This is a genomic window from Kribbella sp. CCNWLW201, from assembly GCF_037203805.1.
Taxonomy (GTDB): domain Bacteria; phylum Actinomycetota; class Actinomycetes; order Propionibacteriales; family Kribbellaceae; genus Kribbella.
Map to the genome: position 1 here is coordinate 1 of NZ_JBBCBQ010000008.1, position 57671 is coordinate 57671.

General features: G+C 68.3%; 51 protein-coding genes (1 of these 51 running past the window's edge). 31 read left to right on the forward strand and 20 right to left on the reverse strand.

What is annotated here, in order from left to right:
- The first annotated feature begins 487 nt into the window (after nt 1-487).
- From V9K99_RS28445 to V9K99_RS28470, 6 genes are all read left to right on the forward strand, one after another.
- Nucleotides 488-1891, forward strand: coding sequence for an ABC transporter substrate-binding protein (locus tag V9K99_RS28445; RefSeq protein ID WP_337011823.1), 1404 nt, complete (start codon nt 488-490; stop codon nt 1889-1891).
- A gap of 523 nt (nt 1892-2414) precedes the next feature.
- Nucleotides 2415-3863: an ABC transporter permease subunit gene (locus V9K99_RS28450; RefSeq protein ID WP_337011821.1), complete on the forward strand. Its 1449-nt coding sequence runs from the start codon at nt 2415-2417 to the stop codon at nt 3861-3863.
- Nucleotides 3860-5263: an ABC transporter ATP-binding protein gene (locus V9K99_RS28455; RefSeq protein ID WP_337011820.1), complete on the forward strand. Its 1404-nt coding sequence runs from the start codon at nt 3860-3862 to the stop codon at nt 5261-5263. The genes V9K99_RS28450 and V9K99_RS28455 overlap by 4 nt, the downstream gene beginning before the upstream one ends.
- Nucleotides 5264-5418: 155 nt before the next feature.
- Nucleotides 5419-8727, forward strand: coding sequence for a S8 family serine peptidase (locus tag V9K99_RS28460; RefSeq protein ID WP_337011818.1), 3309 nt, complete (start codon nt 5419-5421; stop codon nt 8725-8727).
- Nucleotides 8728-8825: 98 nt separating this feature from the next.
- Nucleotides 8826-12143 carry a S8 family peptidase gene (locus tag V9K99_RS28465; protein ID WP_337011816.1) on the forward strand — a complete coding sequence of 1106 codons (3318 nt, stop codon included), beginning with the start codon at nt 8826-8828 and terminating at the stop codon, nt 12141-12143.
- Nucleotides 12144-12257: 114 nt separating this feature from the next.
- Entirely contained in the window at nt 12258-15503 is a 3246-nt protein-coding gene (locus V9K99_RS28470) for a S8 family serine peptidase (RefSeq protein WP_337011814.1), read from the forward strand.
- A gap of 99 nt (nt 15504-15602) precedes the next feature.
- Here the strand turns inward: V9K99_RS28470 and V9K99_RS28475 are convergent, their stop codons facing one another.
- Nucleotides 15603-16595, reverse strand: coding sequence for a malate dehydrogenase (locus tag V9K99_RS28475; RefSeq protein WP_337011813.1), 993 nt, complete (start codon nt 16593-16595; stop codon nt 15603-15605).
- Nucleotides 16596-16873: 278 nt separating this feature from the next.
- Here V9K99_RS28475 and V9K99_RS28480 point away from each other — a divergent pair, with 278 nt between their 5' ends.
- Both V9K99_RS28480 and V9K99_RS28485 read left to right on the forward strand, forming a co-directional pair.
- On the forward strand, nt 16874-18016 hold the full coding sequence (locus tag V9K99_RS28480; RefSeq protein ID WP_337011811.1) for a glycerophosphodiester phosphodiesterase: 1143 nt from the start codon (nt 16874-16876) through the stop codon (nt 18014-18016).
- 12 nt (nt 18017-18028) lie between these two features.
- Nucleotides 18029-18835: a spermidine synthase gene (locus V9K99_RS28485; RefSeq protein ID WP_337011809.1), complete on the forward strand. Its 807-nt coding sequence runs from the start codon at nt 18029-18031 to the stop codon at nt 18833-18835.
- Here the strand turns inward: V9K99_RS28485 and V9K99_RS28490 are convergent.
- Nucleotides 18798-19334, reverse strand: coding sequence for a helix-turn-helix transcriptional regulator (locus V9K99_RS28490; protein WP_337011807.1), 537 nt, complete (start codon nt 19332-19334; stop codon nt 18798-18800). The two genes, V9K99_RS28485 and V9K99_RS28490, sit on opposite strands and share 38 nt — an antisense overlap.
- Before the next feature lie 77 nt (nt 19335-19411).
- On the opposite strand from V9K99_RS28490, the gene V9K99_RS28495 reads away from it, so the two are divergent.
- Both V9K99_RS28495 and V9K99_RS28500 read left to right on the forward strand, forming a co-directional pair.
- Nucleotides 19412-20275 (forward strand): MOSC domain-containing protein, encoded by an 864-nt coding sequence (locus V9K99_RS28495; RefSeq protein ID WP_337011806.1) that lies wholly within the window; start codon nt 19412-19414, stop codon nt 20273-20275.
- A 33-nt stretch (nt 20276-20308) separates the two neighbouring features.
- Nucleotides 20309-21565 carry a M1 family metallopeptidase gene (locus V9K99_RS28500; protein ID WP_337011805.1) on the forward strand — a complete coding sequence of 419 codons (1257 nt, stop codon included), beginning with the start codon at nt 20309-20311 and terminating at the stop codon, nt 21563-21565.
- Here the strand turns inward: V9K99_RS28500 and V9K99_RS28505 are convergent.
- Nucleotides 21562-22032 carry a lamin tail domain-containing protein gene (locus tag V9K99_RS28505; protein WP_337011803.1) on the reverse strand — a complete coding sequence of 157 codons (471 nt, stop codon included), beginning with the start codon at nt 22030-22032 and terminating at the stop codon, nt 21562-21564. The genes V9K99_RS28500 and V9K99_RS28505 overlap by 4 nt on opposite strands.
- A gap of 111 nt (nt 22033-22143) precedes the next feature.
- Nucleotides 22144-22908, reverse strand: a complete 765-nt coding sequence (locus tag V9K99_RS28510) for an MBL fold metallo-hydrolase (RefSeq protein ID WP_337011801.1) — start codon at nt 22906-22908, stop codon at nt 22144-22146.
- A gap of 81 nt (nt 22909-22989) precedes the next feature.
- Here V9K99_RS28510 and V9K99_RS28515 point away from each other — a divergent pair, with 81 nt between their 5' ends.
- Nucleotides 22990-23973, forward strand: coding sequence for a GlxA family transcriptional regulator (locus V9K99_RS28515; protein WP_337011800.1), 984 nt, complete (start codon nt 22990-22992; stop codon nt 23971-23973).
- Here V9K99_RS28515 and V9K99_RS28520 read toward each other — a convergent pair.
- Both V9K99_RS28520 and V9K99_RS28525 read right to left on the reverse strand, forming a co-directional pair.
- Nucleotides 23927-24187, reverse strand: a complete 261-nt coding sequence (locus V9K99_RS28520; RefSeq protein WP_337011799.1) for a hypothetical protein — start codon at nt 24185-24187, stop codon at nt 23927-23929. The genes V9K99_RS28515 and V9K99_RS28520 overlap by 47 nt on opposite strands.
- A gap of 80 nt (nt 24188-24267) precedes the next feature.
- On the reverse strand, nt 24268-25179 hold the full coding sequence (locus V9K99_RS28525; protein WP_337011798.1) for a hypothetical protein: 912 nt from the start codon (nt 25177-25179) through the stop codon (nt 24268-24270).
- A gap of 193 nt (nt 25180-25372) precedes the next feature.
- On the opposite strand from V9K99_RS28525, the gene V9K99_RS28530 reads away from it, so the two are divergent.
- Together V9K99_RS28530 and V9K99_RS28535 are read left to right on the forward strand one after the other, a co-directional pair.
- Nucleotides 25373-25516, forward strand: coding sequence for a hypothetical protein (locus V9K99_RS28530; RefSeq protein WP_337011797.1), 144 nt, complete (start codon nt 25373-25375; stop codon nt 25514-25516).
- 39 nt (nt 25517-25555) lie between these two features.
- Nucleotides 25556-25729 carry a hypothetical protein gene (locus V9K99_RS28535; RefSeq protein WP_337011795.1) on the forward strand — a complete coding sequence of 58 codons (174 nt, stop codon included), beginning with the start codon at nt 25556-25558 and terminating at the stop codon, nt 25727-25729.
- 334 nt (nt 25730-26063) lie between these two features.
- Here the strand turns inward: V9K99_RS28535 and V9K99_RS28540 are convergent, their stop codons facing one another.
- The 4 genes from V9K99_RS28540 to V9K99_RS28555 form a co-directional block, all read right to left on the reverse strand.
- Nucleotides 26064-27014, reverse strand: coding sequence for a CAP domain-containing protein (locus tag V9K99_RS28540; protein ID WP_337011793.1), 951 nt, complete (start codon nt 27012-27014; stop codon nt 26064-26066).
- A gap of 236 nt (nt 27015-27250) precedes the next feature.
- Entirely contained in the window at nt 27251-28042 is a 792-nt protein-coding gene (locus tag V9K99_RS28545; protein WP_337011791.1) for a CAP domain-containing protein, read from the reverse strand.
- Between the two features lie 93 nt (nt 28043-28135).
- The gene (locus tag V9K99_RS28550) at nt 28136-28798 is read right to left on the reverse strand and encodes a GNAT family N-acetyltransferase (RefSeq protein WP_337011789.1); all 663 of its coding nucleotides are present in this window, start codon (nt 28796-28798) and stop codon (nt 28136-28138) included.
- Between the two features lie 199 nt (nt 28799-28997).
- Nucleotides 28998-30146: a GNAT family N-acetyltransferase gene (locus tag V9K99_RS28555; protein ID WP_337011788.1), complete on the reverse strand. Its 1149-nt coding sequence runs from the start codon at nt 30144-30146 to the stop codon at nt 28998-29000.
- An 80-nt stretch (nt 30147-30226) separates the two neighbouring features.
- On the opposite strand from V9K99_RS28555, the gene V9K99_RS28560 reads away from it, so the two are divergent.
- Entirely contained in the window at nt 30227-31039 is an 813-nt protein-coding gene (locus V9K99_RS28560) for a DeoR/GlpR family DNA-binding transcription regulator (protein WP_337011785.1), read from the forward strand.
- Nucleotides 31036-32247, forward strand: coding sequence for an MFS transporter (locus V9K99_RS28565; protein ID WP_337011783.1), 1212 nt, complete (start codon nt 31036-31038; stop codon nt 32245-32247). Before V9K99_RS28560 ends, V9K99_RS28565 begins: the two co-directional genes overlap by 4 nt.
- Here V9K99_RS28565 and V9K99_RS28570 read toward each other — a convergent pair.
- The 3 genes from V9K99_RS28570 to galT form a co-directional block, all read right to left on the reverse strand.
- On the reverse strand, nt 32231-32977 hold the full coding sequence (locus V9K99_RS28570; protein ID WP_337011781.1) for a M23 family metallopeptidase: 747 nt from the start codon (nt 32975-32977) through the stop codon (nt 32231-32233). The genes V9K99_RS28565 and V9K99_RS28570 overlap by 17 nt on opposite strands.
- Before the next feature lie 138 nt (nt 32978-33115).
- Entirely contained in the window at nt 33116-34246 is a 1131-nt protein-coding gene (galK, locus tag V9K99_RS28575; RefSeq protein WP_337011779.1) for a galactokinase, read from the reverse strand.
- Complete coding sequence (galT, locus tag V9K99_RS28580) at nt 34243-35289, reverse strand: galactose-1-phosphate uridylyltransferase (protein WP_337011777.1); 1047 nt, start codon at nt 35287-35289, stop codon at nt 34243-34245. Before galT ends, galK begins: the two co-directional genes overlap by 4 nt.
- A gap of 191 nt (nt 35290-35480) precedes the next feature.
- On the opposite strand from galT, the gene V9K99_RS28585 reads away from it, so the two are divergent.
- A complete protein-coding gene (locus V9K99_RS28585; RefSeq protein ID WP_337011775.1) occupies nt 35481-36791 on the forward strand; it encodes a hemolysin family protein in 1311 nt (436 codons plus the stop codon).
- Here the strand turns inward: V9K99_RS28585 and V9K99_RS28590 are convergent.
- From V9K99_RS28590 to V9K99_RS28605, 4 genes are read right to left on the reverse strand one after another with little or no spacing between them, the layout of a single operon-like run.
- Nucleotides 36751-38013: an MFS transporter gene (locus V9K99_RS28590; RefSeq protein WP_337011773.1), complete on the reverse strand. Its 1263-nt coding sequence runs from the start codon at nt 38011-38013 to the stop codon at nt 36751-36753. The two genes, V9K99_RS28585 and V9K99_RS28590, sit on opposite strands and share 41 nt — an antisense overlap.
- A 2-nt stretch (nt 38014-38015) precedes the next feature.
- Nucleotides 38016-38624: an ArsR/SmtB family transcription factor gene (locus V9K99_RS28595; protein WP_337011771.1), complete on the reverse strand. Its 609-nt coding sequence runs from the start codon at nt 38622-38624 to the stop codon at nt 38016-38018.
- Nucleotides 38625-38674: 50 nt separating this feature from the next.
- Entirely contained in the window at nt 38675-39568 is an 894-nt protein-coding gene (locus tag V9K99_RS28600; protein ID WP_337011769.1) for a serine/threonine-protein kinase, read from the reverse strand.
- A gap of 49 nt (nt 39569-39617) precedes the next feature.
- A complete protein-coding gene (locus tag V9K99_RS28605) occupies nt 39618-40460 on the reverse strand; it encodes an alpha/beta fold hydrolase (RefSeq protein WP_337011767.1) in 843 nt (280 codons plus the stop codon).
- Between the two features lie 154 nt (nt 40461-40614).
- Here V9K99_RS28605 and V9K99_RS28610 point away from each other — a divergent pair, with 154 nt between their 5' ends.
- Nucleotides 40615-41004: a YciI family protein gene (locus tag V9K99_RS28610; RefSeq protein WP_337011765.1), complete on the forward strand. Its 390-nt coding sequence runs from the start codon at nt 40615-40617 to the stop codon at nt 41002-41004.
- 123 nt (nt 41005-41127) lie between these two features.
- Here V9K99_RS28610 and V9K99_RS28615 read toward each other — a convergent pair whose 3' ends face one another.
- Entirely contained in the window at nt 41128-42117 is a 990-nt protein-coding gene (locus V9K99_RS28615) for an N-acetylglucosamine kinase (protein ID WP_337011763.1), read from the reverse strand.
- Between the two features lie 256 nt (nt 42118-42373).
- Between V9K99_RS28615 and V9K99_RS28620 the strand changes: the two genes are divergently transcribed.
- The 10 genes from V9K99_RS28620 to V9K99_RS28665 all read left to right on the forward strand — a co-directional run bounded on the left by V9K99_RS28620 (nt 42374) and on the right by V9K99_RS28665 (nt 51341).
- Nucleotides 42374-43162 (forward strand): SIS domain-containing protein, encoded by a 789-nt coding sequence (locus V9K99_RS28620; protein WP_337011761.1) that lies wholly within the window; start codon nt 42374-42376, stop codon nt 43160-43162.
- A gap of 23 nt (nt 43163-43185) precedes the next feature.
- A complete protein-coding gene (ngcE, locus tag V9K99_RS28625) occupies nt 43186-44607 on the forward strand; it encodes an N-acetylglucosamine/diacetylchitobiose ABC transporter substrate-binding protein (RefSeq protein ID WP_337011759.1) in 1422 nt (473 codons plus the stop codon).
- 129 nt (nt 44608-44736) lie between these two features.
- A complete protein-coding gene (locus V9K99_RS28630; RefSeq protein WP_337011757.1) occupies nt 44737-45648 on the forward strand; it encodes a carbohydrate ABC transporter permease in 912 nt (303 codons plus the stop codon).
- A 10-nt stretch (nt 45649-45658) separates the two neighbouring features.
- Nucleotides 45659-46561, forward strand: coding sequence for a carbohydrate ABC transporter permease (locus V9K99_RS28635; protein ID WP_337011755.1), 903 nt, complete (start codon nt 45659-45661; stop codon nt 46559-46561).
- 26 nt (nt 46562-46587) lie between these two features.
- Nucleotides 46588-47931, forward strand: a complete 1344-nt coding sequence (ngcE, locus tag V9K99_RS28640; RefSeq protein WP_337011753.1) for an N-acetylglucosamine/diacetylchitobiose ABC transporter substrate-binding protein — start codon at nt 46588-46590, stop codon at nt 47929-47931.
- Nucleotides 47932-47951: 20 nt separating this feature from the next.
- Nucleotides 47952-48137 (forward strand): hypothetical protein, encoded by a 186-nt coding sequence (locus V9K99_RS28645; RefSeq protein ID WP_337011751.1) that lies wholly within the window; start codon nt 47952-47954, stop codon nt 48135-48137.
- 67 nt (nt 48138-48204) lie between these two features.
- Nucleotides 48205-48609 carry a hypothetical protein gene (locus tag V9K99_RS28650; RefSeq protein ID WP_337011749.1) on the forward strand — a complete coding sequence of 135 codons (405 nt, stop codon included), beginning with the start codon at nt 48205-48207 and terminating at the stop codon, nt 48607-48609.
- A gap of 74 nt (nt 48610-48683) precedes the next feature.
- Entirely contained in the window at nt 48684-49745 is a 1062-nt protein-coding gene (gene trpS / locus V9K99_RS28655; protein ID WP_337011747.1) for a tryptophan--tRNA ligase, read from the forward strand.
- Between the two features lie 8 nt (nt 49746-49753).
- The gene (locus V9K99_RS28660) at nt 49754-50266 is read left to right on the forward strand and encodes a 2'-5' RNA ligase family protein (RefSeq protein ID WP_337011745.1); all 513 of its coding nucleotides are present in this window, start codon (nt 49754-49756) and stop codon (nt 50264-50266) included.
- Between the two features lie 28 nt (nt 50267-50294).
- Nucleotides 50295-51341, forward strand: a complete 1047-nt coding sequence (locus tag V9K99_RS28665; protein ID WP_337011743.1) for a YihY/virulence factor BrkB family protein — start codon at nt 50295-50297, stop codon at nt 51339-51341.
- Here V9K99_RS28665 and V9K99_RS28670 read toward each other — a convergent pair.
- Entirely contained in the window at nt 51338-52462 is a 1125-nt protein-coding gene (locus V9K99_RS28670) for a D-alanyl-D-alanine carboxypeptidase family protein (RefSeq protein ID WP_337011741.1), read from the reverse strand. The genes V9K99_RS28665 and V9K99_RS28670 overlap by 4 nt on opposite strands.
- Nucleotides 52463-52508: 46 nt before the next feature.
- Nucleotides 52509-53450 carry a zinc metalloprotease gene (locus V9K99_RS28675; protein ID WP_337011739.1) on the reverse strand — a complete coding sequence of 314 codons (942 nt, stop codon included), beginning with the start codon at nt 53448-53450 and terminating at the stop codon, nt 52509-52511.
- Nucleotides 53451-53640: 190 nt separating this feature from the next.
- Between V9K99_RS28675 and V9K99_RS28680 the strand changes: the two genes are divergently transcribed.
- The 4 genes in view from V9K99_RS28680 to V9K99_RS28695 are tightly spaced (each overlapping or abutting the next) and all read left to right on the forward strand, a layout consistent with a single transcriptional unit that may run on beyond the window.
- Complete coding sequence (locus V9K99_RS28680; protein WP_337011737.1) at nt 53641-55005, forward strand: glutamine synthetase family protein; 1365 nt, start codon at nt 53641-53643, stop codon at nt 55003-55005.
- The gene (locus V9K99_RS28685; protein ID WP_337011735.1) at nt 54986-55699 is read left to right on the forward strand and encodes a gamma-glutamyl-gamma-aminobutyrate hydrolase family protein; all 714 of its coding nucleotides are present in this window, start codon (nt 54986-54988) and stop codon (nt 55697-55699) included. The genes V9K99_RS28680 and V9K99_RS28685 overlap by 20 nt, the downstream gene beginning before the upstream one ends.
- The gene (locus V9K99_RS28690; RefSeq protein WP_337011733.1) at nt 55696-57042 is read left to right on the forward strand and encodes an aldehyde dehydrogenase family protein; all 1347 of its coding nucleotides are present in this window, start codon (nt 55696-55698) and stop codon (nt 57040-57042) included. Before V9K99_RS28685 ends, V9K99_RS28690 begins: the two co-directional genes overlap by 4 nt.
- A protein-coding gene (locus tag V9K99_RS28695; protein WP_337011731.1) for a 3-oxoacyl-ACP reductase crosses the window boundary here: on the forward strand, nt 57043-57671 show its 5' portion. The gene runs 151 nt beyond the window's last position; 629 of the gene's 780 nt are visible here — the first part of the coding sequence; its start codon is at nt 57043-57045; the stop codon falls past the right edge of the window.

A 57671-nucleotide genomic window follows, 5' to 3' on the forward strand; every position in this document is an offset into this window, starting at 1 on the left:
AAGCTCCCGCAGGGACGCCGAAGGCGCCCTTGACGCACACCACCACGACTAGCACCATCACGCAGCCCGGAGCCGCGCCACCACAGTCGCCTTCTCGCAGCACCCGACAACCACAGTCGCCCTACCGAGCACCCGGCAACCACAGTCGCGCTACCGCAGCACGCGACAACCCCAGCTGCCCAACCTGAGCATGCGCCCCACAATCGCCCGACATGAGCACCCGGCAACCCAGCCGCCTTACAGGCGCATGCGACACGACAACCGTCGTACCCGATCCGGCATCCCGCTACCGCCGTACCCGACCCCGCACTCCACAGCGCCAGCCGGCGGGTCTCGTCTCCGATTTAACGATAATGGTTTTCATGTGCTAGTTTCCCGGTGACCCGTCCGCCATCGGGAAGAGGCGTTTGTGCGTGCTGTTGTTGGGGTTTTGGTGTCCTCGGTGTTGTTGGCCGGGTGTTTTGCCGGTGGGAGTGATCAGGCTCCGGTGACCGCCGCGAGTGACGGGCGGATCAAGGTGGCGATGATGCAGCCGCCGCGGTCGGGGTTGTCGCCGTTCAGTGACGACGCGTTCAAGTTGTCGCGGTGGAGCACGGCGGAGACGCTCGTCACCCTGGATGAGGTCGGCGATGCGCAGCCGGGGCTGGCGACCGCGTGGAAGCGGGTCTCAGCGCGGAGCTGGGAGTTCACCGTCCGCCCGGGGGTGCGGTTCCATGACGGTACGACGCTGACGGCCGAGGTTGCGGCGTACGCGTTGACCAAGGCAACGACCGCGTCACCGAAACCACGGATCCTGGACGGCGTGCAGTTGACTGCGGTTGCCAAGGGCAATCAGCTCGTGGTCACCACGGGCGGTCCGGATCCCCTGGTGCCGCAGCGATTGTCGTCACCGCAGTTGTCCATTCTGTCCAAGGCGGCGTACACGAAGACGCGGGTCAACCCGGTCGGCACCGGGAGTGGACCGTTCGAGCTGGTCGAGGTGCGTGGGACGAGTGGCGCGCGGCTTGATCGGTACGACGGTTACTGGGGTGGGCGCGCGCAGGCCGCGGGGATCGATGTGTCGTTCGTGCCGGACGGGGCGGCGCGGGCGGCGGCGATCCGGAGTGGGGCGGCGCAGTTGGTGGAGTCGATCCCGGTGTCGCAGGCGGCGCTGCTGGAGCCGGAGACGGTGACCGAGGTGCCGATGCCGCGGACGAACACGCTCTATCTCAACACGCAGTCCGGGCCGTTGAAGGATCCGGGGCTGCGGGCAACGATCCGGGATGCGATCGACCGGGATGCGCTGGTGAAGGGCGTATACGAAGGACGTGCCGACAAGGCTGCCGGTCTGCTCGGGCCGGCGTTGCCGTGGGCGGCTGAGGGTCGCAAGGAGTTGACCGGTCGTACGGCGGGGAAGTCGGCGGCCGGTACGACGATCACTCTCGCGACGTTCTCTGATCGAGCTGAACTGCCGGAGGTGGCGTCGGTTTTGCAGCAACAGTTGCAGCAGGCCGGGTTCACGGTGAAGCAGGTGGTCCGCGAGTACGCGCATATCGAGGAGGACGCGCTGGCGGGGAAGTTCGACGCCTTCATCCTGTCCCGCGCGACGGTGCTCGACTCGGGTGATCCGGTGGCCTACCTGTACTCCGACTTCGCCTGCCAAGGCTCCTTCAACATCTCCCAACTCTGCGATCCCAAGGTGGACACCGCCCTCACCAAGGCAGCCGGCACCGAAACCGGCGACACCCGCCGAGCCGCGATCCTGGAAGCCGAGGCCGCCGTCCTCCGCACCGACGCAGCCATCCCACTCCTCCACGAACGAGTAATCCAAGGCGACGCCACAACTCTCGCCAACTCAGCCAAAGACCCCCGCGAAAGGCTCCTCGTCACAGCATCAACCCACTTGAAATGAAGGTGGAGTAGGTGAGCGGGTCGGGTGATGGTCAGGTGGAGTTGACGGATCGGTCGCGCCGGAACGCGGTGGCTCGCGCCGGGCGGCTTGCGCCGCTGGAAGGCGCAGCAGGTGAGGGTGCCCGGTGAGTGGCGTGGGTGGCCCGAGGCCGGGTGGTGCTCGGGTTGAGGTCGTGGCTGATGCGGTGCGCGGTGAAAGGCTTGGGGCGTCGGTGGTTGGTGGGCGTCGGGCGCGGTCGAGGGATGGCGGTGACGTACGGCGTGGTGTCGTAGCGACGGTGTCTCGGGTGGGGGCGCTTGGGGTGGTTTTGGTGGGGGTTGGGTTGTTGCCTTGGTTGTCGGGGCGGGATCCGGCTTTGTCGGTGTTGCGGGCTCGGACGGCGGAGCAGGAGCCGACCGCTGAGGCCATTGCGGCTGTGCGGAGTGAGCTTGGGCTGGATGCGGGGCCGTTCACGTTGCTCGGTCGGTGGTTCGGGGGCGTGGTCCGAGGGGATCTGGGCACGTCTTGGGCCAACGGGGCTGACGTGTTGCCGTCTGTGGTGACGGCGGCGGGTGCCTCGTTGACCTTGATGGGAGCGGCACTGGGGATCGCGGTCGTGATCGCCGCCGCGATGTGCGCGCCGACGTTGGTTCGTGGTGCGAGGGGGACGTTGCGCACCGGAGGCCATGGGGTGGTCGCGACCGGGTTGGCGGCGTTGCCTGAGTTCTTGCTGGCGACGTTGCTGATGTTGGCGTTCTCGGTGTGGCTCGGGTGGTTACCGCCGTACGGGTGGGAAGGCCCAAAGCATCTGATCCTCCCGGCGCTGGCTCTCGCGCTGCCGGCGGGTGGCATCCTCGGGCGGTTGGTCGACGATGCGTTGCCCGCGGTGTTCGCGGAGCGCTGGGTCAGCTTGTGGCGTTCCGCCGGCTGCACTCCACTCAGCATCGGGGCAGCTGCAGTACGACGTGCCACGCCGGCCGTCGTACCTCAACTCGGCATGGTCGCCGTCGGACTCACCGGAGGCGCGGTCGCGGTCGAGACCGTGTTCGCCATCCCAGGCATCGGCCGCACCGCCCTGGGCGCCGCCGAGTCCCAGGATCTCCCACTGCTGCAAGGATCCGTGCTCGCACTGATCCTCCTCGGCGTCATAGCCGGCCTCCTCGCGCAAGTGACCCGACGACGCCTCCTCGGTCCCGGCCTGCGCGACCAAGCCCTGACCCTGCCGACAGCCCCGGCAGCACCCACCGGACGATCGCAAAAGCTGACCGCGATCGTCTGCGCGATCATTCTGGCCGCCACGATCACCTGGGGCCTCAACCTCGACCCGCTCCACCTCGACACCACCGCACGCCTCGCGGCGCCGAGCTGGGACCACCCGCTCGGCACCGACTCGCTTGGCCGCGACGTCCTCGCCCGAGTCGGACATGGCGCTGCCACCACCATCGGTACTGCGGTCCTCGTCTGCGCAGGCTCGTTCGTCATTGCTTTGGGAGCCGGCCTCATACCAGCCGTGACCGAAGGCATCTCCGAGACCGCGAACGCCGTACCGCCGGTCATCGCCGGCATTCTCGTCGTCGCCGTCCTCGGTCCCGGCACTCTCGGCGCGTCCATAGCAGTCGCCCTCGTCTCCTGGCCGCCACTCGCCGCCCACGCCGCGGCCTTGACCCAAGAGACCAGAGCCGCCGCCTACCTGACGGCCCAGAAGGCGATCGGCTCGAGCCGGTCCTGGATCCTCACCCGCCACGTCCTCCCAGCGGTCGTCGGACCGGTCGCGCGTCACGCCGTACTCCGACTGCCAGGGATCGCCCTTGCCCTTGCCTCATTGGGATTCCTCGGCCTCGGCACCCAACCGCCGGCGCCCGAATGGGGCACCGGTCTCGCCGAATCCCTGCCGTACGTCGAACGCGCCCCTTGGGCCACCCTCGCCCCCGCACTCATGCTCCTGATCCTCGCGGCCCTCGCGGTCTCCCTCTCGACGATACGACGCCGATGACGCTTCTCGACGTCCGCGACCTGCACGTCCGGTTCCGCGAAACCCACGCTGTCCGCGGCCTGTCCTTCACCGTGGACAAGGGCGAAGTCCTCGCCCTGGTTGGAGAATCCGGCGCCGGCAAGTCACTCACCATGCAGGCCGTCCTCGGTCTGCTCCCACCCGAGGCCGAGGTCCGCGGCAGCATCCGCTTCGACGATCGCGAGCTTGCCGGAGCCGCACAGTCCGAGTACGCCGACCTGCGCGGCCGCCGACTGGGATTCGTACCGCAGGACGCCCTCTCGGTGCTGAGTCCGGTCCACACCATCGGCGCACAACTCGCCCGGGCGGTCCGATCCGTTCAAGGCGTCGACAAGAGGATTGCCGACAATAAGGCAGTCGACATCCTCGACCGGGTGGGCATTCCAGACGCCAAAAAGCGGGCTCGTGCCTACCCGCACGAGTTCTCCGGCGGCATGCGCCAACGTGCCGTGATCGCGATGGCGATCGTCAATCAGCCCGAGCTGATCGTCGCGGACGAACCCACCACTGCCCTCGACCCACGGATCCAGGCCCAGATCCTGGACCTCCTGACTGGACTGAGAGACGACTCCGCCGTCGTCCTCGTCACCCATGACCAGGACGCCGTCGCGACGTACGCCGACCGCATCCTCGCCCTCCACGAAGGTCAGGCCGCCGAGTCACCCCGCGCCGAGAACATCCACCCCAGGACCGATCCGCCGCCAACCAAGACCCCACCGCTGCTCGCCGTACGCAACCTGACTGTGTGCTACCCCGGCCGCGACGAACCCGCGGTCGACAACGTCTCCTTCGACATCCACCACGGTGAAACCCTCGCCCTGATCGGCGAATCCGGCTGCGGCAAGTCCAGTACGGCGTCCGCCGTACTCCACCTCCGACGCCCAGAAGCCGGCGAGATCCACCTCGAAGGCACCAGGCTGGACGACAGCACGATCCACAAGAGCCGCCCAGCCATGCAACCGGTCTTCCAGGACCCCTACGGCTCCCTCAGCCCACGCCAGAAGATCGGCGACGCGATAGCCGAACCGCTCAAGGTCCAAGGCCGCTGGGACTCGCAGACCGGCCCGGCCAGGGTCGCCGAACTGATGGATCAGGTCCGGCTGGACCCGACCCTCAAAGACCGCCGGCCGCGCGAACTGTCCGGCGGCCAGTGCCAGCGCGTCGGCATCGCCCGCGCTCTCGCCAGCGATCCCCGCCTGCTCGTCCTCGACGAACCGGTCTCCTCCCTGGATGCGAAGGTCCGCGCCGGCGTGATCAACCTGCTGGCCGAGCTCCAGCGGGAACTCGGCCTCGGCTATCTGTTCATCTCCCACGACCATCGCCTGGTCGACTACATCGCCCACCGCACTCTTGTCATGCGCGAGGGCCGGATCCTGCCCTGACGGGAACCGATCGTTGCAGCTTCATGCCACGGCAGGGGCTGACAGCAACCATTTGGCCTAGTCCGGACATCTAACGGTGAGTGGCAGATCGGTTCCGCAGTGTGAGGCGGCCGATCGGCCCGATGTGAGGACAACCGAACGGGAGGGAACTCATCGTGCGATCCACACCACGATCGCGTCGCTTCGGCCTGGCCGTCGCCGCGATCGCAGCCCTGAGTGTGGGCCTATCCGGCCTGGCTCAGGCATCACCCCCGCAGGACCAAGTCCAAGCCCAGGCCGTCAAGGCCCAGGCGGTCGACAAGGTCGTCACCCTGGTCACCGGTGACCGGATCACCCTGTACGGCGGCGACCCGGCGCGAGCCGCGGTCAAGCCAGGGCCCGGCCGTGACGGCATCACCTTCAGCACCCAACGCACCAAGAACCACCTGTACGTCGTACCTTCCGACGTACAGGATCAACTCACCAGCAGCCGCCTGGACCGCCGGCTGTTCGACGTGACCGGCCTGATCAAGGCCGGGTACGACGACAAGTCGACCAGCGCGATCCCGGTCGTCGTGACGTATGCCGGGAAGACCCGGTCGCGGTCGGCCGCGCCCGGAGCGACGGTGACCCGCCAGCTGCCGGTCGTCAACGGCGCGGCGATGAAGGTGGACAAGGCGAAGGCCGCCACTTTCCTGACCGGGGTCACCTCGGCCCGGTCCGCGGCCGGCGTGGAGAAGATCTGGCTCGACGGCAAGCGCGAGATCAGCCTCGACCAGTCGGTTCCGCAGATCGGGGCCCCGGCCGCCTGGCAGGCCGGATACACCGGCAAGGGCGTCTCGGTCGCCGTACTCGACACCGGGATCGACAAGTCCCACCCCGACTTGGCCAGTCAGGTCGCGGGCGGGAAGAACTTCACCGAGGAGTCGGACGAGGATCTGGTCGGTCACGGCACGCACGTCGCCTCGACCATCGCCGGTACGGCGGCCGCCTCGAACGGCAAGTACAAGGGCGTCGCACCGGACGCCAAGCTGTACGACGGCAAGGTGTGCGAGCAAGGCGGCTGCCCTGAGTCCGCGATTCTCGGCGGCATGGAGTGGGCCGCGAACGAGGTGAAGGCGAAGGTCGTCAACCTCAGCCTCGGTGGTACCGACACCCCGGAGGTGGACCCGCTCGAGGAGGCCGTGAACCGGCTGACCGCGCAGACCGGCACGCTGTTCGTGATCGCGGCCGGCAACGACGGTCCGGGGGAGGGCACGGTCGGTTCACCCGGTAGTGCGGACGCCGCGCTGACGGTCGGAGCGGTGGACAAGCAGGACAAGCTGGCCGAATTCTCCAGCCGTGGCCCGCGGGTCGGCGACGGTGCGGTCAAGCCGGACGTCACCGCGCCCGGTGTCGACATCGTCGCGGCCAAGGCGGCGAAGTCGATCATCGGCGAACCGGTCGGCGACAAGTACCTGACGCTCTCCGGTACGTCGATGGCCACCCCGCACACCGTGGGAGCGGCCGCGCTGCTGGCGCAGGAGCACCCGAACTGGAAGGCCGGCGAGCTCAAGGGCGCGCTGATGGCGTCGGCGAAGCCGGCAGCCGACCAGACCGCCTTCCAGCAGGGGGCGGGCCGGATCGATGTCGCCAAGGGCATCAAGCAGTCCGTGATCACCGAGCCGGGCAGTGTGTCGTTCGGTACGGCAATCTGGCCGCACGACGACGACACCCCGGTGACCAAGACGCTCACCTACCGCAACCTCGGCGACCAGCCGGTGACGCTCAACCTGACCGCGACGCTCGCCGGTCCGGACGGAGCGCCCGCTCCGGCTGACGCGATCAAGCTCAGCGCGACCACCGTCACCGTCCCGGCCGGCGGGACCGCGTCGGTGCAGGCGACGTCGAACACCAACCACAGTGGCCCGGATGGCGGCTACTCAGGCCGGATCACCGCGACCGGCGGCGACACCACCGTGCAGTCGGCGATCGGGGTGAACAAGGAGAAGGAGAGCTACGACCTCACCATCAACAACGTCGGTATCGACGGCAAGCCGGCCCTGGCGTTCGGATTGATCTTCGGCCTGGACACGGACGTGTTCACCTTCATCGAGGGGCCGACGACGAAGCTGCGGTTGCCGAAGGGCGAGTACGCCGTCGAGGGCAGCCAGCCCGGCGAGGGTTCGGGCATCTACTCCCTCGTCCAGCCGAGCGTTCCGCTGACCAAGAACACCACCGTGGTGCTCGACGCGCGGGCCGCGAAGCCGGTCAAGGTCACCGTGCCGCGGGCCGACGCCGCACTGGCGCTCGGCGACCTCGGCTACGACCGCACCTCCGCGGACGGACGTCGGGGGCTGGGCTCGTCGTTGCTGCTCGGCGACTTCACTGGTGTGTACTCCGCGCAAGTGGGCCCAGCGTTGCCACCGGAGCAGATGACCGGCCATGTCGCGTCGCAGTGGGCGAAACTGGGCGCGAACCAGTCGTTCGCGAACTCGCCGTACTTCTACGGCCAGGTCGACGCGACTCCGGGGGTCTACCCGACCGGCCTCGTCCGCGACGTCAAGGCGAAGGAGCTGGCCGTGATCGACCAGACCATCAACGCGACCTCGGACCGGCAGATGGAGCGAACCGTCTTCGGCAGCGCGCCGCACATGGGCGGATCCTGGGCGATCGTGATGCCGTACGACGTCCCGGCGAACACCAAACTGCTGGTCGACGACAAGCCGGCCAGTTGGCAGCAGGGCGTGGCCGAGGTCATGCCGAACCCGGATCCGGAGAACCCGTTCCCGATCATGGTCAGCCGGCTGAGCTCACCGGTCCGGGAGTACAAGGCGGGTAAGACCTACCGGGAGCGGTTCAACGCGGCGGCTCTCACCTCGACGCCGGAGATCGCCAGCCGGTTGGAGGACTACCTGCTGCTGTCGGCCTACTCGCTGTCGGACGCCGATGGCAACAAGGGGTTCGGCCTGATGGACAGCCAGTCCAGCAAGCTGATCCGGGACGGGAAGGTCGTCGCCGAATCGCCGTACTTCGGTTACATCGAGACGGACGGTCTGCCGGCGGAGAAGGCGACGTACACGTTGGAGACCTCGCAGACGCGGCAGACGTATTCGACGTTCAGCACCAGGACGGATCTGAGCTGGACGTTCTCCTCGGCCGCGACCGCCAAGGAGACCTCGCTGCCGATGCTCGGGGTGCGCTACCAGCCGACGGTGGACAGTCACAACGTCGCGGAACGCAAGCCGGTGACAGTGCTGCCGGTGGTCGTCGACGGGGTGCCGGGCCAGGCCCTGCCGGTGGTCAAGAAGCTGGAGATCCAGTACTCCGGTGACGACGGCAAGACGTGGCAGAAGGCCGCGGTCGCGCCGACCGGCAAGGGCACGTACAAGGCGATCTTCGCCACGCCGCAGGACGCGAAGACCGTGTCGTTGAAGGCGCACCTGATCGATGCCGAGGGCAACGTCACCGATCAGACCGTGATCGGTGCCTACCCGCTCCGATGACGAATCCCTAACGGGCAGAAAGGAAATCGCAATAAACCCCAGCCGGATCATCGGCGTCACACTTCTCGAGTAGGCCAACACAACTCGGGGAGGATGCAATGGGGTCGAGGAAGAAAGCGCTGGCAGGCACCGCGGTCGTCACGGCCGCGGTGCTTGCCGTGTCGCTGACCGGCGGCGGTGGGGCTCAGGCCGCCCAACCGCAAGCCGACACGAAGACGACAGTCACCGCGAAGCATGCCAGGGACAAGCTCGTCACCCTGATCACCGGCGACCGCGTGGTGCTGAAGGACGGCGACATCAAACGTGTCACCGTCACACCGGGCAAGGGCCGGGAGGCGGTCACGTTCCGGATCAGCCGTACGAACGGCCGGCTCTCGGTGATCCCGCTGGATGTCAGCTCGGAGGTGACATCCGGCCGCCTGGACCGCCGCCTGTTCGACGTCTCCGGCCTGCTGGAGATGCAGTACGACGACGCGCACGCGAAGGCGATCCCGGTCTTGATCACCTCGGCCGGACCACGCGCTCGCAAAGCGTTGCCGGGAGCAACGTTCGTACGGGACCTGCCGACCGTCGGCCTGTCCGCTCTGAAGGTCGACAAGGGCGCCGCAAGCCAGTTCTTCACCGGGCTGAACTCGGCGCGGACAAGGACGGCCGACAAGATCTGGCTGGACGCCAAGCGGCACACCACGCTCGACCAGAGCGTGCCGCGGATCGGCGCGCCCGCAGCCTGGAAGGCCGGCTACACCGGCAAGGGTGTGCGGGTCGCGGTGGTCGACACCGGTATCGACAGCACCCACCCGGACTTCAAGGGCCAGGTGGTCGCGGCCAAGAACTTCACCACCGGACCCGCCGGCGACGGCTTCGGTCACGGAACCCATGTGGCCTCCACGATCGCGGGTACGGCGGCCGCCTCGAACGGCAAGTACAAAGGCGTGGCGCCGGACGCGAAGCTTGTCGACGCGAAGGTATGCGACAACGACGGCGGGTGCGAGGACTCCGCGATCCTGGCCGGGATGGAGTGGTCCGTCGTCCAGCAGAAGGCTCGCGTGGTCAACGTCAGCCTAGGCGGCCTGGACGGACCCGAGCTGGACCCGATCGAGGCCGCGGTGAACCGGCTGACCACGCAGACCGGCGCCTTGTTCGTCGTTGCTGCGGGCAACGATGGACCGGACGTGAGTTCGGTGAACTCGCCGGGTTCGGCGGAGGCCGCGCTGACCGTCGGTGCGGTGGACAAGAAGGACGTGCTGGCCGAGTTCAGCAGCCGCGGCCCGCGGATCGGTGACGGCGGGATCAAGCCGGACGTCACCGCACCCGGTGTCGGCATCGTCGCTGCCCGGGCGAAGGACGCCGTCATCGGTGACCCGGTCGGCAAGGACTACCTGTCCCTCGACGGCACGTCGATGGCGACCCCGCACACGGCCGGTGCTGCGGCGCTGCTGGTGCAACAACACCCGGCGTGGAAGGCCTCCGAGCTCAAGGCCGCGCTGATGGCGACGGCCAAGCCGCTCGACGGACTCACGCCGTACGAGCAGGGCTCGGGGCAGATCGATGCGGCGAACGCGATCACTGACTCTGTCCTGCCGGTGCCGGGCAGCCTGTCCTACGGAACGGCGTTTTGGCCGCACCAGGACGACAAGCCGGTGGTGAAGCAGTTGACCTACCGGAACCTCGGCACCAAGCCGGTCACGCTGTCTCTGAAGGTCAGCTCGACCATCGGCGGGAAGCCGGGTCCGGCAGAGGCCTTCATGCTGAGCGCGACCTCGCTGACGATCGCCGCAGGCAAGACCGCTTCGGTGTCCGTCACCTCCGACACCCGGCACAACGGTCCGGACGGCGTGTACTCCGGTCGCGTGGTCGCAACCGCTCCCGGTGTCTCCATCGGTACTCCGCTCGTGGTGGACAAGGAGATCGAGAGCTACGACGTCACCGTGAAGCACCTGCTGCCCAACGGCAAGGGGACCGACCGGAACTACTCCGTCATCTACGGGGTCGACAAGGACTACCTCAAGGAGGTCGAGACCGACGCGCTGGGAGTCGCGAAACTGCGGCTGCCCAAGGGCCGGTACTTCGTCGAGGGCCTGGTCGGTGACGACGCCGAGCGCATCTACCAGTTGGTGTGGCCGAATCTGATGGTCGGCAAGACCACAGTGCTCCCGGTGGACGCCCGCAAGGCCAAGCCGGTCACGATGACGCTGCCTCGCAAGGACACCAAGCTGGTGGAGGCGCACTTCGGGTACTGGCGGTCCCTGGCCGAGTGGGCGCACGACGCGACCATGACCACGTCGGACCTGAGCAAGCTGTACGTCGGCTCGATCGGAGCGCCGGCGCCTGCCGACGAGATGCTGTCCTGGGCCAACTCGCGCTGGGTCGTCCCGGGCAAGGCGGGCGGTCCGCGCAATGCGCCGTACAGCTACAACCTCTTGCAGAGCAAGCATGGCGGCTACTACACCGGCTATCACCGGGTGGTGCGGGAGAGCGGGCTGGCCAAGGTGCGGACGCAGTACAACGCTGATCATGCGGGCCTGATCGCCAGCGACTCCCGCTTCGGCTGGCTGGAGGACCTGGGCTTCACCACGGCCGGCATTCCGATCGAGTACGACGTACCGGCTGCTGCGACGCACTACTTCGACGCCAAGGGTCTGACATGGGCCGCCGATGTCACCCACATCGTGCGGAACGGTGAGGACGAGGACTACCCGCTGTTGCTGGGTTCGGCCGACGTGAAGTTGTCGCCGGGCAAGGCGTATCGGGAGCGTTGGGGTGCCGCGGTCGCGAACACCGGGTTCGGTCTGGGCGACGGGAGCTACCGGACCGGCAACGAGTTGACCGTGTTCATGTTCCCGGTGTCGGATCAGGACGGGCACGCGGGTACGACGTTCGCGTACGACAAGGGCGTCACCCGGCTCTACCGGGATGGCAAGTTGCTGGCCGGAGACGACTCGTGGGCAGGGCAGTTGCTCGTGGAGAACGCGCCGGCGGCCAAGGCGTCGTACCGGCTGGAAGTCTCGTTGCAGCGGTCGTTGATGCAGTTGGCGACGCGGGTCGACCACGTGTGGACGTTCAACTCGCAGGACACCGGAGGCGCCAAGGAGGTGCTGCCGCTGCGGTCGGTCGAGTTCCGGCCCGTGGTGGACGCGCGGAACTCGGTGGAGCGGAAGACGGTGACCACGCTGCCGTTCGCGGTGGTGAATCAGCCGGGGGCGAAGGTGCCGGGGATCCGGTCCGTCGCGGTGGAGGTGTCCGGTGACGGTGGCAAGACCTGGCAGAAGGCGATCGTCGTACCGCAGGCGAACGGGACGTATGCCGCGGTCTTCAGGACGCCGGCGGCGAAGGTGATGTCGCTGCGGTCCGTGGTCGTGGACCGCGACGGGAACACCGCGACCCAGACGGTGATCAACGCCTACCGGAACCGCTGATCGGTCGCATGCAACCCGGAAGCCGGTTCCTTACGTTGATGAGTCTGCGTAATGACACCGAACTCCTGGGGAGGGCCCGTCGTGGCTTTCAGTTCGATATCGAGACACAGAGCAGTGCCTGCGGTCGCCTTGCTGGCGACCGCAGGCCTGATAGCTGCCGGTGTGGGAGTGCCGGCCCATGCCGCTCCATCCCCGGCGCCCAAGGCTGCCGGGGCCAAAGACATCCGGATCACGTTGATCACCGGGGACAAGGTCACGGTGCGCGGTGGCGATCCGGCCAACGCGACCATCGAGCCCGGCGCTGGCCGGCAGCACGTCGTTTTCAATAGGTATCGGACGAAGAAGCAGTCCTATGTGATCCCGTCCGATGTCCAGGCCGCGGTGTCGGACGGGCGGCTGGACCGCCGGCTGTTCGACGTGACCGGGTTGATCGAGAACGGGTACGACGACGCGTCGACCACGGTGATTCCGGTGCTGGCGACGTACCAGGGCACCGCGAAGCGCTCGGCACCTGCCGGCGCGAAGATCACCCGGCAGCTCCCGTCGATCGGCGCGGCCGCGTTGTCGGTAGACAAGAAGAACGCAACAGCCTTCCTGGGTACGGCGACCGCCCGGTCTGCCAACGGGATCGGCAAGGTCTGGCTGGACGGCAAGCGGAAGATCTCGCTGGACCAGTCGGTCCCGCAGATCGGCGGCCCGGCGGCATGGCAGGCCGGCTACACCGGTAAGGGCGTGTCGGTCGCCGTACTCGACACCGGCATCGACGCCACCCACCCGGACCTGGCTACCCAGGTGGCCGGGGAACGGAACTTCACCACCGAGTCCGCCGACGACATCGTCGGTCACGGCACCCATGTGGCGTCGACGATCGCGGGCACTGGGGCCGCGTCGGACGGCAAGTACAAGGGTGTCGCCCCGGACGCCAAGCTGTACGACGGCAAGGTGTGCGAGGAGTGGGGCTGCCAGGAGTCGGCGATCCTGGCGGGGATGGAGTGGGCCGCGAACGAGGTGAAGGCCCGGGTGATCAACCTGAGCCTCGGCGGCACGGACACCCCCGAGATCGACCCGCTGGAAGACGCCGTCAACCGGCTGACCGCCGACACCGGCACGCTGTTCGTCATCTCGGCGGGCAACTCCGGACCCGAGGATCGCACCATCGGTTCGCCGGGTAGCGCGGACGCGGCACTGACGGTCGGCAACGTGGACAAGCAGGATCAGCTGAACTTCCGCTCGAGCCGTGGCCCGCGGGTCGGCGACGGCGCGGTCAAGCCGGACGTGACCGCGCCTGGCACGGACATCGTGGCGGCGAAGTCGAAGGACTCGTCGATCGGCGAGCCGGTCGGCGACCGGTACCTGCGACTCTCGGGTACGTCGATGGCCGCGCCACACACCGCGGGAGCGGCAGCGCTGCTCCTGCAGCAGCACCCGGCCTGGACGCCGGGGCAGCTCAAGGGCACGTTGATGGGTTCGGCCAAGGTCGCCGCCGATCAGACGTCCTTCCAGCAAGGCGCCGGGCGGATCGACGTGGCGGCCGCGATCAAGCAGACCGTCATCGCCGAGCCGGGCAGTGTGTCATTCGGTACTGCGGCCTTCCCGCACAACGACGACGAACCGGTCACGCGCGACGTTGCCTTCCGCAACCTGGGCGACCAGCCGGTGACGTTGTCTCTGACCGCGAGGTTGAACGGTCCGGACGGGAGCGCTGCGCCGTCTGGCGCATTGTCGTTGAGCGCTTCGACTTTGACCGTGCCGGCGGGTGGGACCGCCACGGTCCAGGCGACGTCTGCCACCAACCACAGCGGCGCCGACGGGCTGTACTCCGGCCGCATCACCGCCGTCGGCTCAGGTGGCGTCTCGGTCGTCGTACCGGTCGGAGTGGAGAAGGAAGGCGAGGCCTACACGCTGACCATCTCGACGATCAGGCCGGACGGAACGCCGAGCGACTATCCGAGCCTGGTCGTCGGGCTCGACAACGACACGTTCCAGTCGTACGGCGACGACAGCGGCACGGTGAAGGTGAGGCTGCCGAAGGGCGGGTACCTGGTGGACAACTTCCAGGAGTTCGAGCTGGCCACCGAGGACTGGGCCTTCTACAAACTGGTCGCGCCGAGTGTGAAGCTGACGTCCGACCAGCATGTCGTCCTGGATGCGCGGAAGAGCAAGGTCGTCACCACCACGGTGCCGCGGGCCGATGCCTCGCAGGCGAACTCCGATGTCGGCTACGACCGCGTCTCGCCCGACGGGAAGTACGGTTTCTGGTCGGCGATGGCGGGCTTCGGGTTCGGGCGGATCTTCACGTTGAGCACCGGGCCGACGCTGCCGGCGGCCGAGATGACCGGGCACGTCACGTCGCAGTGGGGTGTGCGGGGTGACGGGCTCTTCACGAATACGCCGTACCTGTATGGGATCGCGAACCATCAGCCCGGTGAGTTCGTCACCGGTTTCCAGCGGGAGGTGCGCCAGGAGGATCTCGCCACGGTCGATCACGCGGTGAACGCGACCGACGGTCAGCAGGTCGAGAAGATGATCTGGCCGGTCATGCCGTACGTCGGCGGGGTCTTCGCGCGGGTGGTGCATCTCGATCTGCCGCGGACGATTCGCTACTACCTCGATCAGACGCCGGGTGGGTGGTCGAGTGACGTCGGGGTCGATGTGCCGTTCGGCGACTGGTATCTGAGTGGTACGGCGAAGCCCTATCAGGCTGGGCGGAGTTACCGGGAGCGGTGGAACACGGCCGCTTTCGTGCCGTCCGTTTACCGGGCGACGCGGGACGGCGCGGAGCTGCTGGTGTCGTTGTGGAGCTACGCGGACGCCGACGGGCATGTCGGTCGGGTGAACACGTCCGGCAGCAGCAAGCTGTATCGGAACGGGTCGGAAGTGGCGTCGTCGGGTGGGTTCGGGTCTGTCTCGGCGAGCGGGTTGCCGGCGGACGAGGCGTCGTACACGTTCGTCACGTCGGGGACGCAGACGGTGTCCGGGTTCTCGACGCGGACCGACCTGACGGCGACGTTCAGCTCGGCCGCGACGGAGGTGGAGACGGCGTTGCCGGTCCGCACGGTTCGCTACCAGCCGGACGTGAACGACCAGAACACGGTCAAGCGGACCCCGGTCACGGTGCTTCCGATCGTGCTCGACGGTACGCCGGGTGCGGTGCTGCCGGCAGTGAAGAAGCTCCAACTGCAGGTGTCTGGCGACGCCGGAGCCACCTGGAAGCCCGCCTCCGTCGTACCTTCCGGCGTGGGCTACAAAGCCGTCTTCCCAACCCCCGCCGGTACGACGCTCTCCCTCAAAGCCACCGTGATCGATGCCAAAGGCAACACAACCGACCAAACAGTGATCGCCGCCTACCCACTGCGCTGACCCGTTGCGTCCGAAGAAGTGAGGGCTATAACCCACACTTCTTCGGACGCAAGAACCCCCGGGAGGTCAGCTCCCGGGGGTTCTCTGTGCTGGGTGGGGTCAGCCGAGGAGGCCGAGGGTTTGGACTGCGTCGCGTTCTTCGGCCAGTTCGGTGGTGCTGGCGTCGATGCGGGTGCGGGAGAAGTCGTTGATCTCCAGGCCCTGGACGATCTCCCAGTTGCCGTCCTTGGTGGTGACCGGGAAGGAGGAGATCAGGCCCTCGGGGACGTCGTACGAACCGTCCGAGACGACCGCCATCGACAGCCAGTCGCCGTCGGCCGAGCCGCGCAGCCAGTCGCGGGTGTGGTCGATCGTGGCCGCCGCCGCGGACGCCGCCGAGGACGCGCCGCGGGCCTCGATGATCGCCGCGCCGCGCTTCTGCACGGTCGGAATGAAGTCGTTCTCCAGCCAGGCCTGGTCGTTCACGACCTCGGCGGCGTTCTTGCCGGCCACCTCGGCGTGGAAGATGTCCGGGTACTGGGTCGCGGAGTGGTTGCCCCAGATCGTCACCTTCTTCAGGTCGGTGACGTGCGTACCGGTCTTCTTCGCCAGCTGGGCCAGCGCGCGGTTGTGGTCCAGCCGGGTCAGCGCGGAGAACCGCTCGGCCGGGATGTCCGGCGCGTTGCTGCGGGCGATCAGCGCGTTGGTGTTGGCCGGGTTGCCGGTGACGGTGATCCGGATGTCGTCCGCGGCGTTGTCGTTCAGCGCCTTGCCCTGGACGGTGAAGATCGCGCCGTTCGCCTCCAGCAGGTCGCCGCGCTCCATCCCCTTGGTCCGCGGCCGGGCGCCGACCAGCAGGGCCACGTTCGCACCGTCGAAGATGACGTTCGGGTCGTCGCCGATCTCCACCCCGGCCAGCGTCGGGAAGGCGCAGTCGTCGAGCTCCATCACGACCCCCTCGAGCGCCTTCAGCGCCGGCGTGATCTCCAGCAGCCGGAGCTCGACCGGCGTGTCCGGGCCGAGCAGCGCACCGCTCGCGATCCGGAACAGCAGGCTGTAGCCGATCTGACCAGCGGCCCCGGTAACGGCCACCTTCACCGGTGTAGTGCTCACGACACGCTCCTCGAACGAATTTGATTGTGTGTGCTTCGGACGCTAGCAAGCCGCGCGCGCGAGCCCAACGCTGGGGCGCCCACGACTTCCTCACACTCGCCGCGGGACGGAAAGGGAGACTCCACCCACTCGACCGGCATCAGGCGCCGTGGCATCGTTCACCCCGCAGCAACCATCCGTCCGCCATCAGGCCGCCCCGATGTCGCTCCCCGCCAAGAGTGTGAGCCTTAGGCCGTGTCTGACATGGCCTAGTCCCTGACGCGTTAGGAGAATCGCCCATGACTCGAACGGTGCTGCCCCGCCGCTTCGTTCCCGCCGCCGCCTCGGCCCTGGCCGTGGCCGCCGCCGTGCTGGTCCCGCAGGTCGTGCCCGAGTCGGCCCCGGCCGCGGACGTCGCCGCCCAGTCCGCCGAGAAGCACCGCGACGACTTCGTCATCGTCGGGCACCGGGGTGCGTCCGGGTATCGGCCGGAGCACACGCTGGCGTCGTACGAGCTGGCGGCCCGGATGGGGGCCGACTACATCGAGCCCGACCTCGTGACCACCAAGGACCGGGTGCTGGTGGCCCGGCACGAGCCGGAGATCGGCGGTACGACGGACGTCGCGGCGCATCCGGAGTTCGCGGCCCGGAAGAAGACCAAGCAGCTCGACGGTGTCGCGGTGACCGGGTGGTTCGCCGAGGACTTCACCCTGGCCGAGCTGCGCACGCTCCGGGCGAAGGAGCGCATCCCGGCGGTCCGCCAGCACAACACCGTGTTCGACGGCCACTACCAGGTCCCGACCCTGCAGGAGGTCATCGACCTGAGCCGCCGGCTGTCCCGCGAGCTCGGGCGGCCGATCGGCATCTACCCGGAGACCAAGCACCCGACGTACTTCCAGCAGCAGGGCCTGGCGCTCGAGCCGGAGCTGGTGAAGACCCTGAACCGCAACGGCCTGAACCGCCCGGACGCCAAGGTGTTCGTGCAGTCCTTCGAGGTGGCGAACCTCAAGGATCTCCGCCCGCAGCTGCGGGTCCCGCTGGTCCAGCTCACCAGCTCGTCCGGAGCGCCGTACGACTTCGTTGTCGCCGGCGACAAGCGCACGTACGCCGACATCGTCAGCCCGGCCGGTCTGCGCGAGGTCGCGACGTACGCCAAGGGTCTCGGCCCGTCGAAGGATCAGGTGATCCCGCTCGACGCCACTGGCAAGCTCGGGCAGCCGACCGCCCTGGTCGCCAACGCGCACCGCGCCGGTCTTGTCGTGCACCCGTACACCTTCCGGGTGGAGAACAACTTCCTGCCGGCGAACTTCGACAGCTCGGCGGTGGCGGCCGACTCGGGCAACCTGTTCGGCGAGATCGCGGCGTACCGCAAGGCCGGGATCGACGGGCTGTTCACCGACAACACCGACATCGCGGTGGCCGAGGAGATCGAATCGCGATGACAAGATAGGCGGGTGGAACGCAAGGTCGGCTCCGGAACCGCGACCGTCGAGGCTGAGGCCGACGGGACCTTCGTACTCCGGGTCGACGGATCGCTGCAGTCGCAGGTCGACCTTGCCGATCCCACCAACCTGTCCTTCGAGTACATGCGACGGATCGGCGATGTCGTCGATGCCGTCGCGCCTCGACGTCAGCCGGTCGCCGTCGTGCACGTGGGCGGCGCCGGGCTGAGTCTGCCGCGGTACGTCGCGGTGACCCGGCCGCGATCGCGGCAGATCGTGCTGGAGCCCGACGAGGATCTGACCGAGTTCGTCCGTGAGGCGCTGCCGCTGCCGCAGCGGGCCGGGATCAAAGTGCGGGGTGTCAGCGGCCGGGCCGGGATCACCGAGCTGTACGACGATTCGATGGACCTGCTGATCCTGGATGCCTTCGAGCACGAGGCGGTCCCGTCGAACCTGGTCACCGCCGAGTTCTTCGCCGAATGTGTCCGGGTGCTGCGGCCGACCGGCGTACTGGTCGCGAACCTGATCGACGGCTCGGCCGGCCTGCCGTTCATCCGTCGTACGGCGGCGACAGTGCGCGGGGTGCTCGGCGACGGCGTCGTACTGGCTGAGCGGAAAGTCCTTCGGGGCAAGGGATTCGGGAACGTCATCCTGGTCGCGTCACGGCAGCCCGTTCCAGACCTGACCACGGCCGGTCGGCGGGCTCAACCGCCGTACGACGTGATGCCGCTGAGCGAGCTGGCCGGCAAGGCGGCGCCGCTCACCGACGCGGAGGGCTTCATCACGCCGCCCGCACCACCGGGGACCTTCCGGAGCTGAGGCTTCTCTTGGAGCTGATCCGGTCGAGGGTCTCGGCGACCGCGGCGCGCTCCTCGGGTGTCGCGCCGACCGCGCGGACCAGCCGGTCGAGCCGATCCCGGCCGGGCAGCCGCGTGCCCTGGAACCAGGCCTGGATGGTGGTCCGGGGGATCCCGGTGAGCTGCTCCAGGCTGCGCGATGATCTCGGCCGCGCGAGTGCCGACAACGCTGTGCCGAGTTCGGTCAGGGAATCGGCGGTGCGCAGCAGTTCGACAAGATCCTGCGGACCGCGACTCGTGGTCTCCCATCGGCGCCGCCAGACCGGCATCAGGTCGGCCGGTACGCCGCAGCCTGCGAGGAACGCGGCCGTCACGTCCCAGCTTGGCAGGTGCTTGCCGCCGGTCGCCCGGACCAGGTGTGCGTGCGAGTAGTGAGCCTGATCGGCCAGTTCGCGATAGGTCAGCCCGGCCTCTCGTCGTACCCGCTGCAGCGCCGCGGCGAACGCCTCCACATCCTGCATCTCGACCTCCTCGCGATCAAACATAATTCAACATGATCGAACAAGGCAAGTGTCAGTAGTCACGGTAGGCTTGGCGGGTGTCTGTCGCGAGGGTTGCCGCTCTGACCTATTACCCGGTGAAGGGTCTCTCCGGGGTGTCTGTGGAGCAGGCCGAGGTGGGTCCGGCCGGGCTGCGGCACGACCGGAACTTCATGCTCGTCGAGCCGGACGGGACGTTCCTGAGTCAGCGGAGTCTGCCCATGATGGCGGCGCTGCGGACCGAGGTCCTCGACGACGGCGCCGCGCTCCGCTTCAGCGCGGAGGGTGCCCCGGACCTCGAAGTGCCGGTTCAGTACGACGGCAAGCGGCGCGACGTCAGCCTGTTCGGGAAGTGGTTCGGCCAGGGCGTGGTGCAGGACTCGGCCGCGGACGAGTGGTTCTCCGCGCGGCTCGGCAAGCCCGCGGCGCTGGTCCGGGTGACGCCCGAGCACGAGCGGCCCGGATGGGGTGTGCACGCCGGCCAGACCGGCTTCGGTGACGCGCACGCGTTGCTGATCACGTCATTGTCGTCGCTGGACGGTCTGAATGAGCGGATCGTCGAGCACGGTGGCGACGCGATCCCGATGAACCGCTTCCGGCCGAACATCGTCGTGGCCGGCTGGCCCGAACCGCACACCGAGGACAAGGTGCTGCGGATGGCGGCCGGTTCGGTCGAGATCGGGTACGCGGCCCGCTCGATCCGGTGCGCGGTGCCGACCGTCGATCAGGCGACCGGCGCGAAGCGCGGTCCAGAGCCGACCCGGACGCTGGCGACGTACCGCCGGCAGCCGGACTACGGCGGCGGTGTCAGCTTCGGCATGAAGGCCGCGGTACTTGCCGAAGGCACCCTTCATGTAGGCGATGAGATCTTGGTACACGACTGGATCCCGGACGGGCCGGACCCGGCGCCCAGCACTCGGTAGCCTGCAGACTCCACCAGTTCGGGGAGTCTGCGCATGCACCGGTTCCTGTTGTTGCTGCTGGCATCGATCTCGTTGTTCGCGGCACCTGCTCTTGCCGGTGTGGCGCGGGTCCCGGGCATTCCGTCGTACGACGTCGAACTGACCGGCAGCGCGGACGGTACGACGTGGTCCGGGCGGGAGAGTGTCGCCTTCACGAACTCGTCGGCCGAGCCGTTGCCGGAGATCTACCTGCGGTTGTGGGGGAATGTCCACGACTGCAATGCGGTCGTGGTCCGGATCGGGGTGTCGACGGGGGATTGCACGGTGGTGAAGGTGCCGCTGACCGAGCCGCTGGCACCCGGGAAACGTACGTCGATCGCCTTCGACGTGACGATGACCGCGCCGAACAGACAGGATCGATTCGGGCGGTCAGGTCAGTACAGCTTCTTCGGGAATGCCCTGCCTGTGCTGGCGGTGCGTGACAACACAGGATGGCATCTCGAGCCGGATGTGGGGATCGGCGAGAGCTTCTACACGGTGGCGGCCGACTTCCGGGTCCAGCTGACGCATACGGGCAATGTCGTCGTACCGGCGACCGGGGTGACGGCCGACGGGGTGACGATCGCCAAGCAGGTCAGGGATTTCGCCTGGGCCGCCGGGCCGTTCACCACGTCGGAGGCGACGTCGCCCGGTGGGATCAAGGTCCGCACCTGGGCGACGTCGACCGTCACGCCGGCTGCAGTTGCCGACGCGCGAACCACAGCGATGGCCGCGATCGACGACTTCGGCCGGCGATTCGGGACCTATCCGTACGGCGAGCTCGACCTGGTGCTGAACGATCAGTGGAACACGTTCAGCGGGATGGAGTACCCCGGCTTCGTGCTGCTGATCTCACCGGGCAGTCCGGTGGTGCACGAGGTGGCACATCAGTGGTGGTACGGCATCATCGGGAACAACGAGTACGCCGATCCCTGGCTGGACGAGGCGTTCGCGACCTACGCCACTGACCTGCACGAAGGCGCCCACCGGCCCGGCTGCTGGCCACGTTGGTTGCCCACCGCAATCACCAACCCGATGTCCTACTGGCAGTCCCACCAGAGGTCGTACGGCCCTGTCGTCTACACGTACGGCGCCTGCATGCTCCACGACCTGGAACGCCTGATCGGCACCCCAACGATGGTCGAACTGCTGACGACGTACGCGAAAGCCCACTGGCACGGAGTCTCCACTCCAGCCGACTTCAAAGCAGCCGCGCAAGCCGCCAGCAGCACTGACCTGACCTCCTTCTGGAGATCACACGCGATGAACTAGCAAGCGACCCGGTAGCGGCCGGGGACGGCTGTGTAGGTGCAGGTGTCGAAGGTTTTGCCGGCTGGGGTCTGGAAGCGGGCGGTGTCGCCGGTGTTGTTCCAGATGTAGTTGCCCTGGTTCCAGTAGAGGGTCAGGGCGCGGTTGCGGTTCTTGCCGGTGCGGACGATCACGGTGGATCGGCCCGGGAGGACGTAGCCGCGCGGGAAGACGAAGACGTGGTTCGCGGCGTCGAGGACGCGGAAGCCGGACAGGTTGATCGGCCTCGTGCTGATGTTGCGGACGGTGAAGAACTCCTGGTTCAGCTGCGCGTTGGTGCGGTAGTCGGTACCGGGCGGGTCATATTGGATCCCGCTCAGCACCACCGTGATCGCCGCCGATGCGGGCAACGGTGCGAGCACCGCCGCGGCGACCGTCACCACGGCGGTGGCGAGAGCGGAAGACAGCAGGCTGAAGCGTCGTGCGAACAAAGGATTCCCCTTCGGCAGTGGGCCGATTTCCCCCCGGCCCGATGAACTGTGAGCTGCCGGTTCCCCCCGGCGGTCGAACCCTAGGAGTTACGCTCCGTATTCGTCAAGGGGTCATCCAACCTCTGTCGCGACACCGTGGGTGAGGAGCCGGAGACGGTCGGACAGGCCGGCCCGCTCGAAGTTGGTTAAGAGGTGTTCGGGACCCTCGGAGAAGTGGGACCAGCCTTCGGTGTGGACGGGGACGATGGTGGCGGGGGCGAGCAGATGGGCGGCCTCGACTGCGGCCTCGGAGGTCAGGGTGAGCGGGGCTCCGTCCATCAGCGGTGTACGGGCGGCGCCAGCGAAGAGGACGGCGACGTCGATGGGGGCGAAGCGGTCGGCGATCTGCTTGACCAGGTCGACCGACGCGTTGTCGCCGGAGACGTAGACGGTGGGGAGGCCGTCGCCGGTGAGGATGAAGCCGGTGACGACGCCGAGGACGGCCTCGGCGCCTTCGGGGCCGTGCAGCGCGGGTACGCCGGTGACGGTGATGACGCCGCCGTCAGGACGCCGTACGTCCACCGACTCCCAGTTCTCCAGACCGCGTACGCCGGGGATACGCGAGGCCGCACCTGGAGTCGACAGGACCACCGGGACGGACGGCAGCAGTGCGCGGCCGGCGTCGTCGAGGTTGTCCTTGTGCTCATCGTGAGACAGCAGTACGACGTCGACCGGGCCGAGCTCCGAGACGGGTACGGCCGGGCCGATCAGTTTGGTCATCACCCGACCGGTCGGCAGGACGTACTCCTGTGGCTCGTCGAAGGCGGGGTCGGTCACGATGTTCAGTCCACCAAGGCTGATCAGTGCGGTCGGGCCGCCGATGTGCGTGATCTTCATGTCTCGATCGTCGCGGCCCGCTCGCGTGATCACCATTGGCCCGAGAGCCACAGTTCCTGAAGATCGGGCCATACTGGTTCCATGCGTAGCGTCGCCGTTCTCGCCTTCGACGGGATGAGCCCGTTCCACCTGTCCGTCCCGTGCCTGGTGCTCGGCGACCGCCTCGGTGAGCCGAGCGAGTACGACGTCCGCGTGTGTGCCGAGCGACCCGGTCAGCTCGCGACCAACGCCGGCTTCGGGATCAGCGTCGACCACGGGCTCGAGGCGATGGACGTGGTGGACCTGGTGATCCTGCCGAGTTGGCAGCCGGATCGCGAACCGTCCGCCGTACTGATCGACACGATCCAGAAAGCTCATGCCCGCGGGGCCACTGTGGTCGGGCTGTGCATCGGTGCGTTTCTGGTCGCGGCGAGTGGGATCGCGAACGGCCGGGAAGTCGTCACGCACTGGAAGTGGGCGGACGAACTGCAGGCCAAGCATCCGAACATCAAGGTCCGCGCGGACGTCCTGTGGTCCGACCTCGGCGATCTCGTCACCTCGGCCGGGACGGCGGCCTCGCTCGACTGCTGTCTGCATCTCGTTCGCACCCACCACGGCGTCGAGTTGGCCGAGCGGCTGGCCCGGAGCATCGTCGTCGCCCCGCATCGCAGCGGCTCGCAGGCGCAATACATCCCGGTCCCGGTCCCGCCCGACCCGAGCGACGACGTGATCGAGAAGGCGATGGTGTGGGCGCGCGCTCGACTCGATCAGCCTGTGTCCCTGGACGAATGGGCGGCCGCGGTGGCGCTGTCCCGCCGTACCTTCACCAGACAGTTCCGCGCCCGCACTGGCAGCTCAGGTCAGGCCTGGCTGCTCCGCCAGCGACTCGACCGGGCCAGATTGTTGCTCGAGACCACCGACCATCCGGTCGAACGCGTCGCCACCGACAGCGGCTTCGGCAGCAGCGCAGCCCTCCGCCACCACTTCCACGCGCTTCTCGGTACGACGCCACAGCGGCATCGTCAGGAGTTCGGCGTACTCACAGCAGGAGCAGCAGGGTATACAGCGCCGGCGCCGCGAAGGTGACCAGGAGGATCCAGGCCATCAGCCGGTGACCGGGTTTGCCGCGGTCGAGGGACGAGGCGAAGTAGAGTACGGCGCCTTCCTCGGTGTGCCGGCTCAGGCCCATCCGCCGGGCCTCCTCCGGGCGCGGATCGGGGCGCTCTTCAGCCAGCGCGTCCGGCGGAATCCCGAAGTGAGCGGGCCGGGGCGGGTCCAGGTCGTCGCGTTCCCCGTACATCCGGCCTCCCGCAGGGTTGGTGGACCAAGGGTCGTTCCCTCCCATGGTCGCACCAACCACCCACGAAAGTGCGCTCCGTCTTACGTGAAGTCCGCGACCCAGCTGACCCGGGTCGCGCTCCTGCCCAGGCAGGTGATCAGTTCGACGCCGTCGCAGTAGGGTTTCGTCGCCTTGCCGACGGCCAGGGTCTTCAGATTGCAGTTCAGAATCGTGCTCTTGCTTTGGGTCATCATCTGGTCGTACGCCTTCTGGGCGGACCAACTGTCGCCACCCGCCGCCGACATCGACTGGCCGGAGGCGTTGAGGTTGCTCGACGACTTGGCACGGTTGGTTGCGTCCGAGCGTGCGCCGCCCGTGAGGCCAGGGTCCTGCTCGAGCGGGGCACAGCCGTTGTCGACACGGGCTGCGTCGATCATGTCGAACAGTTGCAGTTCGTCCGCGGTCATCCCACCATCCCGCGCCGGTGGCGGAGGCGGCGCGGTGGTCGTCGGGGTGGTGGACGGCTGGGTCGTTGTGGTGGTGCGGCTGGCTGTCGGGGTGGGCTCGGTTGGGGCCGTGGTCTTGCGGTCGTCCGTCGGAGAGGTGGTCGGGCGGTCCGTGGGCTCCGGGGTGTTGGTCGGCGTGGTCGAATCCGTCGGGGTCGGCGTCGGGGTCGCGCTCGGCTTGACCGGCGGCGTGCTCGCCTTGGCCGACGGGGGATTGACGACCGGCTTGGTCGTCGGGGTGACGTAGGTGTCGTCGGTGCGGGTGACGATCGGGATCGACGCGTCGGCCTCGTCGTTCTGCGGCTGGTGCAGCAGGATCCACGAGATCGGGGTGATCACCAGTACGACGGACGCGACGGCGATCAACGGCCGACGCGCCCGCGAGCCACCGGCGGCGGACCGGGCGGCCGCGCGCGAACCCCCGCGCCCGCCACCCCCACCGGCGGCGGTGCGAGGACCGGAGGCGGCCGCGGTCGTCGTACCCGCCGCGGCAGCGGTCGTGCCCACAGCGGCTGCGCCGATCCTCGAGCCTGATGTCTGAGTAGTCGTCTCCGCGGAATCGGCCTCGGTCGTAGAGGCGAAGCGCCGACCCGTCCGCGCCGGGGCCTCAGTCGTCGAGCCTGCGGCGGACTGCGTCACCCACGACGGCGAGCCGCTCGACGCTGCCGAGTAGGACCGCGGAGAGGCGGTCTCAGCCGGCGTGGAGTCGCTCGCCCGCGAGTACGACCGTGAAGCGGCGTTCTCAGCGGACGCGCTCGCCCGCGAGTACGAACGGGACGAGGCGGTCTCGCCCACGCCGGCGCCCGCGGCGGGCGTCGTACCGGCTGCGGCCGAGCGGGAGTAGGACCGCGAGGAAGCGGTCTCGCCGAGGCCGGATTCCCGGGTGCGCGAGTACGACGTCTCGCCGACGCTGGACGGGGACGTCGGGCGCGCGATCGGCTGGGTCCCCGCGCCCGGGGTGGACTGGGTGTTCGCCCAGAACGGCGACTCGTTCGCCGCACCCGCGGACTGTGCGGTCGCCCAGAACGGGGACTCGTCGCTCGTCCGCGGTGCGTAGCGTGGCGGCTCCGGTGGGGTCGGCGGAGGGGTCTCCGCCGGAGTGGGTCGGTTGGCCGCGCTGGACCGGGATCCGCGGGTAGCGGCCCGGGTCGCCTTCCTGCGTGGCTTGTACCGGCCGTTGGCGCCGGACTCGGACATTATTTGTTTGTTCCCTTCACTGTCTCGCCCCCAAGACGTGCCTCATCAGGCGTCTCACCGGAGCCCCCCAGGACGGTCCGGCGACATGACAAGGACGGATCTACCCGCAGTGACCAGCCGTGAATCGGCCGGACGTTGTGGCCTCCCACCAACATCTCCGCCACACTCGGTGCGTTCGACACAATGACAATCCCTCAACTACGCCCGAAGTCCTGGACCCAGCTGCCCGGGCCGATGTCGGACCGGACCCGACCCGGGTCGTAGCCGATGCCGATCGAGGTGAACCGGCAGTTCAGGATGTTCTTGCGATGTCCTTCGCTCTGCATCCAGGCCGCGACGACTTTCTGCGCGCTGTCGTAGCCGGCGGCGATGTTTTCGCCCCAGCCCGAGCCGCGGTATCCGGCGGCCGCCATCCGGTCGCCCGGATCCTGGCCGTCGGGGTTCGTGTGGTCCATGTAGTGCCGGCGGACCATATCGGACGCATGCTTGCCGGCGGCCTCGACCAGGGCGCTGTCCAGCCGGAGCGGACCGCAGCCCTGCTGCTCCCGGATCGCGTTGGTGTAGTTGAGCACCTCGCGTTCCTGCGCGTTGGTGCCGCCACCGCCGGCCGGCGGCTCCGTCGTCGGATCACTCGGCCGGGGCTCGGTGGTCGCGGTCTTCGTCGGCGACGTCCGCGTCGGCCGCGACTTCGGGGTGGTGCTGGTCTTCGTGGTGCGCGGTGCCGTCGGGCTCGCGGTCACGGTCGTCACGCTGCCGGTCGGTGCGGTGGTGACGATGCTCGTGGGTGAACCGGTCGGCGTCGATACGGGTGTGTCCGAGGTCGCGCCCGAGCCGAGCGCCGGCGTACCGGTCACGGTCGCAGTCGTTCCGTTCGGACGCGTCTTGCCGGCCGTGCGGTCCGGCGTACCGGAGGAGTTGGTGCCGTCGACAACCGAGTTGCCGGCGTCGTCGCGGGTCTCCTCGGACACGTTCAGCACCTTGGTGGCGCCGTCGACCGTCGAACTGTCGCGGGACATCAGCCAGACCACCGGGCCGATGGCAAGCAGGACGGACAACGCGCTGACGATCGGGCCGATCAGGCCGCGGCTCCGCTTGGGAGCTCGTCTGCTGCCGCGGTGTCGCCGGGGGGTAGGCGAATCCGTCATGGGTGGGCGAAACCTCTTCGTCTTCGTCGTACCGAGTGCTCGTCGTTCCCCGCGTTGCAGTTGTTGCCAGGTCCCCCCTGGTCACCGAACAGCGACCTTAACCGAGGGGAGAGGTCACCGTTACAGATCCGCGACCCCTCTTAACGAACCCTGAAGGTTCCCCTTCGGCCCGCCTGGGCAAACGCTTAACCGAGCGGCAGCAAACTGCCAGATTCGGGTACGACGAGACTCTCGTGCTAGCCGCCGAAGTCCTGCACCCAACTGCCGTTGCCCCACTCGGGTTTCACCGTGCCGGCGTCGTACCCGATGCCGATCACCTTGTAGGTGCAGTTGAGGATGTTCTTGCGGTGCCCGTCGCTGTTCATCCAGCCCTCGACCACGGCCGCCGGGCTCTGGTAGCCGACGGCGATGTTCTCGGCCATCGCGCCGCCGGTGTACCCGGCCGCCTTCATCCGGTCGAACGGGCTGCGGCCGTCCAGGCTGTCGTGCGCGAAGTAGTGCCGGTCGACCATGTCGGCGGCGTGGGCTTCGGCGGCCTCCGTCAGTGCGCTGTTCATCCGCAGCGGTCCACAGCCGGCCTTGGACCGTTCGGCGTTGGTGAGACTCAGTACCTGTGCCTCCGGCGTACCCGATCCACCGGACGGCGCACTCGTCGTCGTCTTGGTGGCCGTCGGCGTACTGGTGCGCGTGGGCGATGGCTTCGGTGTCCGGGTGCCGTCCCGGCTCGGCGCGGTCGTCGATCGGCGCGGGGTCGGCGTCGGGGTCTTGGTCTTCGGCCGGGTCGGCGTGGCGCTCGGGGTTCGCGTCGTACGACGCGGAGGTGTGGCCGACGGGGTCGTCGGAGCGCTCGGTGTGAGAGAGGAGTCGCTCGTCGTCGTGGTCAGCGGCTCGTCCTGGCTGGTCAGGACGTTCGCGGTCCGGTCCATCACGAACCACCCGATGCCGGCGATCAGCACCAATGCGGTGAGCGAGGCCAGGATCGGCCCGATCACTCCATAGCGCTGCTGCGGACGTTTGTGGCTCGTCATGGTGTGCAGCCTTGCCCAGGTCAGGCGTACCTGACTCCCCGGCCCGCCCGCACTTCACGAACCTTTGACAAAGTCATGCGTTTGAATGGAGTGTCAGCGTGATCGGGCGATGATGATGTCCGCGACGACCTTCCAGCCCAGGCTGCGGTAGAGCCGCAGGCCGTCGATCGAGGCGATCAGGATGCCGCGTTTCGCGCCCTGGGCCGCCGCCGTCTCGACCAGCGACGCCATCACCGCACTGCCGAGCCCGCGCCGCCGGTGCGCCGGATCCGTCTCGATCCGGTCCGCGACCGCATCCTCGCCGACCACTGCCATCCGGCCGCTCGACACCACGCCGCCGTGCAGCGTGGCGCGGGTGATGATCAGGTCGGACTCGAGCTCGGTGTGCAGGGCATAGCGCTCGTGCAGCTTCAGCGCCGGCTGCTCCGACAACTGGATCGTCATCAGCCAGTCCTGATCCTGCTGCACCTCGAGACCGAGCTCCTCGAGCTGCTCGATCCGGGCTTCCTTGTCGTCCGTGGCCAGGGTGATCCAGCCGGCCCCGCGGCCACCGCCGGCGGCCAGGGCCAGCTCGGCGGCACGTTCGACGCGTTCAGGCTTGTCATCGGCATCCAGGACGACGTACTCCATCGCGCGGTTCTCCTCACCCGCACGGACGGTCAGGATGCCGTCGTTGTCGTCCTCCACGGTGGTCCAGCCCCTCGAAACCGACCACCCGGCCTGCCAGCGGCGGACGAGCTCCTCACGATCTCTCACTCGTCGATTCAAGCAGCCCGATGCCGGGACGGCGAGGGGAAGCGGTGTCGTCTGTCACCAACTGGCCGTACATCACCGGTTCCGGGCGGTCACCACTACCGCGTGGCCTCGCCCCCCGCAACCCCCCCGCACCATTTCAGGGGTCAACCCCGGAGTTGGTGGGTTGCGGACCTGAATTCCTAGGGGGCAACCCACAAGTTCAGGGGTTGACCCCTGAAATGGCGGTACGGCGGTCGGAGGCGAGCAGGTCGAAGCCGTGCAGGTCGCGGAACTCGCCGTCGCGCAGCGGGGCGGCCGACCGCTCGAGGCTGACATGGGTGAAGCCGTTGACCTCGGCAACGTGGGCCGACGCGGTGTTGCCCTCGGCAGCGAGCAGCACCAGTCGCCGTCGCCCGAAGCCGCCCTCTTCGATGGGTTTGAAGGCTTGCTCGATCGCCAGCCGCACAGCAGCCGACATCACTCCACGGCCGCGCGCGTCCGGGTGCAGCCAATAGCCGACCTCGCCCCAGGTCTTGTCGATCCGGTGGTTCATGCCGAACACACTCACGTTGCCGATCAGCTCGTCCGACTCGGCATCCGCGATCGCCCAGGACACAGCCTCGCCGGTGGCCAGGCTCTCCAGCCTGCCCTCGATGAACCCCTCCGCATCCGACAGTTGGTAGGGCGACGGCATCCCGGCCAGCCAGTACTGCGTCCGCTCGTCGTTGCATGCCTCAACGATCCGCTTCGCATCCGTCGCGCGGAGTGCCCGCAACCGGATCCCGCCGGCCTCGAGTTCAGGCACCGTCCACCAGTTGCCGACCGGTTCGAGCTCGTCGTCCCGGCCGATCGTCGCGACCCACTCGTCGTACCGCACACCGCGCGCCTTCCCACCCCCTGGTACGACGACCAGACCGCGGAACCCGGCCTTCCAGGCGACCCGGCGCGACCCCCAGTTGCCGACGAAGGCCCGCCAGATCACCCGGTCCCAGCCGAGCACGTCGAACGCGTACCGGACCACCAGCTTCAGTGCCCGCGTCATCACCCCGGCGCCCCGGGCCTGCGGTGTCACCGCGAACCCGACCTCGCCGACCCCGCCTTCGCCGTCGCGCAGGTCGACGGTGCCGGCGTACTGGCCGTCGTACTCGATCGCCCAGGCCCACATGCCGCCGTCGCGCCAGCCGTTCGGGATGATCTCGGTGAGGAAGTTGACCGCGTGCTCGCGCAGATAGGGGACCGGGATGGTGGTCCAGCGCTGCATCTCCGGGTCCTGGCACATCGTGTAGGCGGGGTCGATATCGGCCTCGGTGTGGGCACGCAGGGTCACCGCGTCATCCGACAGCACCGGCACGTCCTCAGGGAATCGCATGCCTCAGCGTGACAATTCCGCGCCCGCGCGGCAACGAGATTTCCCTGACAGACACCGATTTCCCCCGTAGGCTGTGGACCGTGAACGCAGCCGGAGCAGAGGCACCACGGGGCCGGGGCGGGCAGCTGGCCGCTCAGCGGCAGGCCACGATCGTTGCCGAGGTCAACAGTCGAGGTGCGGTCACGGTGGCCGAGCTGGTCGAGCGGTTCGGGGTGTCGGACATGACGATCCGGCGCGACCTGGACGCGCTCGACTCCAGCGGCCTGCTGCACAAGGTGCACGGCGGCGCGACCTCGGTCGGGCTGCGCAGCGCGCACGAGCCGGGGTTCGACGCCAAGCTGACCCAGGAGTCCGCGGCCAAGCAGGCGATCGCGGCCGAGGCGGCCAGCCGGGTCCAGCCGGACAGCGCGATCGGGATCGGTGCCGGCACCACGACGTACGCCCTCGCCCGTCAGTTGCTCCGGGTGGAGAACCTGACCGTCGTGACGAACTCGGCCCGGATCGCCGACGTCTTCCACGGCAACAGCCGCTCCGACCGGACCGTCGTACTGATCGGCGGCATCCGGACACCCTCGGACGCCCTGGTCGGGCCGATCGCGACGGCCGCGCTGGGCTCGCTGCACCTCGACCTGCTCTTCCTCGGTGCACACGGTGTCGACGCCGAGCACGGGCTGAGCACGCCGAACCTGATGGAGGCCGAGACCAACCGGTCGTTCATCGCCGCAAGTCGCGAGGTGGTCGTGGTCGCCGACCACACCAAGTGGGGCACGGTCGGCCTGAGTACGTTCGCCACCTGGGCGGACCTCGACGTCATCGTCACCGACGCCGGCCTGTCCACCCCCGCCCGCAAAGCCATGCGCGACACCGGGTGTGAGCTGATCATCGCTTCATGAGGCGGCAGGAGCCGCTGGGTAGACCGTATTGGGTTCTCTGGACCGCCGGCGCCATCTCCTTCCTCGGTGACGGCATCACCTTCGGAGCGCTGCCGCTGCTGGCCGCCTCGATGAGCCGGGATCCGCGCATCGTCTCGCTCACCGAGGCGGTGACCGGGATCGGCTGGCTGCTGCTCGGCCTGGTGTCCGGCGTGATGGTCGACCGCTGGCGCCGGACCACCACGATGTGGATTGTCGACGCGATCCGCGCCGTCGTCGCCGGCGCGTTCGCGGCCGCCGTACTCCTCGGGCAGGAGAGCATCCCGCTGCTGCTGATCACCGGGTTCCTGCTCGGCATGCTCGCGCCGTTCTTCGACAACGCGTCCGCGGTGGTGATCCCGGATCTCGTCGTCGGCGCCGCGCTGGAGCGGGCGAACGGCTACAACCAGGCCGCGCTGGTCCTGCTCGCGAACCTGGTCGGACCGCCGGTCGGCGCCGTGTTGTTCGTCCTGCATCACGGCCTGCCGATCCTGGTCGACGCGATCTCGTTCGCGGCCGCCGCCGTACTGGTCTTCCTGGTACGACGTGCCGCACCGGCGCGCGCGGTGTCGCCGGACCGTCATCTCGGCCGGGAGTTGACGGAGGGACTGCTCTATCTCTGGCGGCACAAGCTGCTGCGATCGCTGTGCCTGCTGCTCCTGGTCGCGAACGCGGTCGGGGCGGGCATCATCGCGATCCTTGTCCTCTATGTACTGGAGGCGCTGCACCTGCCGGAGGCCTGGTTCGGCTGGCTGGTCGCGATCTACGCGGTCGGCGGAGTCGTCGGCGCGGCCCTCGCACCCCGGTTGGCCCGCCGGCTGTCGACGTTCGAGAACCTGATCAGCTCGATGCTCGTGCTCGGGTTCGCGGTCGTCGTGTTCGGCGTCGTCACCGAGCTGGCGCTGATCATCCCCGGAGCCGTGCTGATGGGGTTCGGCAGCACCTGGTGGAACGTCATCTCGATCTCGCTCCGGCAGCGGATCGTGCCGCCCGAGCTGCTCGGCCGGGTCACCGCGGTCTACCGGATGGTCGCGTTCTGCGCCGCCCCGGCGGGCGCGGTCGGTGCGGGGTTCCTCGCCCACCGCACCGACCTACGCACGCCGTACCTGGTGATGGGACTACTCCAGGTCGCGGCCACCATCGCCTTCGCCCCACTGATCAAACGCGAGCTGACTACGAGCGCGGCTTGAGGGTGTACTTCGAGCCGAACAGCTTCGCTGCCTGCTTGGGCCCGAGGTTCCCGTCGGCGCCCGCGGTACCGGGTGCGCACTTGTCCACCTGGATCTGCCACTTGGTGACCTCGTTCTTGGTGTCGAGGTCGTAGTTCCCGGTGATCTTCAGGTTCTTGCCGTCCTTCAGCTTGATGCCGTTCAGCACGAACTGCAGCCGCTTGACGCTGTCGGAGTTCGTCGTACCGAAGGTCAGCTTGTCGAGGAAGACCTCGCCAGACGTCAGCACGATGTCCTTCGACGCTTTGTAGACCAGGGACGGCGGGTAGATGCAGATGTCGTTCTTCGCCGTCCCGTTGCTCGGCTCCTTCTCCCGGGCGCCGATGTCCTTCAGGTAGTCGTACCTGGTGGCGGTGGTCCGGTGCCCCCACATCGCGGCTACGTGCAGGTGCGGACCGGTCGCATGGCCCGAGGCGCCGGACTTGCCGAGTTGGTCGCCTGCCTTGACCTTCTGGCCTTTCTTCACGCTGATCCCCGGCGACAGGTGCTGGAACAACACCGAGGCCGGCTTGCCGGCGTGGGTGATCCCCAGCAGCACCCAGTTGGAATTCGCGCCGACCTTGTTGCTCGGCGTGTTCGACGCGCCGTCGTTGCAGGCCAGGACGACACCGTCCGCCACCGCGAAGACCGGCGTACCGTTTCCGACCGGATAGTCGAACGCCGCGTGCTTGCCGCCCCGGAGTAACGCCACCCTGTTCCGACCTTGAGCTTCCCGGCAGGCAAAGGCTGAGCGATTGCCCCCACCTCACTTCCCCCAATGGATACTCCCCCTTATCGCGAAAGTACGCCTGAGGTCGGCGGCTGCCCAGTGCTTATGCCCGAAGGGGCACTAGTCGATCCGGGAGGCTCCGGCTGATGGGGCCGCGGCGAGGGCGGTGGGGGCGTTGAAACCGTTCTCCGCAAAGGCTTTCTCGATCGCGGACAGTACGGCGTCCGCCGCGTCCGCCTCGGTCAGCGCGATGATGCAGCCGCCGAAACCGCCACCGGTCATCCGGGCTCCGATCGCACCGGCCTCGAGAGCGGTGTCGACCGCGACATCCAACTCCGGCACGGTGATCTCGAAGTCGTCGCGCATGGACACATGCGACGCGGTGAACAGCGGACCGACATCACGCAGCCGGCCGGCGCGCATCAATGCGACCGCCTCCTCGACCCGGCGAATCTCCGTCACCACGTGCCGCACCCGACGCCGTACGACGTCATCCTTGAGCTGCCCCAGTGCCTCGTCGAGGTCGTCGTACTCGATCGAGCGCAGAGCCGGTACGCCGAGCTCCGCGGCGGCCTCCTCGCAGCTCTTGCGGCGAGCGGCGTACTCACCGTCGACGTGCCGGTGCGGCGCCTTCACGTCGACGACCAGCAGCGCCAGGCCGTCGGCCGCCGGGTCGAACGGGATCTGGTCGGTGGACATCGCGCGGATGTCGAAGTACAGGGCGTGTCCGGCGGTGCAGCACATCGACGCCATCTGGTCCATCAGGCCGACCGGCGCACCGACGTAGTAGTTCTCGGCCTTCTGTGCGAGCCGGGCGACCTCGGCCGGGTCGACCTCGATGTCGCGCAGACCGAGCAGGGCGACCGACGTCGCGCAGAGCAGCGCGGCCGACGAGGACAGCCCCGCGCCGGACGGCAGGTCGGAGTCGACCAGCAGGTTGGCCCCGCCGATCGAGTAGCCGGATTCACGCAGTACCCAGGCCGCACCAGCCGGGTACGCCGCCCAGTCGCCGACCGATCCCGGGGTCAGTTCGTCGATCGCGAACTCGATCACGCCGGAGTGGCCGCTCGACGCGACCGCGATCCGGCCGTCGTCGCGCTTGGAGGCGGTCACCAGGATCCGGTTCGGCAGGGCGATCGGCAGCACCAGGCCGTCGTTGTAGTCGGTGTGCTCGCCGATCAGGTTGACCCGGCCGGGCGCTCGCCAACTGCCCTCCGGTGCGACCCCGAAGACGTCCTCGAAGGAGCTCACGAACCCACCTTCCGCAGGGTCTCGGCCACATCCTCGGGCCGGGTGTCACTGATGAACGCGCCCATCCCGGACTCCGAGCCGGCCAGGTACTTGATCTTGTCCGCGGCCCGGCGGATCGACAACACCTCCAGGTGAAGGTAGGCGAGCTCGCGATCGATCCGGACCGGGGCCTGGTGCCAGGCGGCGATGTACGGCAGCGGGTCGCCGTACAGGCCGTCGAGCCGTTGCAGCACGTCAAGGTAGAGCTCGGCGAAGTCGTCGCGCTCGCCGACCGACAGCTCGCTCAGGTCGGCGACCTGGCGGTGCGGGTACAGGTGCACCTCGACCGGCCAGCGGGCCGCCTCCGGGACGAACGCGGTCCAGTTGGTGTTCTGCGCGACGACCCGGGTGCCTTCCTTCGACTCCCTGGCCAGGATGTCGGCGAACAGGTTGCTGCCGGCAACGGCCTGGTGTTCGCGGGCCCGGTCCATCAGGGTCCGCATCCGCGGCGGCAGGAACGGGTAGGCGTAGATCTGGCCGTGCGGGTGGCTCAGCGTCACGCCGATCTCACGGCCGCGGTTCTCGAACGGGAAGACGTGCTCGACGTCGTCGCGGGCGCTCAGCTCGGCGGTCCGGTCGGCCCAGGTGTCGACCACCAGCCGGGCCTGGCCCTGGGAGAGGTCGGTGAACGACTGGTTGTGGTCGCTGGTGAAGCAGACCACCTCGGTCCGGCCCGGGCCGGCGAAGGAGGGGAACCGGTTCTCGAACACGGCGACGTTGTAGTCGAGGTCCGGGATCTCGGTCGGGTTACCCGGCTTGCTCGCGCACAACGGGCACTGGTCGGCCGGCGGCAGGTAGGTCCGGGTGTTGCGGTGGGTCGCGTAGGTGATGACGTCACCGGTCAGCGGATCGGTCCGCAGATCGACCTGCGGCTGCGGCGCCGGCAGCCCGCGGGTGTCCTCGAGCGGCACCCGGGCCGGCGCGTCGGCCGGGTCGTAGTAGATCAGCTCGCGGCCGTCGGACAACTTGGTGTCCGTACGGCGTGCGCCGCGCGGTGTGTTCATCGTGTGACCCTCCCGGCCGGCGGACACCGACGGCCAGGAATCATCGTAAACCAACAAACTCGAACATGCACGGTGATACCTGCCACCGCGCCGGGGGCCCGGCGCAGATGCCCTAGGCTTGACGAATGGACGACGCTCAACCGTCGCCCTCTCCTCGACATACGACGAGAGGGCGCTAGGACTCCCCGCTGATGAACGACACCCTGCTCAACATCGTCCTGATCTTCGTCTTCGTCCTGATCGGTGGCGTCTTCGCCGCGGCCGAGATGGCACTGGTCTCGCTCCGGGAGAGCCAGCTCAAGGCGATCTCGCACCGCGGCAAGCGCGGCGAGACGGTGGCCCGGGTGGCCGCCAACCCGAACCGGTTCCTGTCCGCCGTCCAGATCGGCGTGACCCTGATGGGCTTCCTGTCCGCCGCCTTCGGTGGCGCGACCCTCGCCGACGGCCTGTCCCCGCACCTGCAGAAACTCGGTCTGCCCGAGTCGGTGGCCGGCACGGTCGCGCTGGTGCTGATCACCATCCTCATCTCCTACGTCTCGATCGTGATCGGCGAGCTGGCGGCCAAGCGGCTCGCGTTGCAGCGGGCCGAGACGTTCGCGCTCGGCCTGGCCCCGCTGGTGGACCGGATCGCCTCGATCGCCCGGCCGGTGATCTGGCTGCTCTCCCGGTCGACCGACCTGGTCGTCCGTGCCCTGGGTGGCGACCCGAACGCGAACCGTGAGGTGATGTCGGACGAGGAGCTCCGCGACCTGGTCTCGGCGCACGAGTCGCTCGGCGAGGAGGAACGCCGGATCGTCGACGACGTGTTCGAGGCCGGCGGCCGGCAGTTGCGCGAGCTGATGCTGCCGCGCACCGAGGTCGACTTCATCGACGCGGAGATGCCGGCGTACAAGGCGGTCAAGTTCGCCGCCGAGCGGCCGCACTCGCGCTACCCGGTGATGAACGGCTCGGCCGACGACATCGTCGGGTTCGTCCACGTCCGCGACCTGTTCGACCCGGCGGTCGCGACCCGTTCGGTCCGGGTCGGCGATCTGGCCCGTGAGGTCCTGCTGCTTCCGGACACCGCCAAACTGCTGCCCACGCTGACCGAGATGCGCCGGCGCTCGACCCACCTGGCCATCGTCCTGGACGAGTACGGCGGTACGGCGGGCATCGTCACACTGGAGGACCTGGTCGAGGAGCTGATCGGCGACATCAAGGACGAGTACGACGAGGAGTCGGTGGAGACCACCCGGCTGCGCAGCGGCGACATCGAGGTCGACGGCCTGCTCAACCTCGACGACTTCGCCGAAGAGACCGGCGTCGAACTCCCCGACGGCCCCTACGAGACAGTCGGCGGCTTCCTCGCCGCCCGCCTCGGCCGCGTCCCCGCCGCCGGCGACGAGACCCAGGTCGACGGCCACACCCTCACCGTCCTGGTGATGGACGGCCGCCGAGTCGCCCGCGTCCGCATCCACCGGGTCAAGCCGACGGATGACCAACCAGTTCCTGAGGAGCCGTAGCCGAGAGCATCCGCCGGCGGCTCAGGATGACCGCGCCGCCGATGACGTAGCCGAGGCCCTGGAAGACCAGGACCGGGATGATGCCGACCAGGTCGCCGAGGACACCCGCCGAGGCGATGCCGATCAGGACCGCGACCCCCTCGGCCGCCGAGATGGCGCCGAAGATCCGGCCGCGCGACGCGTCCTCGGTACGGCGCTGGAGTACCGTCATCATGCCCGCCACGGTGAACGCGCCCGGCAGGCCGACGATGATCATGCAGACGAACGCGGGGATCACGCTGTGCCAGACCAGCGGATAGCAGAACAACGCCAGGTCGATCAGCCCGAACAGGAACGCCCCGGCACCCCACATCGTTGCTGCGGGCAACCGTGAGCCGACCGCGGCGGCGACCAGCCCGCCGACGATCCCGCCGACCGCCTGCGACGACACGATCAGTCCGTACGCCGTCCCGTCGCCGCCGAGCTCGGCCGACACGAACGGCGCGAACAGCGTGCTCATCACCCCTTCGCCGACACCGGTCACCAGGCAGAACACGAACAGCAACCGCATCGCCGGGCCGGTGACACAGAGCCGGATCCCCTCGGTCCACTCCGCCTTCAGCCGCTGGATCGCACCGCTGGCCGACTGGGTGAGGGTGCGTACGACGCGATGCCGGACCCGGACGATCAGTCCCATCGCGACGAGGAACGTCGCGGCATCCACGATCGCCAGCAACGGCAGGCCGCCGAGGCCCGCGAGCAAGCCACCGATGCCCGCGCCGACCAGCCGGGCGATGTCGCTGCTCTGACTGTTCAACGCGTTGGCCGTCACCAGTTGCCGCGGTTCGACCAGAACCGGGATGAGTGACTGCTCGGCCGGGCGGAAGAACTGCTGTAGACAGCTCTGCACGAGGACAACGGCGTACACGATCCAGATCGCGCTCTCATCGCGTACGGCGAGCAGCGGCAGCAACAGGATCGCGTGCAGCAGGTTGGTGACGATCATCGTCCGCCGCCGGTCCCAGCGGTCGATGAAGACGCCGGCCAGCGAACCGAGGACGACCATCGGCACGAATGAGGAGAGCAGCAGGCCGCCCGAGGCCAGGGTCGATCCGGTCAGCACGTAGACCTGGAAGGCCAGGCCGGTCCGGAGGATCCAGTCGCCGGTGAGCGACACGAGGCCCGCGCTCAGCACCAATCGGTAGTCGCGCTGCCGCGCGAGAACGCCCCACAGTTCTTTCACGGCTACTCCTCAGGCTCGGGCTCGGGCTCGGGGGAGATCGTGACGATCTGGGTCATCGAGACGTGCCGGCTACCAGGTGGGCGGGTGGACTTGTCGTCGATCGGCCGCTCGTCGACGTACCGCTTGAGCAAGGCGTCGATCTGCTCGGTGAGTTCCTTCAGTTCTTCCCCGGTCAGGTAGACGCCGGTCTGCCCGATGCCCGAGTTGTCCCGCCAGATCGCGTCCTCGTCGCCCCGGCGCTGCTGCCACTTCGCGAGTGAGTCCAGCGCCCGCTCGGCCAGCAGTTGCTCGAGTACGTCGGCAGCCGCGGCACCCTCGGGTGTTCGCGAAGCCTCGCGCCACGACTGCGACGTCGAGACCAGGCGCCACGGACGCTCGCGGTTGTCCTTACCGGGCGCCGGCTCGACGAAGTCGTACTTGGCCAGCTGCCGGAGGTGATGTGAGGCGAGCGCCTGGCTGATCCCGAGCGTGCGCGCCGCGTCCGCCGCGGTCAGCGGCCCCTCACGTCCCAGCAAGGTGAGCAGATCCAGCCGCACCGGGTGGGCCATCGCCCGGATCGCGAGTGGATCGTCCAGCAATCGCAGCCGCCGCGGATCCTTCTCCAAAGACATGCTTGGAATATGCGCAGCAGGTCAGACCGATGTCAAGCCGTTGCTTGGAATCAGAGCAGGATGACGGCGACGGCGAGCAGCGCCGCCCACCGCCAGAGCCGGCCGATCGCTGGCCGGTGCCGGACCGGTTCCTCGACCGCCGGAGTGTCGAGGTCCACTCCGGCGGCGATCTCGGCGGCGCTCGGGCGACGCGCCGGGTTCTTCGCCAGCATCCGGAGCAGCAGGTCCTCGACCGGGCCGGCCAGCTCCGGGCGCGATGCACTCGGCGGTGCCGGCTCGGTCCGGACATGCTGAGACAGGATGTCGGTGATGTCGTCGCCGGTGAACGGTGGTTGTCCGGTCACCAGTTGATAGAGGACGCAGCCGAGCGAGTAGACATCCGAGGCGGCGGTGGCCGGTTTGCCCTGGGCTCGTTCCGGGGCGAGGTACAGGCTGGTGCCGAGCACCTGGCCGGGCGTCGTACTGGTCGGGTCGGTGACGAACCGGGCGATGCCGAAGTCGGCGACCTTCACCGTCCCGTCCACGTCGATCAGCAGGTTGGCCGGCTTGATGTCGCGATGGACGATGTCGCGCCGGTGCGCCGCGGCGAGTCCGGCGGCCGCCTGCCGGATGATGTCGAGGGCCCGCTCGGGCTCGAGCGGGCCGCGCATCGCGAGCTCATGGGCGACGCTGCGACCTTCGACCAGTTCCATCACCAGGAAGTAGCTGCCGTCCTGCTTGCCGAAGTCGTACGCCGCGACGACATGCGGGTCCTTCACCATCGCCGCGGTCCGCGCCTCCCGGCGAAACCGCGCCGCCGCGAACGGATCGCGTCGATTGGGGAGGAGCAGCTTGACCGCCACCGGCCGGCCGAGGAGTTCGTCGCACCCCCGGAACACCTCGCCCATCCCACCGTGACCGAGGATCTCGGTCAATCGGTAGCGCCCCGCGAGCATCACCTCCATCCAGTACCCAGGCCGGCGCCGGTGAATCAACAGTTGCCCAAGGCCCCCGTCAGCCGGTGTGTTCGCGGATCCACTCGAGGGCCGGCTCGGCATGGGCGAGGACGGAGATATGGCTGTCGCCCGGGTACAGCCGCAGCGACGCGGACGGGATGTGCTCGACCAGCCAGTCCGCGTGCGAGCGGGGGATGATGCGGTCGTCCTCGCCGTGGCAGAGCAGGGTCGGGGCGGTGATCGTGCGCGGGTCGCAGCCCCATGGGACGACATAAGAGCAGTCGTCGTCGACCAGGCCGTCGGGTCCGTTCGGCATCGACGTGTCCCCGGCGACCGATCCGAGCCAGCCCCACGGCCCTTCGAACATGGCCAGGTCGGCCTTGGTGAACTCCGGGTCGTACTCGATCCCGGAGGTCTCGTGCCGCACCTTCTCTTCCCGGCCGGCAGCTGCCGCTCGGAGTGACGCGAGTCCGGACGGGATCATGCCGTCGTACCAGTCCAGACCATCGGCGTCGTACGGCGCGATGGCGGCGAACGTGGTCACGGCCTCGACCCGGTCACCGAGGACCGCGGCCGAGCCGAGGGCGTACGAGCCGCCGCCCGAGAAGCCCATCAGGGTGAAGGTGCCGATGCTGAGCGCGTCGGCGACCGTGGTCAGGTCGGCCGCGACCGAGGCCATCGTCCGCCCCGGTGCTGCCGTCGAGCCGCCGTACCCGGGCCGGTCGAACGAGATCCAGCGGATCCCGAGCCACTCACCGGCCTCGAACAGCGGCTCGGGCGGGGTGCCGAGGTTCGGCGTGCCGTGGTGCCAGAACACCGGCAGCCGGCGGTCGTCACCGGGGGCGCTGTCGTACACGTGCAGGGTGCGGCCGTCCGCCAGCCGGAGGTCCGTCTCGTTCATGTCGCTCACCTTAGGTCGGAGATTGCTTGGCGAGCGGTACGTCGGACGTCCCGCGGCGAGCTCGACATTTCGGCCGATTCACGAAATGTCGAGGTTCCCCGGCGACCTCCGACGTCTGCTGCGAAGATCCATCCAGACTCCGAAAGGAACCGTCATGAAGTACCTGCTGCTGATCCACAGCAACCCGATCACCTGGGGCCACCCGTCCTTCCTGAACACCGAGGAGGGGCAGCGGCTGCCGGCGAAGGCACGCGAGGCGCTGGCCGCCCAGCTGGAGAAGCTGGTCACCGAGCTGTCCGAGTCGGGCGAACTGGTGACCGCCGTACCCCTCGAGGCGCCGGCACGGACCAAGGTGGTCCGGATCCGCAAAGGTGTCCGCGCCACCACCGACGGCCCCTACTCCGAGGCCAAGGAACAACTCGCCGGCGTCTTCATCATCGACGTCGCCACGCCGGAACGCGCCGAGGAGATCGCCGCCCGCATCCCCGAAGCCGAATACGGCAGCGGGGTAGAACTCCGCCCCGCCTCCGTCTTCGAAGACTGAACCCCCAACCCCCGATCTCAGGGGATAACCCCCGGGATCGGGGGTTGCCCCCTCGGATTCTCAGTGGGCAACCCCTCACCTCGGTGGGCATCCCCTCGGATGAGGGGTTGCCCCAGGAGGGGGTCAGCTGACCAGGCGGGTGTGGTTCTCGCGGGTGGCGAGGGTGGGGTCGAGGGTGCCCAGGGCCAGCCAGGTGGCGCCGCCGACGCCGTCGCGGGCGGTCAGCACCTCGCCGGAGAAGTGCTGGTGGATGGTTTCCCGGATCAGCCGGCCGACCGGAGATGATTCCCCGGCAACACTGCCGGCAAGGATCATCGGGCCCTTGTCCGACGTTGTCCTGAGCCGTCCGACCGTTTCTGTGAGCAGTTCGGCTGCGCGTTTCACCAAGGCGTGTGCGGTCTCGTCGTTCTGCTCGAAGCCCCACACCACGGTCCGGGCCAGCTCGGCCAGCATCACCGGCGGGCGGCCGTTCACCGCCCGGATCAGGTCGTCACGCAGTACGTCGTACCCCTCACGCTGGGCGATCCCGGCCTCGTCCCGGTCCGGCAGGATTGCCTGGACGACGGCCTGACCGAGCACACCGATCGGTTCACCCAGATCCAGTTTGCGCAGCACACTGCGCACCGCCTCCCGGCCGAGCCAGAAGCCGGAGCCGTCGTCGCCGAGCAGCCAGCCGTGGCCGTCCGCCGTCCGGACCAGCTGGTGGTCGCGGACCAGGCCGGCCGCGCTGCCGGTGCCCGCGATCAGCACCACGCCGTCCGGCTCCGGCGTACCGGAGGCGAAAGCGACCTCCAGGTCGCCGATGAACTCGGGGTTGCTGGTCAGCCCGGCCCCCTGCCAGGCGGCGTCGAACTGGGCCCGGACGTCGGGCCTGGCCAGCGCCGACCCGCCGGCCGCGCCGATCACGGCCGCCTTGACCGCGGTCGGATCCAGCCCGGCCAGGGCGGCGTGAAGCGCCTGCCCGAAATTGGCCGCGGCACTTGCGGGGTGGCTGGTCGGATTTCCGCCCGCGGCCGCCCCTCGACCGACTACGTTGCCCTCATGGTCCGCGATCACGATCCGGGTGGAGGTGCCGCCGAGATCGCCGCCCAGGACCAGTGCCGATGCTGGCATCAAGACCACTGAGTCCGCAGGTTCCGGCAGCGGGCGTTCTACCGACATGGGCCATGCTCCAAACTGCTCGAAAGAGTTCTCTAGTGGACAACAACAAACAAGGTCACGCAACGGTCCCGATCTGGGGAGAAGAGTGAGATGAGCCTTGACTTTAGCTGCCAGTTGAGAAAAGTTCTGTCCAGCAAACCGCAAACTTGCGCACTTGTCGGCACCAGGTGTGTCGCGGCGAACACATTGTCGAGGGGTGGGGCCGCAGATGGCCAGCAGTAACCAGGGCGGACCGGGGGAGACCGGCGGAGTGAGCGCGCAAGCTTTTGTTCACGCGCTGACGCCGATCATGGCCGCCGTCACCGAGCAGATCGACGGCCCGATCCAGGCCGCCGCCGAGCTGTTCACCGCGGCGCTGCGCAAGAACGGCGTCATCCAGGCCTTCGGGTCCGGCCACTCCGAAGCGCTCGCGATGGAGATCGCCGGCCGGGCCGGCGGGCTGATCGCGACCAACCGGATCGCGCTGCGCGACCTGGTACTCCTCGGCGGCGAGCCACTCGAACTGCTCCGCGGCGGCGAACTCGAACGCGACCCATCGATCGCGCGCCGGCTCTACGACCTGGCCGAGCCGCACCCGGCCGACCTGTTCGTGATCGCGTCCAACTCCGGGGTGAACGGCTCGATCGTCGAGTTCGCCACGGTGGTGAAGGAGAAGGGTCACCCCCTGATCGCGATCACCTCACTGCAGCACACCGGCGGGATGGACTCACGTCACCCGTCCGGCAAGAAACTCATCGACTTCGCGGACGTGGTGCTGGACAACCATGCGCCGTACGGCGACTCCGTGCTCGACCTGCCCGACGGTGGCAAGGTCTGCGCGGTGTCGTCCATCACCGCCGCGCTGATCGCGCAGATGCTGGTCGCCGAGGTCCTGCGCCGGCTCACCGAGGCAGGGGAGACCGCGCCGGTCTACCTGTCCGCGAACATCCCGGGCGGCGACGACCACAACCACGCCCTTGAAGCACAGTACGCCGGCCGGATCCGGCGTACTGCATGAAACACTCTCGGAAGGCGGGACCCATGACCACTCCTGACAACCTGTCGCGGCGGCTGTTCCTGCAGCGCGCGGCGGTCGGCACGCTACTGGCCACCGGCGGCAGCACGCTGCTCTCCGCGTGCGCCAGCGGCGGCAGCGACGACGGCAACACCGGCGGTGGCGGCGCCGACAAGACGGCCGAGAACCCGTTCGGCGTCAAGGATTCCGACCCGCTGGACGTGGTGATCTTCAAGGGCGGGTACGGCGACGACTACGCCAAGGCCCACGAGGAGCTCTACAAGAAGAAGTTCCCCGGCGCGACGGTCAAGCACGCCGGGATCACCGACATCACCCCGCAGCTGCAGCCGCGCTTCAACGGCGGCAACCCGCCGGACGTGATCGACAACTCCGGTGCCTCGGCGCTGCCGGCGTCGACGCTGGCCACCAGCGGGCAGCTCGCCGACCTGACCCCACTGTTCGACGCCGCCTCGATCGACGACTCGAGCAAGAAGGTCCGCGACACGATCGAGCCGATCACCCTGGAGGCGGCCCAGCTGAGTGGCAAGCCGCTGCTGCTCAACTACGTGCTGACCGTCTACGCGATCTGGTACAACAAGCCGCTGTTCGCCAAGAACGGCTGGGAGCCGGCCAAGACCTGGCAGGAGTTCCTCGACCTGTGCGAGGAGATCAAGAAGGCCGGCATCGCGCCGATGGCCCACCAGGGCAAGCACCCGTACTACATCGGCCAGGTGATGATGGACATGGCCGTGAAGCACGGCGGTCACGACGTCATCAAGGCGATCGACGAGCTGCAGCCGAACGCCTGGAAGCACGAGTCGGTCAAGGCCGCCGCCGAGGCGATCCTGGAGATCAAGGGCAAGGGCTACTTCATGCAGGGCACGGAGGGCCTGGACCACATCCAGTCCCAGACCGCCTGGAACCAGGGCAAGGCGGCGTTCATCCCGTCCGGCTCCTGGCTGGAGAACGAGCAGAAGCCGGTCGCGCCGAAGGACTTCGAGACCACCGCGGCCTACACCCCGCTGCTGGACGGCTCGAAGCTGCCCGTCGACTGCACCGAGATCGCCGCCGGTGAGCCGTTCATCGTCCCGGAGAAGGCGAAGAACAAGGCCGGCGGCCTGGAGTACATGCGGATCATGCTGTCGAAGGAGGCGGCCGGCAAGTTCACCGAGCTGACCGGTTCCCCGACCGTGGTCAAGGGTGCCGGCGAGGGCCTCAAGCTCAGCCCGGGCGCGTCGTCCTCGAGTGAGCTGCTGAAGTCCGGTGGCGAGAACAACTGGACGACGTACTTCGCCGCGTGGTACTCGACGATGGACAAGCCGATCCGTAGCGTGTGGGGAGAGCTTGCCGCCGCCCGCATCACGGCCGACGAGTTCTGCAACCGGGCGCAGAAGATCGCCGACGACACGGCCAAGGACCCGAAGACCGTCAAGCAGACCCGCACCTGAGCACAAGCTGAGGTGTAGGTAGGCATCGCAGACCCGACGTCGAGTCTGCAGTCATTCGAGCTGTGAAGGGGGCGGAAGGAGATCAGCCGCTGGGCTGATCCTTCTGCCTCCTGCTCTGTAAGGAGAGAGATGCGGCACGGCAGTTACCGGTTCGTCGCGAGTTTCCTCGCGATTCCACTGGCGTTGTATGCGATCTTCGTGATCTCCCCGTTCGTCCAGGCCTTCTACTACTCGCTGACCGACTGGACCGGGATCTCACCGGAGTTCAACTTCGTGGGTTTCGACAACTTCCAGACCCTCGCTCGCGACGCGGTGTTTCGCCAGGCACTCGGGCACAACCTGATCCTGCTGATCGGGCTGCCGCTGATCACGATCTTCCTCGCCCTGGTGTTCGCCTACCTGCTCAACGTGGGCGGGCGGGCGAACGCCGCGGGCGTGCAGGGGGTCCGGGGCAACGGCTTCTACAAGCTGGCCTTCTTCCTGCCCCAGGTGCTGTCGGTGCCGGTCATCGCGGTCATCTGGGCGACGGTGATGACCTCGACCGACACCGGTCTGCTCAACTCCTTCACGAAGGCGATCGGCCTGGGGACGTCGGAGTACCTGGCCGATCCCGACATTGCGCTGTACTGCGTGATGTGGGTGCTGATCTGGGGCAGCGTCGGGTTCTACCTGGTGCTGTTCAACGCGGCCATGTCCGGCATCCCGAAGGACATCTTCGAGGCCGCCATCATCGACGGTGCCGGCCGGTTCTCGACGTTCTACCGGATCACCCTGCCGCTGCTCTGGGACACCATCCAGACCTCCTGGGTGTACCTGGCCATCCTGGCGCTGGACGCGTACGCGCTGGTCGCGGTGATGACCGCGGGACCGGGCGGACCCGACAACTCCACCCAGGTGATGGGTCTGCAGATCGCGGACAACGGATTCCAGTACGGCCGGGCCGGCTACGCCTCGGCGATGGGCGTGGTGCTGTTCTTCCTGACGCTGATCATCGCCGCTGTCATGCTCCGGGCCACCCGCCGCGACCGGATCGAATACTGAGGGGCCGGAAATGACCGTACCTGTACAGCTCGACGTCGAGGACACCAGCGCGAAGCCCGCGCCGGCGATCCGTCCGGCCGGCGGCAAGGACCGCGCCTTCAGCCCGGTGAACGTGTTCTCCCACACCGTGCTGATCGCCTGGAGCATTCTGGTCGTGGTGCCGTTCGTCTGGGCGCTGCTCGCGTCGCTGAAGAGCACCGGCGAGATCTTCGGCGACAACCCGTGGGCGTTGCCCAAGGACCTGCTCTGGTCCAACTTCTCCAGGGCCTGGGACAAGGGTGTCGGCCAGTACCTGTTCAACAGCCTGGTCGTGGTGGCCGGCGGTGTCTTCGGCACCATGTTGTTCGGCTCGATGGTGGCCTACGTGCTGGCCCGCTACGAGTTCCCCGGCAACCGCTTTGTCTACTACCTGTTCGCGGCCGGGATGATGTTCCCGACCTTCCTGGCGATCGTGCCGCTGTTCTTCGTGGTCAAGGGCTTCGGGATGGTGTCGACGTACCAGGGCCTGATCCTGGTCTACATCGCCTACTCGCTGCCGTTCACCGTGTTCTTCATGCATGCGTTCTTCCGAACGCTGCCGACCTCGATCGCCGAGGCCGCGCTGGTCGACGGTGCCTCGCATGCGACGACGTTCTTCCGGGTGATGCTGCCGATGGCCAAGCCCGGCCTGATCAGCGTCGGCATCTTCAACGTGCTGGGTCAGTTCAACCAGTTCGTGCTGCCGTCGTTCCTGTCGCCGGAGAAGCCGGTCCTCTCCCAGGGCATCGCGACGCTGCTCGGCAGTCAGCGCTACGAGAACGAGTGGGGCATCCTGTTCGCCGCACTGACCATCGCCATGGTCCCGGTCATCGCGGTCTACCTGGTCTTCTACCGTCAGGTCCAGGCCGGCCTCACCGGCGCCACCCTCAAGTAACCCGCCGGGAACGCTAACCTGCCGGGGTGCTGAAACGTCGGACTGTGCTGCAGGGGGCGCTCGCGGGCGCCCTCCTGAGCAGCTGTTCGTCGGGTACGACAGCGCCGACGGTGGATCCGGCGAATCCGTTCCGGGTGGCCTCCGATACGCCGGTCGAGGTGCTGGCCGGCGAGGAGTACGGCGGGTTCGGTGCGGCGTCGTACCGGAAGAAGTATCCGGCGGTGAACGTGACCGCGACCGTTTCGGACAAGCTCCGGGATCTGGCGCTGCCGCGGTTCGCGGCCGGGAATCCGCCGGATGTGGTGCTGAACTCCGGCGACGGGCGGCTCGAGCTCGGGCGGTTGGTGGGACAGGGGCAACTGGCGGATCTGCGGGCGCTGCTGACGGCTCCGGCCTGGGACAACGCCGACGCGACGGTGCAGGACGCCGTACTGCCGGGGATGCTCGACGCCGGGCGGTACGACGGGTCGCAGCGGACGGTGAACTATGTCGCGACCGTGTACGGCCTGTGGTACTCGGCCGCGCTGTTCCAGCGGTTCGGCTGGGACATCCCGCGCACCTGGCCGGAACTGCTTGCCCTCGGCACCGAGATGAAGGCGGCCGGACTCGGGCCCTTCGGGTACGCCGGTACGCACCCGTACTACCTGCTCGAGATGGTGCTCACCCTGGCCGCGAAGACCGGCGGCCACGACGTGGTGAAGCGGATCGACAACCTCGAGGACGGCGCCTGGAAGGACGAGAGCGTCACCCGCGCGATCACCGCGGTCGGCGAGCTCGGCAAACGCGGGCTGGTCGCGCCGGGGACCGCCGACCTCGATCACATCGCTTCACAGAAACGCCTCCTCGCCGGGAAGGCCGGCCTGCTGCCGTGCGGAAACTGGCTCGAGAACGAGATGAAACCGCTGATCCCGCCGACCTTCGGGCTGACCATGATCGGCGTCCCACCGCTCGACGGGTCGTCCGCGCTCGCCCGTGGCCTGCATGTCGCGGCGACCGCGCCGTACCTGGTGCCGGAGAAGGCGAAGAACAAGGCCGGCGGATACGAGTACCTCCGGGCGATGCTGTCCAAGGACGTCGCCACCCAGGTCACCCAGGAGTCCAACCAGCTCACCATCGTCCGCGGCGCGGCCGACGGCCTGGAGATCAGTACGGCGCTCCGTTCGGCCCGTGACCTGTTGACGGCTGCGGGTGATCAGGTCGTCACCTGGTACTTCGCCGACTGGTATCCGGACTTCGCGACGACCGCGGCCGTGGCGACCGGTCAGTTCCTGGCCGGCGGTCTCCAACTCTCGGAGTGGACCGCCAGGATCCAGTCCGCCGCCGACAAGGTCAAGCAGGACAAAGCGGTCACGAAGTACCACCGGGACTGAGATTGGGTTTAGGTTACGGCGTGGCCTGGCAGGACGTGGCCCGCACGGTCGGGACCGTGCGCGATGAGCACCCCGAGTTCAAAGGCCAGCAGGCGCTGATGGCGACGCCGTGGCAGGGCTACTTCATCTACGGCACCCAGGACCCGCGGTCGCGGCTGCTGACCGACTTCGGCTTGGTCGACGGGGACCCGGCCACCAACGCCTGACCTGGGAAAAAAAGGCCTCGCCGTCGGCAAAAAGCCGTCGTAACCTCGGAAGAGGGTGGTGAGGTTGATGGAGTGGTTGGCTCTTCTGCTCCTGTTCTTGGTGTTGTGCGTGCTGCTCAATCTGGTGCTGCCGCAGCCGCCGCCGTCGCGTTGGCGCCGGCGGGTGCAGGCGCGGGCGGGGTGGCTGACCAGGCGGCTGCGTCGGCACACTGTCCCCGAGCCCGATCCGTTCGACACACTGCGGTTGCAGACCAGGCTCGGTCACCTCGCCGGGAAGATCCGCGTGGTCGAGGAGACGCCGCGGATCTACGCCAAAGCCCATCGGCTGATGGCCCTCGAGGCGGCGTACGACGACCTCCTCGACGAGGCCTGCCGCCTGGCCGGCGTACCCACCGAGGCCGACCTGCAACGAGGCGAAGAAAAACGCTGGCACGAGGAGCAAGAACTGGCGTCCCGAGGCTGGTCCTGGTGACCTAGCGAGGTTTATGGGGGTGGCGGACCCGCCCCGGTGTGGGTTGGAGCTGGGGCGCTGGCAGAATCGGGGGCATGTCTGTAGCTGCGCCTGACCCCTCCGCAGCCGGTTCCCAGCGTCGCCCTCGGGTGCTGTCCGGGATCCAGCCGACGGCGGACTCCTTCCACTTCGGCAACTACCTCGGTGCGTTGCGTCAGTGGGTGGCCCTGCAGGACGACCATGACGCGTTCTACTGCGTGGTCGACCTGCACGCGATCACCGTGGAGTACGACCCGAAGCAACTGCGGGAGCGGACCCGCCGCTCGGTGGCGCAGCTGCTGGCCGCCGGGATCGACCCGGAGCGGTCGACCCTGTTCGTCCAGTCACACGTGCCCGAGCACGCCCAGCTGGGCTGGGTGCTCGGCTGCCTGACCGGGTTCGGCGAGGCCAGCCGGATGACGCAGTTCAAGGACAAGTCGGCCAAGGGCGGCGCCGAGCGGGCCACCGTCGGCCTGTTCACCTACCCGATCCTGCAGGCCGCGGACATCCTGATCTACCAGGCCGACCGGGTCCCGGTGGGTGAGGACCAGCGCCAGCACCTGGAGCTGACCCGCGACCTGGCCGGGCGGTTCAACCACCGGTTCGGCAAGACCTTCCGGCTGCCCGAGGCGTACATCGTCAAGGAGACCGCGAAGATCGCGGACCTGCAGGACCCGACCGCGAAGATGAGCAAGTCGGGCTCCTCGCCGGCCGGCATCATCGACCTGCTGGACGACCCGAAGGTGAGCGCGAAGAAGATCCGCTCCGCGGTCACCGACTCCGGCCGCGACGTGATCTTCGACCCGGAGAACAAGGCCGGCGTGGCCAACCTGCTGACCATCTACTCGGCCCTGACCGGCCGCAAGATCAGCGAGCTCGAGGACGAGTACGCCGGTCGCGGGTACGGCGACTTCAAGAAGGACTTGGCCGAGGTCGTGGTCGAGTTCGTCACCCCGTTCCGGGAGAAGACGCTCGGCTACCTGGACGACAAGGCCCAGCTGGACGCGATCCTGGCCGCCGGCGCGGAGCGCGCCCGGGCGGTCACCGAGCCGACCCTGCAGCGGGTCTTCGACCGGCTGGGATTCGTCCCCGGGCCGGCCCTCGGATCGGGCCGGTAGGGCCCCGGATGGCGACGATCGGTGTCGCGATCCCGATCGCGGAACCCTATGGCTCGGAGTTGCAGAAGTACCGGGCCGAGTTCGGTGATCCGATGGCCTCGTCGATCCCCACCCACGTGACCCTGCTGCCGCCGACCGAGGTGGCCGACGCCGACCTGGGCGTGATCGACGACCACCTGCTCGAGGTGGCGGCACGGTTCCCGAGCTTCCGGATCCGGCTCCGCGGTACGGCGACGTTCCGGCCGATCTCCCCGGTGGTGTTCGTACCGCTGGCCGAGGGCATCTCGTCGTGCGAGGTGCTGCAGTCGCAGGTCCGGTCCGGCCCGCTGCAGGTGGAGCTGCGGTTCCCGTACCACCCGCACGTGACAGTGGCGCACGACCTGGACAAGGAGGCGCTGGACTTCGCGTACGACGCCCTGTCGGAGTACGACTGCGCCTTCGACGTCGACGCCTTCGGTCGTTACGAACACGGTGCCGACGGCGTGTGGCGGCCCCAGCGGTCGTTCCCGCTGGCAGGCTAGCTCCGGCACTCACGGGTACAGGAGCGGTATGCGGATGAAGGCAGCGTGGAGCCGGTTCACGAAGACGCAGCTCTGGCGCGCCTGGAAGCGGTACGGCGACCGGCGCGGCAACCGGTTGGCAGGGGCAACGACCTTCTTCGGGTTCCTGTCCCTGTTCCCGCTGATCGTGCTGGCCGCGGCGGTCGTCGGTTCGCTGCTGGGCGAGGACGCGATCGAGACGCTGAAGGAGTCACTGGAGCAGAACCTGCCCGTGATCGGCGAGCGGATCGACATCGACTCGCTGGTCGCCCACTCCGGCACCATCGGGCTGATCGCGGGGGTTTCGCTATTGTTCACCGGGCTCGGCTGGATCGACTCGCTGCGCGCCTCGATCCGGTCGATGCATGAACTGGATGACGAGCCCGGGAACACGGTCCTGCTCAAGCTCACCGATCTCGGTGCGCTGGTCGGTCTCGGCGTGGTCGGCCTGATCGCCACCGGTGCCGCGTCGATCCTGGCCGGGCTGTCGGAGCGCATCGTCGACTGGGCCGACCTGGAGGGGAGTTGGCTGGCGAGCTGGGGCATCGAGTCCTGCAGCGTGGTGGTCGGCATCGGCGCGGGCGCCGTACTGTTCCTGTACCTCCAGACCGTGTTGCCGCGGATCATCCTGCCGCGCAAGGTCGCGCTGATCGCCGCGCTGGCCGGCGGGATTCTGTACTACCTGGCGCAGAAGCTCGGCAACGTCTATGTGGACCACGTCATCGGCACCAACGCCGCGTATGGCGCACTGGCCTTGCCGCTGGCGCTGCTGGTGTGGATCTTCCTGATGACGCGCGCCATCATGCTCATCGCCGCCTGGGCAAAAGAGGCCACGCTCGACGCCCGGGCAAGCGAGGAAGCAGCAGCAGAGCCACCATCGCCTGAACCTCTTGTGGAGCCGTTGCTGCCTGGGCCGCCTGGTAAGCGGTACAAGGTCGTGCCGGTGCCGCAGAAGAAGGCGGACACAGTTGCGGTGGCTGCAGGTGCGTTGCTCGGCGTCACGGCTAGCGCCCTGGCCCTGCAGCTGGCTAAGGCCGCCCGCGCTGTCCGGCGTTAGTGACGGCGTCTTCTGAGCGCTCGTGGCCGTCGGAGGAACAGTCCGAGGAGTAGGACCGGTGGTCCCGCATAGGCCCAGGCCGGGACGCGGAGTGCCAGTGACTGGACGGCCTGGCCGGGGTTGAGGACTGTGCGGCTTCGGGGCGGCTGCGCCGTACCGGAGTCCTTCTTCTTCTCCGTGGGCCCGGCCGGTGCCTTCGGCGCGGCGGCGGGCTTGACCAGGGTGCCGACCGGCTTGAGCTGGTCGTAGTTCTTGAACGTCCAGCTGAGCAGGTTGGTCGCGTCCTCGGTGATGCCGTGCGGTGCGTTCATCAGCGTCACCGCCAGCGTGTGGCCGTTGCGGCGGGCCGCTCCGATGAACGTGTTGCGAGCCAGTGTCGTGTAGCCGGTCTTGACGCCCAGTGCGCCGTCGTAGCTGAACAGCATCTTGTTCTGGTTCGCGACCTGGTACGTGCCCTTGTTGCCGGCATTCGGGAAGGCCGTGAACTTCGTCGACGCGTACTTGGCGAAGTCGGGCCGGGCCAGGCCTGCCCGGGCGAACAGGGCCAGGTCGTAGGCGCTGGAGTACTGCCCGTCGGCGTCGAGGCCGGTCGGGTCGGTCACGGTCGTGTCGAGCGCGCCGATCTCCTTGGCCTTCTGGTTCATCCGCTGGATCGTTCCTTTGACGCCGCCCTGGTCGTGGACGCACAGCGCGTGCACCGCGTCGTTGCCGGACGCCAGGAACATGCCCTGGAACAGCAGGTCCACGGTGTACCGCAGGCCGGGGTACACACCGACCTTGCTGCCCTCGATGCCCGCGTCGGAATCGGTGCCAACGACCACGTCGCTCTTCTTGAGTCGCGGCAGCAGGACCAGCGCTGTGAGGGTCTTGAGCGTGCTGGCAGGCCGCAGCTTGGCGTGCGGTGCCTTCGCGGCCAGTACCTCGCCGGTGTCGAGATCGGCGACGACGTACGCGGATGCCTGGACCGCCGGCGGCGTCGCCCCGTCGGCGACCACCGTCGGCTTCGTGGTCAGCAGGTCGCCGCCGACCGGGCCTTGTGGGCCCTGGTCGGCGGCGGTTGCTGTCAGCGGGCCGCTGATCACCAGTGCGGTGGTAGCGGCTGCTGTCAGAAGCACACGCATCGGCCGCACTCTAGACGGCCTGGGGTGTCAATGTCACAGGCGGGTCTCATGCCCGGTAGGCAGTCCACATGTTGCTGATGCGGGTGCTCTGGCCGGGAGTGAACTGGTTGTAGCAGGAGTCGTAGGAGTAATCCATGTAGTTGTGGATGGGGTCCAGACCGGATAGCGAGCAGGAGTCGCGACCGGTCGGGCAGCCGCTGCTGGCACTGCCCTGGGCGGGCGTGTCGGACACGGAGTCGTTCGTGGTCGTGCAGCCACCCTGGAACGTGTGGTAAAGCCCGAACCAGTGGCCGGCCTCGTGGGTCGCGGTCTTGCCGAGGTTGAAGTTCGTCGACGAACCACCCGGCAGTGAGCTGTACTGCACCCGGATGCCGTCGATCGACGGGTTGCTCGCGTAGTCCCACGGGAACGTGGCGATGCCGAGGTAGGAGAAGTTGACCAGCCAGATGTTCAGCGCGTTCTTGCCGCCCTTGCGGGTCTGCGCGCGGTACGTCGTACTCTGACCGTCGCGGTGCCAGGTGCTGTTGTTGTAGCGGTAGGTGCCGGCCAGGTAGAAGCTGAAGCCGGTGTTCGCCGCCTGGGACGACTCACCGCCGGCGAAGTTCTGGTTCAGCTCGGCGATCTGCTGCGAGATCTGGGTGTTTGTCACGTCGCCGGCGCCGGAGCTGCTGCGCATCACGTGGATGTACACCGGCACACTGGCGGAGGCGAGGGTACCGGCCTGCGGCGTGAGTCCACGGGCGGCCTTCGCCTTCAGGATCTGCGCCGTCTTCGCGTCGATCGCCTTCTGCTCGGCCGCCGACAGCTCCCGGTGGTCCGCACCGTGGCCACCGCGGGCGGCAGGTCCCTCAGCGGGGGTGAGACACGGGTTGTTCAGCTGATCGGCCGGCAACTTCGCTGTCGCCTGACCACCGAGCGGACTGAAGGTGAGCGCCGTACCAGCCAGCAGGACGGCCAGGGCGCGGGGACGGGTGATGAAAGATCGCATGGGTGCGTCCTCCGTGATCGGGCCGCTTGGGCGGTGCGGCCGAATCCCCCGATTTTCCGCACGATCCCGCCAACTGCAAACCCATCTCCTGACCATTGAGTGCCACGGCACCACCACGCCGGACGTTGACACGGGCGGCTAGGCTTTGAGTCAATGGACTGGGAATAGACCAATAAACTCTGGAGTGGCCGTGGCTGCTGGTAGCGGGACGTTGAGTGTGCAGGAGCTGCGGGATCTGGTGGCTCGAGGGCAGGTCGACACCGTGCTGGTCGCGATCACGGACATGCAGGGGCGGTTGCAGGGGAAGCGGTGCGGCGGCCGGTACTTCGTCGAGGAGGTGCTCAAGCACGGGACCGAGGGGTGCAACTACCTGCTCGCGGTGGATGTCGACATGAACACCGTCGACGGGTACGCCATGTCGTCCTGGGATCGCGGGTACGGCGACCTGGTGATGGCGCCCGACCTGGACACGCTCCGGCTGATCCCGTGGCTCGAAGGTACGGCGATGGTGCTGTGCGACGTGGAATGGCTCGACGGGACCCCGGTGGTCGCGTCACCGCGGCAGGTCCTGCGGGCGCAGCTGAAGCGGCTGGCCGACCACGGCATGAAGGCGTACGTCGGCACCGAGCTGGAGTTCATCGTCTTCGACGACACCTACGAGTCCGCCTGGGACAAGCGCTACCGCGACCTCACTCCGGCGAACCAGTACAACGTCGACTACTCGCTGCTCGGCACCGCGCGGATCGAGCCGCTGCTGCGCGACATCCGCAACGGGATGACCGGCGCCGGCCTGTACGTCGAGTCGGCCAAGGGCGAGTGCAACCTCGGACAGCACGAGATCGCCTTCCGGTACGACGAGGCCCTGGTCACCTGTGACAACCACTCGATCTACAAGACGGGTGCGAAGGAGATCGCCGCCAAGCACGGCAAGGCCCTGACCTTCATGGCCAAGTACGACGAGCGCGAGGGCAACTCCTGTCACATCCACCTGAGCTTCCGGTCCACCGAAGGCGCTGCAGTCCTGGCCGGTGATCGCGATCACGGGTTCTCCCAGTTGATGGAGTACTTCATCGCCGGTCAGCTCGCCTGCCTGCCCGACTTCACCTACCTGCTGGCGCCGAACATCAACTCCTACAAGCGGTTCAGCAAGGGCAGCTTCGCGCCGACCGCGGTCGCGTGGGGCCTGGACAACCGCACCTGCTCGCTCCGCGTCGTCGGCCACGGTGAGTCGCTGCGGGTGGAGAACCGCCTCCCCGGCGGCGACGTGAACCCGTACCTCGGCGTCGCCGCGATCATTGCCTCCGGCCTCTACGGCATAGAGAACCAGTTGGAGCTCGAGCCCCTGCTGGAGGGCAACGCGTACGAGTCCGACAAGCAGCACGTGCCGACCACGCTGCGCGAGGCGGCCGCGCTGTTCACCGGCTCGACGATCGCCCGCGAGGCGTTCGGCGACGAGATGGTCGACCACTACGCCAACGCCGCCCGGGTCGAGCTCGATGCGTACGACGCCGCCGTCACCGACTGGGAGCGGGTCCGTGGTTTCGAGCGCCTCTAAGCCCAGGATCGGCCTGACGACGTACCTCGAGCCAACGGTCTGGGGTGTCTGGGAGCGTGACGCCGCGCTGCTGCCGCGCGTCTATCTGGATGCGGTGGTCGCGGCCGGAGGGGTGCCGCTACTGCTGCCGCCGGTTGGCACGGATCCGACCGTGCTCGACGTACTGGACGGCCTGATCGTCGCGGGCGGGTGCGACGTCGATCCGTCGACGTACGACGCCACACCGCATCCGGAGACGGTCGACACGAGGCCTGTCCGGGACGAGCACGAGAAGACGCTGATCCAGGCGGCGCTCGACCGGGATCTGCCGTTGCTCGCGATCTGCCGCGGTCTGCAGATGCTCAACGTCACGCTCGGCGGGACGTTGCAGCAGCACCTGCCGGACGTGGTCGCGCATGACGAGCACCGGCCGTCGCCGGCGATCTTCGGCACCACGGAGGTGAAGGTCGAGCCGGGCACGCTCACCGCGCGGCTGTTCGGCGACCGGACCAGCGTGCGGTGCTACCACCACCAGGCGCTCGATGTGGTCGCACCCGGTCTGACCGTCACGGCCCGCGCCGGGGACGGGACCGTGGAGGCGGCCGAGGTGGACGGCCACGACTTCGCCCTCGGCGTGCAGTGGCACCCGGAGGAGAACCCCGACGACCTGCGGCTCTTCACCGCATTGATCGCTGCATCCAGGAGCATTTCATGACGTACGACGTGATCAACCCGGCCACCGAGAAGGTCGTCCGGACGATCTCGCTGGCCACCGAGCAGGACGCGGACGCCGCGATCGCCCGGGCCGCCGAGGCCTTCGACACCTGGCGAAACGTGACGCCGGCCGATCGCGGCCGATTGCTGCGCCGGTTCGCCGAGGCGGTCGACGCCGACCTCGAGAACCTCGCCGCGCTGGAAGTCGAGAACGCCGGCCACACGATCGGCAACGCCCGCTGGGAGGCGGGCAACGTCCGCGACGTCCTGACCTACTACTCGGCTGCCCCGGAACGCTTGTTCGGCAAGCAGATTCCCGTTGCCGGTGGCATCGATGTGACCTTCCAGGAACCGCTCGGCGTGGTCGGCGTGATCGTGCCGTGGAACTTCCCGATGCCCATCGCCGGCTGGGGATTCGCTCCCGCGCTGGCGGCCGGCAACACCGTCGTACTGAAGCCGGCTGAGCTGACGCCGTTGACCGCGCTCCGGCTCGGGGAGTTGGCCTTGGAGGCCGGCTTGCCGCCCGGTGTGTTCGAGGTTGTCGCCGGCAAGGGTTCCGTTGTCGGACAGCGGTTCGTCACGCATCCCGCCGTACGTAAGGTGGTCTTCACCGGGTCGACGGCGGTCGGCAAGCAGATCATGGCCGGGTGTGCCGAGCAGGTGAAGCGGGTGACGCTCGAGCTCGGCGGGAAGTCGGCCAACATCGTCTTCGCCGACGCGGATCTGGAGAAGGCCGCGGCCCAGGCGCCGTACGGCGTGTTCGACAACGCGGGGCAGGACTGCTGCGCGCGGTCGCGGATCCTGGTCGAGCGGTCGGCGTACGACCGGTTCATGGAGTTGCTGGAGCCGGCGGTGCAGAACTTCCGGGTCGGCGATCCCAGTGATCCAGAGACCGAGATGGGTCCCCTGATCTCCAGAGGTCAGCTCGAGCAGGTGGCGTCTTTTGTCGACAATCCTGTGATCCAAGGGACGGCGCCGACCGGACCCGGGTTCTGGTTCCCGCCGACTGTGCTCGCGCCACCGAGTGACCGCGCGGTCCGGGAGGAGATCTTCGGGCCGGTCGTCGCGGTGCTGCCGTTCGAGGACGAGGCGGACGCGCTGCGGATCGCGAACGACAGCGAGTACGGGCTGTCCGGGTCGATCTGGACCCGGGACGTCGGCCGGGCGCTGCGGGTCGGCCGCGGGGTCGAGGCGGGCAACCTGTCGGTCAACTCGAACTCGTCCGTCCGGTACTCGACCCCGTTCGGCGGTTACAAGCAGTCCGGGCTCGGCCGCGAGCTCGGCCCGGACGCGCTGGACGCGTTCACCGAGACCAAGAACATCTTCATCAGCACGGAGGACTGAATGACTGACGTCAAGGCGAGCCGGCTCGAGGGCCGGGTCGCGGTGGTGACCGGCGGCGCGAGCGGAATCGGCCTGGCCACGGTACGGCGGCTGGCTGCGGAGGGCGCGCGTGTCGTCATCGGCGATCTCGACCCCGCTGCCGGCAAGGCCGCCGCGGACGAGGTCGGTGGGCTGTTCGTGGCGACCGATGTCACCGACGCAGTCGCCGTGGAGAACCTGTTCAAGCAGGCCTTCGACACCTACGGCAGTATCGACATCGCCTTCAACAACGCGGGGATCTCGCCGCCCGACGACGCGTCGATCCTGGACACCGGCCTGGAGGCGTGGCGCAAGGTGCAGGAGGTCAACCTGACCTCGGTGTACCTGTGCTGCAAGGCGGCCATCCCTTACATGCAGCGACAGGGCAAGGGCTCGATCATCAACACCGCGTCGTTCGTCGCGGTGATGGGCGCGGCCACCTCGCAGATCTCGTACTCCGCGTCGAAGGGCGGCGTGCTGGCGATGAGCCGTGAGCTCGGCGTCGAGTTCGCCCGGCAGGGGATCCGGGTCAACGCGCTCTGCCCGGGGCCGGTGAACACGCCGCTGCTGACCGAGCTGTTCGCGAAGGACCCGGAGCGGGCGCAGCGGCG

Coding starts and splice junctions, on each gene's coding strand:
- V9K99_RS28490 (WP_337011807.1), bottom strand. CDS start 19,334: ATGCAGGATGTGGAGGCGTTCGCCGCGGCGCTGCAGCGGGTACGACGA.
- V9K99_RS28600 (WP_337011769.1), bottom strand. CDS start 39,568: ATGGAGGTGATGCTCGCGGGGCGCTACCGATTGACCGAGATCCTCGGT.
- V9K99_RS28635 (WP_337011755.1), top strand. CDS start 45,659: ATGACCGTACCTGTACAGCTCGACGTCGAGGACACCAGCGCGAAGCCC.
- V9K99_RS28605 (WP_337011767.1), bottom strand. CDS start 40,460: ATGAACGAGACGGACCTCCGGCTGGCGGACGGCCGCACCCTGCACGTG.
- V9K99_RS28565 (WP_337011783.1), top strand. CDS start 31,036: ATGAGGCGGCAGGAGCCGCTGGGTAGACCGTATTGGGTTCTCTGGACC.
- V9K99_RS28650 (WP_337011749.1), top strand. CDS start 48,205: ATGGAGTGGTTGGCTCTTCTGCTCCTGTTCTTGGTGTTGTGCGTGCTG.
- V9K99_RS28620 (WP_337011761.1), top strand. CDS start 42,374: ATGGCCAGCAGTAACCAGGGCGGACCGGGGGAGACCGGCGGAGTGAGC.
- V9K99_RS28520 (WP_337011799.1), bottom strand. CDS start 24,187: ATGTACGGGGAACGCGACGACCTGGACCCGCCCCGGCCCGCTCACTTC.
- galT (WP_337011777.1), bottom strand. CDS start 35,289: ATGAACACACCGCGCGGCGCACGCCGTACGGACACCAAGTTGTCCGAC.
- V9K99_RS28675 (WP_337011739.1), bottom strand. CDS start 53,450: ATGCGATCTTTCATCACCCGTCCCCGCGCCCTGGCCGTCCTGCTGGCT.
- V9K99_RS28630 (WP_337011757.1), top strand. CDS start 44,737: ATGCGGCACGGCAGTTACCGGTTCGTCGCGAGTTTCCTCGCGATTCCA.
- V9K99_RS28545 (WP_337011791.1), bottom strand. CDS start 28,042: ATGACGAGCCACAAACGTCCGCAGCAGCGCTATGGAGTGATCGGGCCG.
- ngcE (WP_337011759.1), top strand. CDS start 43,186: ATGACCACTCCTGACAACCTGTCGCGGCGGCTGTTCCTGCAGCGCGCG.
- V9K99_RS28665 (WP_337011743.1), top strand. CDS start 50,295: ATGCGGATGAAGGCAGCGTGGAGCCGGTTCACGAAGACGCAGCTCTGG.
- V9K99_RS28480 (WP_337011811.1), top strand. CDS start 16,874: ATGACTCGAACGGTGCTGCCCCGCCGCTTCGTTCCCGCCGCCGCCTCG.
- V9K99_RS28465 (WP_337011816.1), top strand. CDS start 8,826: ATGGGGTCGAGGAAGAAAGCGCTGGCAGGCACCGCGGTCGTCACGGCC.
- V9K99_RS28660 (WP_337011745.1), top strand. CDS start 49,754: ATGGCGACGATCGGTGTCGCGATCCCGATCGCGGAACCCTATGGCTCG.
- V9K99_RS28500 (WP_337011805.1), top strand. CDS start 20,309: ATGCACCGGTTCCTGTTGTTGCTGCTGGCATCGATCTCGTTGTTCGCG.
- V9K99_RS28510 (WP_337011801.1), bottom strand. CDS start 22,908: ATGAAGATCACGCACATCGGCGGCCCGACCGCACTGATCAGCCTTGGT.
- trpS (WP_337011747.1), top strand. CDS start 48,684: ATGTCTGTAGCTGCGCCTGACCCCTCCGCAGCCGGTTCCCAGCGTCGC.
- V9K99_RS28455 (WP_337011820.1), top strand. CDS start 3,860: ATGACGCTTCTCGACGTCCGCGACCTGCACGTCCGGTTCCGCGAAACC.
- V9K99_RS28615 (WP_337011763.1), bottom strand. CDS start 42,117: ATGCCAGCATCGGCACTGGTCCTGGGCGGCGATCTCGGCGGCACCTCC.
- V9K99_RS28690 (WP_337011733.1), top strand. CDS start 55,696: ATGACGTACGACGTGATCAACCCGGCCACCGAGAAGGTCGTCCGGACG.
- V9K99_RS28595 (WP_337011771.1), bottom strand. CDS start 38,624: ATGTCTTTGGAGAAGGATCCGCGGCGGCTGCGATTGCTGGACGATCCA.
- V9K99_RS28610 (WP_337011765.1), top strand. CDS start 40,615: ATGAAGTACCTGCTGCTGATCCACAGCAACCCGATCACCTGGGGCCAC.
- V9K99_RS28515 (WP_337011800.1), top strand. CDS start 22,990: ATGCGTAGCGTCGCCGTTCTCGCCTTCGACGGGATGAGCCCGTTCCAC.
- V9K99_RS28555 (WP_337011788.1), bottom strand. CDS start 30,146: ATGCGATTCCCTGAGGACGTGCCGGTGCTGTCGGATGACGCGGTGACC.
- V9K99_RS28540 (WP_337011793.1), bottom strand. CDS start 27,014: ATGACGGATTCGCCTACCCCCCGGCGACACCGCGGCAGCAGACGAGCT.
- V9K99_RS28585 (WP_337011775.1), top strand. CDS start 35,481: ATGAACGACACCCTGCTCAACATCGTCCTGATCTTCGTCTTCGTCCTG.
- V9K99_RS28670 (WP_337011741.1), bottom strand. CDS start 52,462: ATGCGTGTGCTTCTGACAGCAGCCGCTACCACCGCACTGGTGATCAGC.